Source organism: Roseofilum sp. Guam (assembly GCF_017746735.1).
In the GTDB taxonomy this organism is placed as follows: Bacteria; Cyanobacteriota; Cyanobacteriia; order Cyanobacteriales; family Desertifilaceae; genus Roseofilum; species Roseofilum reptotaenium.
In genome coordinates, this window is sequence record NZ_JAGHZN010000018.1 from 1 (window position 1) to 57,671 (window position 57,671).

General features: G+C 45.0%; 51 protein-coding genes and 1 pseudogene (1 of these 52 running past the window's edge). 22 read left to right on the forward strand and 30 right to left on the reverse strand.

The window, feature by feature from the left end:
* Positions 1 to 344 precede the first annotated feature (344 nt).
* Positions 345 to 1,955, forward strand: coding sequence for an XDD3 family exosortase-dependent surface protein (locus tag J7529_RS08610; RefSeq protein ID WP_318728648.1), 1,611 nt, complete (start codon positions 345 to 347; stop codon positions 1,953 to 1,955).
* A gap of 189 nt (positions 1,956 to 2,144) precedes the next feature.
* Positions 2,145 to 3,506, forward strand: coding sequence for a 16S rRNA (cytosine(967)-C(5))-methyltransferase (locus J7529_RS08615; protein WP_318728649.1), 1,362 nt, complete (start codon positions 2,145 to 2,147; stop codon positions 3,504 to 3,506).
* 29 nt (positions 3,507 to 3,535) lie between these two features.
* On the opposite strand, the gene psb35 is transcribed toward J7529_RS08615, so the two are convergent.
* Both psb35 and J7529_RS08625 read right to left on the reverse strand, forming a co-directional pair.
* Positions 3,536 to 3,721: a photosystem II assembly protein Psb35 gene (gene psb35, locus J7529_RS08620; RefSeq protein WP_271940138.1), complete on the reverse strand. Its 186-nt coding sequence runs from the start codon at positions 3,719 to 3,721 to the stop codon at positions 3,536 to 3,538.
* Between the two features lie 208 nt (positions 3,722 to 3,929).
* On the reverse strand, positions 3,930 to 4,748 hold the full coding sequence (locus J7529_RS08625; RefSeq protein ID WP_318728650.1) for an SH3 domain-containing protein: 819 nt from the start codon (positions 4,746 to 4,748) through the stop codon (positions 3,930 to 3,932).
* 229 nt (positions 4,749 to 4,977) lie between these two features.
* Between J7529_RS08625 and J7529_RS08630 the strand changes: the two genes are divergently transcribed.
* Positions 4,978 to 5,502, forward strand: coding sequence for a COP23 domain-containing protein (locus tag J7529_RS08630; protein ID WP_271940036.1), 525 nt, complete (start codon positions 4,978 to 4,980; stop codon positions 5,500 to 5,502).
* A 681-nt stretch (positions 5,503 to 6,183) separates the two neighbouring features.
* On the forward strand, positions 6,184 to 8,625 hold the full coding sequence (locus tag J7529_RS08635) for a tetratricopeptide repeat-containing serine protease family protein (protein ID WP_318728651.1): 2,442 nt from the start codon (positions 6,184 to 6,186) through the stop codon (positions 8,623 to 8,625).
* Positions 8,626 to 8,706: 81 nt separating this feature from the next.
* On the opposite strand, the gene J7529_RS08640 is transcribed toward J7529_RS08635, so the two are convergent.
* From J7529_RS08640 to J7529_RS08655, 4 genes are all read right to left on the reverse strand, one after another.
* Positions 8,707 to 9,564, reverse strand: a complete 858-nt coding sequence (locus J7529_RS08640) for a hypothetical protein (protein ID WP_318700305.1) — start codon at positions 9,562 to 9,564, stop codon at positions 8,707 to 8,709.
* 53 nt (positions 9,565 to 9,617) lie between these two features.
* The gene (locus tag J7529_RS08645; RefSeq protein WP_318728652.1) at positions 9,618 to 10,184 is read right to left on the reverse strand and encodes a DUF1517 domain-containing protein; all 567 of its coding nucleotides are present in this window, start codon (positions 10,182 to 10,184) and stop codon (positions 9,618 to 9,620) included.
* Positions 10,185 to 10,248: 64 nt separating this feature from the next.
* Positions 10,249 to 11,385, reverse strand: a complete 1,137-nt coding sequence (gene cofH, locus J7529_RS08650) for a 7,8-didemethyl-8-hydroxy-5-deazariboflavin synthase subunit CofH (RefSeq protein WP_413038851.1) — start codon at positions 11,383 to 11,385, stop codon at positions 10,249 to 10,251.
* Positions 11,386 to 11,468: 83 nt separating this feature from the next.
* On the reverse strand, positions 11,469 to 12,908 hold the full coding sequence (locus tag J7529_RS08655; RefSeq protein WP_318728654.1) for a PLP-dependent aminotransferase family protein: 1,440 nt from the start codon (positions 12,906 to 12,908) through the stop codon (positions 11,469 to 11,471).
* A 210-nt stretch (positions 12,909 to 13,118) separates the two neighbouring features.
* Here J7529_RS08655 and J7529_RS08660 point away from each other — a divergent pair, with 210 nt between their 5' ends.
* Positions 13,119 to 13,412: a hypothetical protein gene (locus tag J7529_RS08660; protein WP_271940042.1), complete on the forward strand. Its 294-nt coding sequence runs from the start codon at positions 13,119 to 13,121 to the stop codon at positions 13,410 to 13,412.
* Between the two features lie 58 nt (positions 13,413 to 13,470).
* On the opposite strand, the gene proB is transcribed toward J7529_RS08660, so the two are convergent.
* The 5 genes from proB to ruvX all read right to left on the reverse strand — a co-directional run bounded on the left by proB (position 13,471) and on the right by ruvX (position 17,849).
* Positions 13,471 to 14,577: a glutamate 5-kinase gene (gene proB, locus J7529_RS08665; protein ID WP_271940043.1), complete on the reverse strand. Its 1,107-nt coding sequence runs from the start codon at positions 14,575 to 14,577 to the stop codon at positions 13,471 to 13,473.
* Positions 14,578 to 14,976: 399 nt separating this feature from the next.
* Entirely contained in the window at positions 14,977 to 15,525 is a 549-nt protein-coding gene (locus J7529_RS08670; protein ID WP_271940044.1) for a YqeG family HAD IIIA-type phosphatase, read from the reverse strand.
* 27 nt (positions 15,526 to 15,552) lie between these two features.
* Positions 15,553 to 16,629, reverse strand: a complete 1,077-nt coding sequence (gene mltG, locus J7529_RS08675; protein ID WP_271940045.1) for an endolytic transglycosylase MltG — start codon at positions 16,627 to 16,629, stop codon at positions 15,553 to 15,555.
* Positions 16,630 to 16,715: 86 nt separating this feature from the next.
* Positions 16,716 to 17,264, reverse strand: coding sequence for a DUF3727 domain-containing protein (locus tag J7529_RS08680; RefSeq protein ID WP_271940046.1), 549 nt, complete (start codon positions 17,262 to 17,264; stop codon positions 16,716 to 16,718).
* Between the two features lie 171 nt (positions 17,265 to 17,435).
* Positions 17,436 to 17,849, reverse strand: coding sequence for a Holliday junction resolvase RuvX (gene ruvX / locus J7529_RS08685; protein ID WP_271940047.1), 414 nt, complete (start codon positions 17,847 to 17,849; stop codon positions 17,436 to 17,438).
* A 201-nt stretch (positions 17,850 to 18,050) separates the two neighbouring features.
* On the opposite strand from ruvX, the gene J7529_RS08690 reads away from it, so the two are divergent.
* On the forward strand, positions 18,051 to 18,341 hold the full coding sequence (locus J7529_RS08690) for a nucleotidyltransferase family protein (RefSeq protein ID WP_318728655.1): 291 nt from the start codon (positions 18,051 to 18,053) through the stop codon (positions 18,339 to 18,341).
* Positions 18,331 to 18,690 (forward strand): DUF86 domain-containing protein, encoded by a 360-nt coding sequence (locus tag J7529_RS08695; protein ID WP_318728656.1) that lies wholly within the window; start codon positions 18,331 to 18,333, stop codon positions 18,688 to 18,690. Before J7529_RS08690 ends, J7529_RS08695 begins: the two co-directional genes overlap by 11 nt.
* Positions 18,691 to 18,814: 124 nt before the next feature.
* Here the strand turns inward: J7529_RS08695 and J7529_RS08700 are convergent, their stop codons facing one another.
* From J7529_RS08700 to J7529_RS08710, 3 genes are all read right to left on the reverse strand, one after another.
* Positions 18,815 to 20,056, reverse strand: coding sequence for a GNAT family N-acetyltransferase (locus J7529_RS08700; RefSeq protein WP_318728657.1), 1,242 nt, complete (start codon positions 20,054 to 20,056; stop codon positions 18,815 to 18,817).
* An 80-nt stretch (positions 20,057 to 20,136) separates the two neighbouring features.
* A complete protein-coding gene (locus J7529_RS08705) occupies positions 20,137 to 21,303 on the reverse strand; it encodes a hypothetical protein (protein WP_318728658.1) in 1,167 nt (388 codons plus the stop codon).
* A gap of 315 nt (positions 21,304 to 21,618) precedes the next feature.
* Positions 21,619 to 22,275 (reverse strand): NAD(P)H-binding protein, encoded by a 657-nt coding sequence (locus tag J7529_RS08710; RefSeq protein WP_318728659.1) that lies wholly within the window; start codon positions 22,273 to 22,275, stop codon positions 21,619 to 21,621.
* A gap of 282 nt (positions 22,276 to 22,557) precedes the next feature.
* Here J7529_RS08710 and J7529_RS08715 point away from each other — a divergent pair, with 282 nt between their 5' ends.
* Complete coding sequence (locus J7529_RS08715; protein ID WP_318728660.1) at positions 22,558 to 23,235, forward strand: DUF1997 domain-containing protein; 678 nt, start codon at positions 22,558 to 22,560, stop codon at positions 23,233 to 23,235.
* Between the two features lie 77 nt (positions 23,236 to 23,312).
* Here the strand turns inward: J7529_RS08715 and J7529_RS08720 are convergent, their stop codons facing one another.
* Together J7529_RS08720 and tnpA are read right to left on the reverse strand one after the other, a co-directional pair.
* Positions 23,313 to 23,783, reverse strand: coding sequence for a DUF4079 domain-containing protein (locus J7529_RS08720; protein ID WP_318728661.1), 471 nt, complete (start codon positions 23,781 to 23,783; stop codon positions 23,313 to 23,315).
* A gap of 238 nt (positions 23,784 to 24,021) precedes the next feature.
* A pseudogene (gene tnpA, locus J7529_RS08725) lies at positions 24,022 to 24,522 on the reverse strand (IS200/IS605 family transposase).
* Positions 24,523 to 24,564: 42 nt separating this feature from the next.
* Between tnpA and J7529_RS08730 the strand changes: the two are divergent.
* Positions 24,565 to 25,854 carry a transposase gene (locus J7529_RS08730; protein WP_318728662.1) on the forward strand — a complete coding sequence of 430 codons (1,290 nt, stop codon included), beginning with the start codon at positions 24,565 to 24,567 and terminating at the stop codon, positions 25,852 to 25,854.
* 13 nt (positions 25,855 to 25,867) lie between these two features.
* Here J7529_RS08730 and J7529_RS08735 read toward each other — a convergent pair whose 3' ends face one another.
* The 3 genes from J7529_RS08735 to J7529_RS08745 form a co-directional block, all read right to left on the reverse strand.
* A complete protein-coding gene (locus J7529_RS08735) occupies positions 25,868 to 26,179 on the reverse strand; it encodes an urease subunit beta (RefSeq protein WP_318728663.1) in 312 nt (103 codons plus the stop codon).
* Between the two features lie 10 nt (positions 26,180 to 26,189).
* A complete protein-coding gene (ureA, locus tag J7529_RS08740; protein ID WP_271940053.1) occupies positions 26,190 to 26,495 on the reverse strand; it encodes an urease subunit gamma in 306 nt (101 codons plus the stop codon).
* Positions 26,496 to 26,577: 82 nt separating this feature from the next.
* A complete protein-coding gene (locus tag J7529_RS08745) occupies positions 26,578 to 27,441 on the reverse strand; it encodes an urease accessory protein UreD (RefSeq protein WP_318728664.1) in 864 nt (287 codons plus the stop codon).
* A gap of 179 nt (positions 27,442 to 27,620) precedes the next feature.
* On the opposite strand from J7529_RS08745, the gene J7529_RS08750 reads away from it, so the two are divergent.
* Both J7529_RS08750 and rpsN read left to right on the forward strand, forming a co-directional pair.
* Entirely contained in the window at positions 27,621 to 30,677 is a 3,057-nt protein-coding gene (locus J7529_RS08750; protein WP_318728665.1) for a PAS domain S-box protein, read from the forward strand.
* 138 nt (positions 30,678 to 30,815) lie between these two features.
* Complete coding sequence (rpsN, locus tag J7529_RS08755; protein ID WP_271940139.1) at positions 30,816 to 31,118, forward strand: 30S ribosomal protein S14; 303 nt, start codon at positions 30,816 to 30,818, stop codon at positions 31,116 to 31,118.
* A 28-nt stretch (positions 31,119 to 31,146) separates the two neighbouring features.
* Here rpsN and J7529_RS08760 read toward each other — a convergent pair whose 3' ends face one another.
* Positions 31,147 to 31,479 (reverse strand): hypothetical protein, encoded by a 333-nt coding sequence (locus J7529_RS08760; protein ID WP_271940056.1) that lies wholly within the window; start codon positions 31,477 to 31,479, stop codon positions 31,147 to 31,149.
* A gap of 189 nt (positions 31,480 to 31,668) precedes the next feature.
* On the opposite strand from J7529_RS08760, the gene aat reads away from it, so the two are divergent.
* Positions 31,669 to 32,262 (forward strand): leucyl/phenylalanyl-tRNA--protein transferase, encoded by a 594-nt coding sequence (gene aat, locus J7529_RS08765; protein WP_318728666.1) that lies wholly within the window; start codon positions 31,669 to 31,671, stop codon positions 32,260 to 32,262.
* A gap of 60 nt (positions 32,263 to 32,322) precedes the next feature.
* Here the strand turns inward: aat and J7529_RS08770 are convergent, their stop codons facing one another.
* From J7529_RS08770 to J7529_RS08795, 6 genes are all read right to left on the reverse strand, one after another.
* A complete protein-coding gene (locus J7529_RS08770) occupies positions 32,323 to 33,243 on the reverse strand; it encodes a histidine kinase dimerization/phospho-acceptor domain-containing protein (protein WP_271940058.1) in 921 nt (306 codons plus the stop codon).
* Between the two features lie 27 nt (positions 33,244 to 33,270).
* Positions 33,271 to 33,567, reverse strand: a complete 297-nt coding sequence (locus J7529_RS08775; protein WP_318728667.1) for a hypothetical protein — start codon at positions 33,565 to 33,567, stop codon at positions 33,271 to 33,273.
* A gap of 138 nt (positions 33,568 to 33,705) precedes the next feature.
* Entirely contained in the window at positions 33,706 to 34,785 is a 1,080-nt protein-coding gene (locus tag J7529_RS08780) for a GDSL-type esterase/lipase family protein (RefSeq protein WP_318728668.1), read from the reverse strand.
* 273 nt (positions 34,786 to 35,058) lie between these two features.
* Positions 35,059 to 37,215, reverse strand: coding sequence for a polyribonucleotide nucleotidyltransferase (locus tag J7529_RS08785; RefSeq protein WP_318728669.1), 2,157 nt, complete (start codon positions 37,213 to 37,215; stop codon positions 35,059 to 35,061).
* A gap of 474 nt (positions 37,216 to 37,689) precedes the next feature.
* Entirely contained in the window at positions 37,690 to 38,514 is an 825-nt protein-coding gene (locus J7529_RS08790; RefSeq protein ID WP_318728670.1) for a creatininase family protein, read from the reverse strand.
* A gap of 18 nt (positions 38,515 to 38,532) precedes the next feature.
* The gene (locus J7529_RS08795; RefSeq protein ID WP_318728671.1) at positions 38,533 to 39,915 is read right to left on the reverse strand and encodes a diguanylate cyclase domain-containing protein; all 1,383 of its coding nucleotides are present in this window, start codon (positions 39,913 to 39,915) and stop codon (positions 38,533 to 38,535) included.
* 155 nt (positions 39,916 to 40,070) lie between these two features.
* On the opposite strand from J7529_RS08795, the gene J7529_RS08800 reads away from it, so the two are divergent.
* The 3 genes from J7529_RS08800 to J7529_RS08810 all read left to right on the forward strand — a co-directional run bounded on the left by J7529_RS08800 (position 40,071) and on the right by J7529_RS08810 (position 43,123).
* Positions 40,071 to 41,462, forward strand: coding sequence for a hypothetical protein (locus tag J7529_RS08800; protein ID WP_318728672.1), 1,392 nt, complete (start codon positions 40,071 to 40,073; stop codon positions 41,460 to 41,462).
* Positions 41,463 to 41,665: 203 nt separating this feature from the next.
* Positions 41,666 to 42,151, forward strand: coding sequence for a hypothetical protein (locus tag J7529_RS08805; RefSeq protein WP_318728673.1), 486 nt, complete (start codon positions 41,666 to 41,668; stop codon positions 42,149 to 42,151).
* A gap of 63 nt (positions 42,152 to 42,214) precedes the next feature.
* Positions 42,215 to 43,123 (forward strand): 2OG-Fe(II) oxygenase, encoded by a 909-nt coding sequence (locus tag J7529_RS08810; RefSeq protein WP_318728674.1) that lies wholly within the window; start codon positions 42,215 to 42,217, stop codon positions 43,121 to 43,123.
* A gap of 256 nt (positions 43,124 to 43,379) precedes the next feature.
* Here the strand turns inward: J7529_RS08810 and hflX are convergent, their stop codons facing one another.
* A complete protein-coding gene (hflX, locus tag J7529_RS08815; RefSeq protein WP_318728675.1) occupies positions 43,380 to 45,095 on the reverse strand; it encodes a GTPase HflX in 1,716 nt (571 codons plus the stop codon).
* 102 nt (positions 45,096 to 45,197) lie between these two features.
* Positions 45,198 to 46,322 carry an AMIN domain-containing protein gene (locus J7529_RS08820; protein WP_318728676.1) on the reverse strand — a complete coding sequence of 375 codons (1,125 nt, stop codon included), beginning with the start codon at positions 46,320 to 46,322 and terminating at the stop codon, positions 45,198 to 45,200.
* A gap of 165 nt (positions 46,323 to 46,487) precedes the next feature.
* On the opposite strand from J7529_RS08820, the gene J7529_RS08825 reads away from it, so the two are divergent.
* Positions 46,488 to 47,882: a sensor histidine kinase gene (locus J7529_RS08825; RefSeq protein ID WP_318728677.1), complete on the forward strand. Its 1,395-nt coding sequence runs from the start codon at positions 46,488 to 46,490 to the stop codon at positions 47,880 to 47,882.
* Positions 47,883 to 47,886: 4 nt separating this feature from the next.
* Here J7529_RS08825 and J7529_RS08830 read toward each other — a convergent pair whose 3' ends face one another.
* Positions 47,887 to 48,492: a sulfite oxidase-like oxidoreductase gene (locus J7529_RS08830; protein ID WP_318728678.1), complete on the reverse strand. Its 606-nt coding sequence runs from the start codon at positions 48,490 to 48,492 to the stop codon at positions 47,887 to 47,889.
* 97 nt (positions 48,493 to 48,589) lie between these two features.
* Positions 48,590 to 48,760, reverse strand: a complete 171-nt coding sequence (gene rpmF / locus J7529_RS08835) for a 50S ribosomal protein L32 (protein ID WP_271940070.1) — start codon at positions 48,758 to 48,760, stop codon at positions 48,590 to 48,592.
* A gap of 255 nt (positions 48,761 to 49,015) precedes the next feature.
* Between rpmF and J7529_RS08840 the strand changes: the two genes are divergently transcribed.
* From J7529_RS08840 to J7529_RS08865, 6 genes are all read left to right on the forward strand, one after another.
* Positions 49,016 to 50,845, forward strand: a complete 1,830-nt coding sequence (locus J7529_RS08840; protein WP_318728679.1) for a caspase family protein — start codon at positions 49,016 to 49,018, stop codon at positions 50,843 to 50,845.
* A gap of 221 nt (positions 50,846 to 51,066) precedes the next feature.
* Positions 51,067 to 54,063, forward strand: a complete 2,997-nt coding sequence (locus J7529_RS08845; RefSeq protein ID WP_318728680.1) for a GAF domain-containing protein — start codon at positions 51,067 to 51,069, stop codon at positions 54,061 to 54,063.
* Positions 54,056 to 54,445, forward strand: a complete 390-nt coding sequence (locus J7529_RS08850) for a response regulator (RefSeq protein WP_318700577.1) — start codon at positions 54,056 to 54,058, stop codon at positions 54,443 to 54,445. The genes J7529_RS08845 and J7529_RS08850 overlap by 8 nt, the downstream gene beginning before the upstream one ends.
* Before the next feature lie 6 nt (positions 54,446 to 54,451).
* Positions 54,452 to 55,837 (forward strand): diguanylate cyclase domain-containing protein, encoded by a 1,386-nt coding sequence (locus J7529_RS08855; RefSeq protein WP_318728681.1) that lies wholly within the window; start codon positions 54,452 to 54,454, stop codon positions 55,835 to 55,837.
* Between the two features lie 125 nt (positions 55,838 to 55,962).
* Complete coding sequence (locus J7529_RS08860; RefSeq protein ID WP_318728682.1) at positions 55,963 to 57,279, forward strand: NAD(P)/FAD-dependent oxidoreductase; 1,317 nt, start codon at positions 55,963 to 55,965, stop codon at positions 57,277 to 57,279.
* A 49-nt stretch (positions 57,280 to 57,328) separates the two neighbouring features.
* Positions 57,329 to 57,671, forward strand: the 5' portion of a protein-coding gene (locus tag J7529_RS08865) for a secondary thiamine-phosphate synthase enzyme YjbQ (protein WP_318731823.1). The gene runs 77 nt beyond the window's last position; 343 of the gene's 420 nt are visible here — the first part of the coding sequence; it begins with the start codon at positions 57,329 to 57,331; its stop codon lies off the right edge, out of view.

Sequence of the window (57,671 nt, forward strand, 5' to 3'; positions counted from 1 at the left end):
ATAGTTGTCAGTCTACAAGATTTGGGTATAACCCGCCCCTACAGATCTCTGTAGCGTAAATAAATAGATTTGATATTACTCAAGATAGTGGAGAGTATATCTTTCATAAATCTTTGGTTAAAAACCCGTATTTTACAGGATTAATTAATTACATGATAGAATCCCCCTATACGCTTCAAGTTTCTTTCAACCTCAATTCAGTAGTCTCGACAATTTACGGAAATGAATAATTTAAATTATTCTGAGAGATACGTGTGCTTCTAAAGGATATCATCCCGCTTCTCATGAGAGGGTGATATCAAAAAAGACAAACAACAACAGACAGAGTTTTAGCAGAATTAATCATGACCTACAAGACGACAACTCAGTTCCTCGGAACATTAACGACTCTCGGTTTAGCTACACTCTTTACCTCCCCTGCACAAGCAGCCTCTTTAGGAGGAACGTTCAGCGTTTTCCTCGATTGTAACAATGATGGCATGGCCCACCAGAGAAACCAAAACATCAATGGTTGGCAATTCACTCAAGATGCAGTTGGAGATAATACAGACGGCCCGCTATACGACATGCGAGGAATGGCTACTACGGTAACCAACGATGGGAAAGTCGTTGTGGTGATGACTGGGAACACAAGTATTAATGGCGAAGGAAGCGATCGCAGTAGCAACGCGATCGCTTGGGGTGACCTCTTCTTCACTTCTGGTAAGCAAACCTTTGAAGAAGCTCAAAACGCCGGTAAGCTCTTTGCGATTAACTTCTCCCAAGCCAATGATTCTAATGCTCCTGAAGTCGGTGTTTACAATAGTGTGACCGCTCAAGGGGTAGGGATGCACAACTTTGGTCACCGCACCTATAGCAACTACATGGATTTGGTGGACTCTGATGTCACCAACTTCTTTGGAGATATCCAATCCAATGAGCTAGGTGGGAATAACCCCTACTACAACCTCACTGGGCCAGGATACAATGTGATGGCTCAAGGAACTCGTGCCTACAATGATGGATTTTCTTTTGTTGACAGCACTCGTTTGAGTGATTTAGGATTTGATGCTTCTGGATTTGATCATGCAGGAGAACACCTCATTGCCTTTGAATTCAATCTCAAGGCTTTGACCCAACCGCTCCCCCTAGATGAGCAAGCCGAACAACTAGGTGTGGAATGGATTTGGGATGATGACTTCCAGACCATCAAGGATGAGTATAATCGTCTCCAGGCTGAACAAAAGCGGATCTGGAATGAAGAAATTAAAGACCATTGGAACGAGAACAAAGAGATTCGGAAAGGAACTCCTAGTTTCAATGAAATCTCGGCTAATCGACAAGTCGCTTTAAACGTCAGAAATGCAGCGAATACCATTCAAAGGCAGATTAAATTTATCTCTAAAACAGAAGGGCAGATTGCCGAGTTGAATGAGAGAGAAGCCAACGATCCCACCTGGAACACTAAAGATGAGAAATACCGCAAGTTCCTCCAGGATGAGATCAAGAACGCCAACAAGGAAATCCAGAAGATTAATGAGAAGTACGGAACTGAGGCTTTAGCCACAGCTCAGGATGACTGGAAAACAGCAAACCGTGCTTATGGCGACTTAATCAATCAAATCCGTGCAGATAACCCTAGATATGTAGCCAATGAAGACGCGATGGTAGAACCGACAGCACGTCGCAAAGCAGCGATCGCCAAACGCAATGTACAAAAACAAAAGCGTAAAGGTTTAAAGCGGGAGATTCAAGACCTTCTCGCCGGTACGCGCCAAGAGATCGTAGCCCAAGCTAAGGCCAAAGAACAGGCCTTGGAGGAAAAATATGGAGTACGGACTTCGGCGAGCGATCGCACAGCTACTACCATCGCCAAGGTTGAAGACCCCGTTGGCGTACCCGAACCCTCTGCTGTGGCTGGTTTAATGTTACTCGGTTTGGGCACTACTCAACTGCGTAGAAAGAATAACGGCTAAGGAGTCGGATCGATCCAGCACTTTGTGCTGTAATGAGGTCTAAATTTTTCTTTTAAGGGCATTCCCATGAAATGTCCTTAAAATGGGCGCTATAGCATCAAAAATGGTTTACCCTTCTGCTGATTACCCTTCTGCCGATTACCGCGCGAAGCGCTGTATCATTAACAGGTCGGTCTGGAAAAAGTTGACATGCCTAACGCTAATCCTCGTCAAGTTGCATTTTCAATTCTCAAGGAGATCGATCGCCGCGACACTTATACCGATGTAGCCTTAAATCGGGGCTTGAATGGGGCACAACTGGCAATGGTAGACCGGGGTTTGGTCACAGAATTGGTGTATGGGGTCGTGCGACGCAAGCGATCGCTCGATGCGCTGATCGGTCAATTTGCTCGTAAACCGATTGAGCAGCAACCGGCGGATTTACGGTTAATTTTCTATTTAGGCTTGTATCAACTGCGGTATCTGAATCAAATTCCAGCTCCTGCGGTGGTGCATACGACGGTGGAGTTGGCAAAAAATAATGGTTTACGAGGCTTATCTGGAGTGGTAAATGGAGTATTGCGACAGTATACGAGGTTACCTGGCGATCCCCTGAAGTTACCCGATCCAGTTGCCCAACGTTTGGCAATTCTCCATAGTTATCCCGACTGGATCGTGGAAAAATGGTTAACCCAACTCGGGGAAACGGAAACGGAACAGTTATGTGAGTGGTTTAACCATCCTCCCCATCTGGATCTGCGGGTGAATATTCATAAAACTTCGGTGGAAGCAGTCGAAAAGGCTTTCCAGGACTCGGATATTCCGGTGGAGCGACTGCCCTATTCTCCCCAAGGGTTGAGATTATTGAAAAAAGTAGGAGCGGTGCAGCAGTTACCCGGTTTTGAGCAAGGATGGTGGAGCATCCAAGATGGTAGCGCCCAACTGGTGGGGTATTTGCTCGATCCACAACCCGGAGAAGTGGCGATCGATGGGTGTGCTGCTCCTGGAGGCAAAACGACCCATTTAGCCGAATTAATGGGTGATCGCGGCACAATTTGGGGATGCGATCGCCAAGGTTCGCGCTTGAAAAAGGTCAGCCAAAATGCTCAACGTCTGGATTTACACTCGATTAAAACCCGTGTAGGGGATCTGCGCGAGATTGAGGAGTTTTCCAAAAAGGGCGATCGCGTCTTAGTCGATGTTCCCTGTTCCGGGTTAGGGACACTCCACCGTCATGCCGATGCCCGGTGGCGACAGTCTCCAGAGTCCATTGAACAGCTATCGATGCTACAACAGGAACTGTTGACAAAAGCCGCATCTTGGGTGAAACCTGGGGGACTTTTGGTCTACTCCACTTGTACCCTCGACCCCCAGGAAAATGAGCAGGTGATTAGCCTCTTTTTAGACCAGAACCCCCAGTGGAAGATTTCTCCCGTGCGATCGCGTCAGCGATGCGGAGCATTATCGCCAGAACCCTTAGCTCATTTGTCTACCCCTGAAGGCTGGATTAAGATTTGGCCTCACCGTCATCAGATGGATGGCTTTTTTATGGTGCGCCTCCAACTCACGTAGAGCGCTACGCACTAGAGGAGAACAAAGCTTTAAGAGTCTGTTTTGTCTTTATTCATGTCGGGAATATAATCGGGTTTTTCTGCATCTTCCCATCCTGCGGGGCGCTTAGAGTTGTACCAGGCGATCGAACCGATCGCCACCGCAGCAATAAATCCAACCACATACACCAGGGTAAAGGCGAGAGGAAACGATCCAGCTTCCATGAGGATTAACATACGATGAAGTCCTGTTTTAAAAGTCATCTTTCAGGATATAGCGGTTTCGGCAATTGATCGCCCAAACCACTCATTTATAGTCCTTTCAACTATCCATCAGACCGGATTGTAAGAGCGAACAACCGTTCACTCTTACAGCTATCATAGGCTACCCGATCAAACGCTAAAACCCGAAGTACCAAAAGCTATTGCCTTATCCCTCTTGCGTTTATCGAGTAGTCCCACACGAGACAGGCCTTAAATTGCGTTTATTTCCCTCAAACCCATCCGAAACCCAACCGGAGACTGGAGAAATGATAGAAACCCAAGATCGCCCGGTACTATCCATTCGAGCTGTTGTCGATCGCAGCATTACCAGAGTTCCTGGAGTTAACGTTTCAACAACCATCCCTGCTTCCGTAGGTACAGAGCGCACATTGAGACCATCATCAACTAAAGGGGTGACTCGATGACATAAACTCGTGCTGGGTTGAGCCAGAGCAGTTGAGGTACGACTCGGTAGAGCAGGAACTCTTGAAGAGGACTCTTCACACTCCTTTAAGCGCCCTTGTTGAATAAATCCCGGACGGGGTTCTAGTACCGTACGCCATCCATCCACTAACTCTGTTGTCATCACAACAGATTCATCAGGAAGAACACTTCTAATCGGTTTAGATCCGGTAGAAGGGTCTTGATAAATAAATGTACCCACACTAGCACAGAGGGTAATTTTTTCCGTTGTACAGAGTTTGAGGTCTCTAGTACGGACAAAACCTACAGTTGGCTCAGTGATAGCGATCCATCCATTTTGTACGTTTCCCCCTAAGATCACCCGATCGTTGACTTGAAGGGCACGAATTTTGCCCGAATCATCACTAGGTTCGTAGTGGATGAAAGTTCCCCGACCAGCAGCCCGACATTCTCCGGTAATATCTTCAGCCTGGGACACATAGGATGGTATTGGAGAGGCGATCGCTGGTAGCGATCGACCTGGAAAATGAGCCATCATTAATCCGAAAATGACTAACCCATGAAGGCCGTATTTCATACTGCTATACTCCTCAAGTAATCTGAATCCTGAGCAAGCTATGACCCACTGCTGTTGGAGTGCGATCTTCTGCCCTTTAGTCTTTTCAGTTAAGGATATATCATCAAATCCCCTTTGATCCGGTTCTTTATTCCGGAGTCAGAAATGGTAAAGTAGAACCTGAACTAGCATAGTCAGTTGTCCACCTTTGTATTTTTTTTGTCTAGCTTCAGTTATCCCAAATACTCCTATGAAGCTCAAATCTACAGTTACAGCCTTGATATTGTCCTTATTGGCGGTTGGGGCAACCGCCCAAATCAAGAGCAATCAAACTCAAACCTTTGCTTGTGGCGCTTCCCGTGATGGTATTCCCACAACGCTTGCTCTCGTTCCTAGAGGAAATATTCCCATTATTCGCTGGGTTTCTGAATATTTTACGCCTTTTGGCTACGATCCTCAGACTCGATGCGAACAAGTTTCCAATCGCCTACAAACCTACCAGGAACAGGGAATTGCTAATTTTATCACTACGGGTATTCAAGATGGTCTGGATGTCATTTGTGTCTCTAGTGTCTTGGGAGGACCCTGTACAGGACTCCTGTTTACCCTCCAACCAGGAGAGAGTGCAAGTCGTGTCATTCAGGATTTATTTGATGTCGGTCAATATGGTTTAAATCCTTTATTACAAGGGTCAAATACGGATCAAATCTATATTGATTTAAACCAACTCATGGATCAAGCTACCGTAGAAAATGATTCAGTAAATTCTCGTTAGTCAGAGCTAAAAAATAGGTTTAGGAACCGAGATCGGTTCTTTTTTTTGTCTTTTCTCTATTGAACTAACTCCCTAATTTTTGTTGGCAAACTTGAAGTGATCCATTTTTCTCGCTACACTAATTAATAGACTCAACACAACCGTAGCTAGTGTTTAAACTGCCCTTGTGTTAAGTGTTCTTTCTTCCTCACTACTGTTGTTCACTTACTCAATCAGTTTGGTGTTTTTTTACACTCAGTAACTTAATTAAATGACACCAAACACCCAACTCAACCTTGATGGCTGATTGAGCTTCAATCCTTCGGTTTCAAGGGAGCAATATATGCTTTTTTATGCCCAAAAATGGGGATTGCTGGAAGAATAATTCGCGAGTAATGCTCTGATGATCCGGACAATTGACTGAACTGAATGAACTACAAAATAGTCTTTCTGATTAATCTCTCTCTTTTAAGTTCCTACTGTTCTTTCTGTTGGACTGTTTTTCTAGTCCTACTTATTGACATAAATTTGGATACTCGCTTTCGTAGAGGGGTGGGAAGCTACCTCGGATTTCATACAAGGGGTTTTACCCCTATTCCCATAAACGGTATTATGTGATATGGAGGAGTGCATTTTAGTAAGCCAAGCCCATCAGAATAGAGGTGGGATGAGGGTAATTCATAGATTGGGAGTGGATTAACAATGAAACGCCTCGTGATAGTGTTGGTGGCTGGTCTAAGCAGTTTATCCCTAGGGCTATCCTTAAAACTGCTTCATGAGCAAGTGTCTTATCCTCTCTGTAACCATACTCCTAATGGAACTAGCTTATCATATACAGAAATAAAAAACATAGCTCAGACAATTACAGTTAAAGTGAATACTGGAACCACTGGGGGTTCAGGAACCTTAATTCACCGAGATGGAGCAATTTATACGGTTTTAACGACTCGTCATGTCATTGCAACAGGAGACTCTTATCAGATCGAAATGCCTGATGGTCGGGTTTATCGAGCTAGGGTTCTCCAAGATTTACCTCTGAATCAGCAAGATGTAGAACTCCTACAATTCCAATCATCAGAGGATTATCAAGTTGCTCAACTGGGATCATCGGCGACGTTAATGATCAATGAAAAAGTTATAGCAGCGGGATTTTCAGATGAGACACAAACTTTGAATTTAACCAAAGGCGAAATTACGTTGATTCCCGATCAATCCCTACAACAGGGATATCAGATCGGATATACCAACGATATTTATAAAGGGATGAGTGGGGGCCCAGTCCTAAATTTGAGGGGAGAACTGATGAGTATTAATGGCATGATGCCTTACCCTCTCTGGGGCAATCCCTATGTTTTTGAGGATGGATCTCGACCCAAGGTTCCCTTGCAAAATCAAATGAGAGAAGTGGCTTGGGGTATTCCCATACACCGAATCGCTGAAGCTGTTCCAGAATGGGTTAATCTGAACTTAGTTCACCAAGTGGATGCGATCGCCCAAAAAACAACGGTCTTGATTGCTAACTCTAAAAGTATTGGCTCTGGGATCATCATTGGCCAGAATAATTCAACCTATTATGCCTTAACCGCCGAGCATGTTATCCGTAACCCAACGGATTACCACCTGGTGGCTCCAGATGGTCAGTGTTACCCCATCAACCCAGAACAAATACGACCTCTAAAAGGTGTAGATTTAGCCATTGTAGAATTTGAGAGTCATCGACCGTATCAAGTCGCGACGTTAGGAAACTATGATTGGCGTAGCTCCGAGAGCTTAAATTATGTCTTTGTATCCGGTTGGCCAGTATCTTCTCCAAAGCGAACCTCCCATCCTCCCACACGCCTCTTAAGTACTGGGCGGTTGCTCAGTCAGGATTCCCAGATCCAAAGTGCCCTAGAAGTAACCCAAAGGCAACCGGGAATTGAGTCTTTATCTCTAACCTATGGCTATGAAATGGTTTACTCTAATTTGACTGCTCCCGGAATGAGTGGAGGATTAATATTAGATACTCAAGGTCATGTGATTGGGGTTCATGGTCGGGGTTCGGGGGAAATTAAAGAAGATGAAGAGGGGGAAATTCGTCCCCTGAAGTTGGGCTATGGAGTGGGAATCCCCATTGAGACCTTTTTGGACTTAGCCTCTTCTGTGGAAATTGATCCCGCCTGGCTAAAGTTAGACTCTAATCCTCCCCCGCAGTTACACGCCACTGCACTTGAGCATATCCGGGACTCTCTGTTGAAACATTTGGAAATACCAGGGAGTAGTACGGATAAGATTGCCTGGTTTAATTATGGTATGAACCTCTGGCAATTGGAGCAGTACGAAGAAGCAATGCTCGCCTTTAATTGGGCTATTCAACAGGATCAATCTTTCTATCAAGCTTGGTACGGTTTAGGCATGATGTTGCGCTTTCAAAAACGCTACAACGAGGCATTAGCTGCTTTTGAAGAAGCCATTACTGAAAGTGAGGGCACCTTTGCACCGGCTTGGCGGGCGCGAGCAGAAGAACTAGTCTGGTTAAATCGATATGATGAAGCTCTGAAATCCATTGAACAGGCGATTACTTTAGTTCCTCATGATATTCATCTCCAAGAGCTACAAGGTCATTTATTACAAAGACTCCAGCGCTACTCAGAGGCAATTCAAGTGTATGAAGAAGCTCTGAAATTATGGCATAGAGATCAAGGGGTTGGCCTTTCCGCCCAGATCGCCGATCAGGAGGGGGGTGAACATCAGGCTTTATGGGATCATTCATCTCCTTTGAATTTACCAGACAATATGGCGATGATCTATGAAAATCGGGGAGATATGAGAGGAGCAGTCACGGGAAAATTACGGGTGATTTCCCATGGGGATTCCCAGAACGTGACCTTAATGTTAAATTTAGCTCTGGCTTATCTCAATCGAGGCAATCGCTATGCTGGGAAAGAACAATGGCAAGATGCGATCGCCGATTATAGTCGAGCGCTAGAACTTGAACCTCAGAATGCTTTTACCTACGGAAACCGGGGGTTAGCCCGGTCTCGAATTGGAGATCAGGAAGGGGCGATCTCTGATTTACAACAAGCTGCTGCGCTTTTTGATACTCAAGCAGATGTTACCAATTTTAAACGCGCCCTGGACGCTTTGAAGCAATTGGGCAGTTGAGGGTGATGGAGGAATGGGGAAATGGGGAGACACGGAGATAGGGATATTCCCTATTACCCATTACCTATTTATTACCCATTATTAACGCCGTCTTCTGCGACCACTGCTAAATCCGGAAGAGCGACGGGAGGTTCCGCTGCCAAAACTGGATGTACGCTGTTTGGATTGGGAATTGCCAGAAGAGCGCAAGTTAGAGCTACCATACCCAGAACCCGTCGAGCGATTGGCATTAGTCGAATTGGGTTTACCGTTGGTGGTGGTACTGGGAGAACGGAGATTGCCAGTTGTGCGGAGAGTTTGACGATTTTTAACTGCTGCTGGCGGTTGATTATAGCGACTTTGGTAACTGTTTACAGCTTGATTATAGGTATTGCCATAGCCACCATAACCAGTCATTACTGTTCCAGCTTGATAGACAGGGGGTACATAATAAGTTGGACTAAAGAGCATATTGGCAACTGCCTGTCCTGCTAATGCTCCTGCAAACGGTGTCCAGAAATTAGATTCTCGGCGCACAATAACCGTTTCTGTTTGTCCCGTTTGCGGGTTAGTCCGATCTTCAGTCACATTATGAACATATTGGATTTGAAAATCTGGAGTCATATAGAGAAGAGCGCGATCGCCTTCAATTTCAGCATAAGTGCTTTTTCCCGCTTGAATCTGCTCATCCGTGAGTCGTGCCATCTGTACATCACTCGTGCGAAATAGGGGGCCAGTTCCTGCCGGAGTATTCAGTAACATCAAGCCATACTCCCCCGTACCATCATCATAGGTAGCTTGTTGTACCGGATATTCTCCGCTAGAGACCGGGTTACGCACGGGCGCAGGAGCACTCGCGGTTTGGGTTGAACTGACCGTTTGCTTCGATGAGCCACCACAAGCAGTTGTGGTCAGGAGTAAGGTAAAACACAGAAAGACAGTTAAGAATTTGCGCCACATAGAATTGAATTGGGTTATGTTATCAGGTTTCCTTAAAGCTATTGTGCCATGAGCTAGAGAGGGATCAGCTCAGAGAAATTGAGTAACAGTTGATCCTCCGTGAGGCGATCGCCCAATCGAGCGGGAGAAAAATGGACTTGCACTGCTCGCAATCGGTCTTGATAATGGAGATTAATCATTGTTTTTAATCCCTTCTGTAGGGCGCTGAAGCTGGCTAAATCCGTTTCTAGATCGGGCGATTCTCCTTCAAAGGCGATCGTCATCATCACTACAATATTCTCTGTAATCGGCAGGGAAAGCAAATCGTCATCGTCATTATCACTTAAATCTGGCTGGCTCAAATAGCGCTGGGCCGAATCCGTAAACAACTCTTGCACATAATCTGCTGCTTCCGCCTCCTTCCATATCACATCCCCTTCATTCGCCGCCGATCGCCAATAGGATTCAGATTGCAGTAAAGATTCAGCAATATCGACCAACCCCTCACCCAAAACGCTGATATCCCCTTCTGCATTAATCGCTTCTTGTGCCTTTTCATTCAATACACCCAGCAAAGGCGCAATCTGATCCCCTGCTAAATGGAGCATCAGCCGACAAACGACAAATCGAGTTCTAGCCATAGAATATCAATCCGTTAACGATGGAGAAAATGAACCATTAAGATACTTTTATCATTATTCGCCATTACCCGGGAATAGCCCTATAAAGGGTATCTCGCTGTTGTGGATCTCGGCCGATGGAGCGAATCGCAGTTTGTAGGCTTCCCACTTCCATACAAGTTCCTCCCTGGGCCCCCGCCATGGTACTAATATGTTCTTCCATCAGAGTTCCACCGATATCATTACATCCCCAATTTAAGGCTTCGGTTGCCCCATCTAAGCCTAATTTTACCCAACTGGGTTGATGGTTCATAATCCAATTACCCAGAAAAATTCGAGCAACTGCGGTGAGCAATAAAGCATCAGATAATAGGGGTTGATCTCGCCCAACTCGATGACGAATAATGGGCGGTGCGTCTTGACCAACAAAGGGCAACAAAATAAATTCTGTAATGGCTGATGGATAGGATTCTAGGGACTTTTGCTGTAGGGTTCGCAGATGATTTAAGTGGGTGATTTGCTGTTCGGGGGTTTCAATATGTCCAGATAATAGGGTGCTAGTAGTAGGCATTCCTAAACGGTGAGCAGTGCTGATAATTTCTACCCAGGTTTGGGTGTTGATTTTTTCGGGGCAAAGGATGGATCTAACGCGATCGTCAAGCACTTCAGCAGCAGTTCCTGGTATTGATCCCAAACCCGCTTCTTGTAGGCTAGAGATGACACTTTCATAACTCATTTGATCTTCTCTGGCGATAAACTGGATTTCTTGAGGAGAGAAGGCATGAAAATGGAGTTGGGGATAGTGGCTTTTGATCTCTTGTACAAGTTTGACATAATAGGTTAAGGTGCTTCCTTCGATTTTTGCTGCTGGATTTAAGCCCCCTTGCATACAAATCTCGGTAGCTCCTCGCTCTACTGCATTCGTCGTTTTCTGGAGTATCGTTTCTATGGTTAACCAATAGGATTCTGGAGCGTTGGCATCTCGACGAAAAGCACAAAAACTGCAATGTTGTTCGCAAATGTTGGTGAAATTAATGTTGCGATTGATGACATAGGTGACGGTGTTGCCGATTTGCTGTTTTCGCAGGCGATCGCTGGTTTCTCGAATCGCTTCAATTACTCCACAATCCCTTTGCTGTAATAATAGAATGGCTTCATCCGTTGAGATATCTTGACCCGATAGGGCCCGATCTAAAATGGTGTCTATTGGACTAATGGTAATCACCTGATTTGCTCCTTAAGTGTCTATAGCATGAAGGGCTGGTCATGGGGAATTAGGTCATTAGCTATCTTCCCCATCTTCCCTCATTTCTCTTGTTCGCTAATTAACCGTCCCAAGGTTTCCATGGCTTGTTCGATTTGTGGTGACCACGGTAAACCGGAATTGAGCCGGAAACAATTGCCATAGCTTCCAGATGGTGAAAACATAATTCCTGGGGAAATACTGATCTTATGTTGGCCCGCTCTATGGAAGAGTTCCATGGCATCGAAGTGGGGAGGAAGTTCAATCCAAAGTACATGGCCACCTGTGGGACGAGTAACTTTTGTATCTTCAGGGAAGTGATGACAAATGGCTTGAATCATTTGTAGCATTTGCTGTTCATAAGCGCGGCGCAGGTTTCGCAGATGGCGATCGTATCCTCCATTGGCTAAAAAGGCACTGATCGCCAGTTGACTCGCTGGAGAAGTACTCATATTTACTGTTAGCTTAAGTCGTTCCACTGTAGCTTGATAGCGTCCGGGAATGGCCCAACCGACTCGTAATCCTGGAGATAAGACCTTACTAAAGGATGCACAGTATAGAACAAATCCATCTTTATCAAAGGCTTTGATGGCTTTAGGGCGATCGCCATCAAAGGACAAGTCACCATAAACATCATCTTCAATCAGGGGAATTTGATGCCGGGCGAGTAATTCCACTAGGTCTTGTTTTTTCTCATTGCTCATGCAAGTTCCCAGGGGATTACTAAAATTAGAGACTAGGGCACAGGCGCTAATTTGTTTCCGTTTGAGAGCCGTTTCTAGGGCAGTGAGACAAATTCCTTCCCTGGGATGGGTGGGAAGTTCTAAGGCTCGTAAATGAAGTGTAGATAGGGTTTCGAGTAATCCATAATAGCACGGTGAGGCGATCGCCACGGTGTCTCCGGGTTGGGTGGTTGCTCGTAAGGATAAATACACTGCTTCCGTGGCTCCATGGGTGGCCACAATTTGATCTGGGGTTACTGCACAGTCCGCATCCAATAACCGTCTGGCGATCGCCCGGCGAAATTCAAGACATCCTGGAGGCGGAGTATAACTATGGGCTAAGGTTGGATTTTGGCGCATCACTTGACCCATGAGACGGTTTAAGGTGGACAGAGGAAATAAGTCCATTCCGGGTACAGCAGCTCCAAGTTGAATGATTTCTGGATCGCGGAGCATAGAATTCACTTGAAAGACGAGGGACGTATCCACTCGACAGGATTTTTGGGTTGGGGAAGAGCGATCCGGTTCCGGAGGCGATTTAAGCGAGCGTACAAAATAGCCAGATTGGGGTTTAGCCCCAATGAGTCCCCGGTCTTCTAAGAGACGATAGGCTTCTAAGGCAGTAGAAATACTCACTGACATTTGTTGATGAACTTTTCGCACCGAAGGCAGGCGATCGCCCGGTTGCAGGGTTCCTTCAGCAATTAAGACCTGAATACGATTGGCCACCTGTTCATATAAGTTCGCACCTTGGGTTTGCTCAATAGGTCGTAAGTGCATAATGCTCCAGTACAGTTCTTGATCTTATTAACCATAACAGTTTCTAGAAGGAAAACTGTTATGGTTACAATTTAGCTCAATTGCATCTGTTTTTTTTTCTGGCTTTTGTCCAAACTAGAGATATAGCAAGTAGGGGCAACGAATTTTTCGATTATTGACAGATTTCTATCCCCTGTCTACCACCATTGATCAGCATTGAGGGCACGATCCATGAAAAATACCACTACTGTTCCAGAAATCACGAAAGGATCGCAGTTACATTTAACCGATCTAAAAAGCGTACCTCAGCTTCCCCATTCTATTTTTCCAGGCGATCGCCTCCAGAAGCTTTGGAACTATTTTGTTGCCATTTGGTGGTACAGCGATGAACCTCGCATTACCGAGAAAAAAGACCGAGATGGGAATTGGATTTATCACGTTTACGATCCCCTCAGCCACCAACACTTGATGTTTGACTCTGAGCAAGAGGTACGGGTTTGGCTAGAAGAACGCTATTACGAGTAAGGGAAAAATCGGGTTTTTTTCCATTCCTTATTCTGAATTCCCTCCCCTCAGCGCTCTATTACATCAAAACTAAATCATCTCGATGAACCACCGTATCCGAACCTTCATATCCTAAAAGGTCAGGAATGTCATCCGAACGATAGCCCTTAATTAAATCTAATTCATCACTGCCATAGTTGACGATTCCGCGAGCGACTTCCTTACCCTCAAGATCGCAAAGCGTCACGGCTTCTGAGACCTGAAATTGGCCGATTACCTCAGAAATTCCGACGGCTAATAGGGATTTTCCGCGATCGCAAATGGCTTTAACTGCGCCTGGATCGAGAACCACGGTGCCAGAGGGAACCAACCCATTAGCAATCCACCGTTTACGAGCATTTAGTGTTCGGGGAGCGGGATGAAATTGAGTGCCAATTTCATCCCCATCTAAAATCCGTGGAATTTGGTTGGGATAGCGTCCTTGCATAATCACCATCCGCACTCCTGCATTGGTGGCAATACGAGCAGCGGCGATTTTGGTACTCATGCCTCCGGTACCCCAGGTAGAAGCCTCTCCCGCTTCCACCTCGGTTAACTCCTCCAGGTTATGAACGTGGGCAATAGGTTGCGCATCGGGAACCAAGTGGGGATCGGCAGAATAGAGTTTATCCACATCTGTGAGTAAAAATAGCCAATCTGCTTCCACTAGACTGGCAACTAGGGCAGCTAGGGTATCGTTATCTCCAAATTTCCGTCTCAGTTCGTCTGTAGCAACGGTATCGTTTTCATTGACGATGGGGATCACGCCCAAATCGAGTAGTTCTTGAAAGGCATCGTAGGCGTTGACATAGGAGACTCTTGATTCTAGATCTCTGCGAGTCAGTAGTACTTGCGCGATCGCCTGATCGAGAGTGGTGAATAGGTCATCGTAAATCCGCATTAAGCGACCTTGGCCAACAGCGGCGATCGCCTGTTTGAGGGCAATATCACGGGGGCGCTTTTTCAAGCCTAACCGCGAACACCCGACTCCGATGGCTCCCGAAGAGACTAAAATCACACGATGACCTTGGTGGCGCAGTTGGCTTAAGACTTCAACTAATAGGGCTAAGGTCGATAGGGCCAGATTTCCGGTTTCCGGATCGGTCAGGCTGGACGTACCAATTTTAATGACAAGGGTTAGGGACATAGAATATGCAACCCAAAATACAGCAGTTTACTCTGTTATAGAGTACAGGGTTGAATTCTCAAAACCTAAGTAGGGGCGAAAAACTTTTCGCCCCTACTTCTTTTTGCCTGTAGCAGAGAAAGGGAGCGTTCGCATATTTTCTATTGCCTATTGCCTAGCGCGAAGCGGTATATCTCGGCGATCGCTTCTGCGATCCCCAGTCTTACAGCAGCTTCCTTTACGATGCGGAAAGCGCCGGCTTCTCTATAGTGAGGGCCAGCGCTTTACCAGGGTAAAATATTTACAGGGATTTATCTTTAGGGTCTTTATATTGGCTGACCCCATTTGAACTAATTCTCATAATTGCATCAATTTGTTGATGATCCCCGATTCGTAATCTTTTCTTTATATTTCGTTTTTTCAGGTTTTATCAAGATTTGTAAAGTTTTGTACGGAAGGACTCAAGCGAGCGCCCAACATCTGAGATAACCACACTTCAAAGGATCGAACATCAAACGGTCGATAACCGTGGTGGGGATCAACCATGGGTTCAACTAGAATTGTAAACATTCCCAAACGATTCCCAGCTAAGACATCTGTGAACAGGCGATCGCCAACCATTGCGATTTGCTCAATCGGTAAACCCATATTTTCGGCAGCCTGACGCAATTTTCGCCGGGAAGGTTTAGCCGCTCCCATCATAAACGGCAAGTCTAAACACTCAGCGATCGCCCGAATTCTAATCCAATTTAGGTTATTACTCACAAGCCAAATGGGAACCAAGGGTTTGATCTGTGCAATCCAGTTTTTTAAGTCATCAGAAGCACCTGGTGAATTTATGGGCACAAGAGTATCATCAACATCTAGGATCAGACCTTTGAGATCGTGCAAGCGCAACAAATCTGGCGTTAAATCCAAAATTGGGCCACCAAGAACGAGATCCGGTTGCAAGAGAAGATTAGAAGACATAGGACAAAAAATGAGACCCATTTAGGGTTAACGTTGTTGGGCAACTTGGTTAATCGCTTGGTTATGTTCATTGAGAGTGCGACTAAAAATATGTGTCCCATCATAGCGAGCCACAAAATACAGATACTCCGTTGTTTCCGGATAGAGGGTTGCTTCTAAGCTCGCTGTTCCAGGAGCAGCAATCGGCGTGGGCGGTAATCCTGGATTCAAATAGGTATTATAAGGATTCGGAGTATTCACATCCTTTAAAGTTAACGGTTGATCCGGGGTTTGCTTAATTCCCAAACCATATTCCACCGTGGGATCAGCGCCTAGAGTCATTCCTGTTCGCAGTCGATTATGAAATACCCCAGAAATCACCCCTCGTTCTTGAGCCACAACCGACTCTTTTTCTACAATACTCGCCAAGGTCACCCACTCCAAAAGACTCAAATCCGTTTGCGCTTGAGCTTTTTGATACAGAGGCAGGGCCACCCGTTCAAATTGAGTTAACATCTGTTGAACAATGCGATCGGCTGTCAAATTATCCCCAGAAATCTGATAAGTATCTGGAAATAAAAACCCCTCCAATTTTGGCACAGAAGGTAACCAAGGATAATCTTGGGCAGAAACTCGATTAACTGCGTCTAAAAACTCTTGGGATGTAAAAAATCCTTGGTCTTCAAAATAATCCCCCATTTGGGTCAACGTCCAGCCTTCTGGAATGGTATAGGTGGTTTGTATTACGGTTCCCGATCGAATTTGAGCCGCAATTTCCGGTAAGGACTGGGTGGGAGACAACTGATACGTTCCCGCTTGGAAATAGCCTTCTAACTCCGGTTGAAGTTTGGCTTGTAATCTAAGCCATTTTGCCCAAATATTCCAAGCCTGTTCTGAGCGAATGAGATCGAGATCGGCTAAATCCGCACCAATTTGTTGTCCCGAAGTTCCGAGGCCAATTTCAACTAGCACTTGATGATCCCTGGCCTCAGCACTTGCAGACATAACAGGACTAATAGCCCAACTCCACCACCGCCATCCTTGCCATCCAGAGAAGGCAACAACGATGGGTAAAAGCATTAAATAAAAGAACCACTTTGTGATTCGTGAATTACGGGTTGTCATAACCAAGCAAGTTTTATCTGATTTTACGGATGCACCCTAAATATTTTGGCGATTTATGCCATGACTAAGGATTGTGTTCTCAGGCGTTAAGCCAAGAGTTCTTCTTCTAACGTCTGTTCAATCTCTGGTAGTAAATGTTCAATTTTCTTGAGTTCACTTTCAGACAGCTCGGTGGCTTTACCATTATCTGCCATTTTCCCGAGCAAGAAAAGTGGGTCTAAAGGTGTGGAAATTTCATACTCATCTTCACCAAAATAGAAGCTGGCTAATAACTGGAATGATTCGAGATCGGCATCAATATCTTCATCATCCTCTTCTTCTAAATCAGGAATATCTCCTTCTACAGTGAGTGTAATTCCGGTACGTTTGAGTTGCAGATTTTGTTCGGATAAAACCGCTTTAGCTAAGTTAAACAGTTCATCAATCACAGAGGGATCTTCTACCGGAACTAGATTTTCTTCCTCTCCAGAAGTTTGCCAGACAAAAATTTCGACAGGGGTATCTTTGGGCAGTAAAACGAAATAGTTTTCGTTTTCATGGGTAAAGGAATATTCAATTGTGCATTCTAATTCCTGTCCCCCAGAATCGGTTAAGAATACAGTCAGGGGATCGTTCTCCATTGCTTCTTGAGCCATGAGGGTTACTTCCTATTGACCGCAGCGATCGCGGATTCACTTCGACTTTTCATCATATCTTATATGCGCTTCGCGCGGCACAAGGGTAATCGGTAATGGGTAAAAGGATTTGATCGGGTTCTGTCTCTCTTCGTTTAATGGAGAGGTGAATATCCTAGAGTATTGTTCAAGTTATGCGCGATTGTCGAGCCAACGTTGCAAAATTAAGGCGGCAGCTTGGGCATCAATTAATCCTTTATTGTGAGATGGGGAGCGTTTTCGGGAGACGAGGATTTCTTTGGCTTCCAGGGACGTGCAACGCTCATCTACATACTCGACGGGTAATTGAAGAGCCTGTTGCAGGCGATCGCTATATTTTTGCACTTGTTGAGCTTGAGTGCCTAATTGTCCATCCATGAGATAGGGCAAACCGATGATTAGAATACTGACTTCCCGTTCAATAATGATCGGTTTGAGGAGCGCCACATCTGTCTCAAAAGATTCACGATAGATGGTGGTGAGAGGGGTTGCAAGTAATCCGAGGCGATCGCATCCTGCCACCCCAATCCGTTTCTGACCGATATCCAAACCCAAAGCTGAAATCATGCAATCTCCTGTAACTTCGATCTCGCTTATCTTATATTAATAAGTTATTGCGAGGGTTTAGAAACCGGGTTTCTCCGAGAAGTTAGGGTAAGAGCCTCAAGAGAGTCAGAAACCGGGTTTCTTCGACTACGGCGATCGCCCTCCGGGAGGCGATCGCAATTGCTATACTTCCCTATAATCACGCAACTGCTATCTCGAACGATGAACAAGGAAGAGGTGCTGGCCACATTAGCCAGTCACCAAGAACAACTACAAACCCTAGGAGTCAAGTCTCTCAAGTTGTTTGGCTCAGTCGCTAGAGATGAAGCTGGGCCGGATAGCGATATTGACTTTCTCGTAGAGTTCACTGAGTCTGGCGGTTTGTTTCAGTTATTTGCAGTACAACACTATTTAGAAGATCTATTTGGTTGTGCCATAGACTTGGGCACAGAAGATGCCTTGAGAGAACATTTACGGGAACCGGTTCTTAAGGAGGTAATTCGTGCCTTCTAGAGCCTGGGATCTACGGATACAAGACATTTTAGAGGCGATCGCCTGCATTCAACAAGCCACTGCGGGCATGAGTTACGAGGATTTTGAAGATCTCGAAAGACTCACTTTACATGGCATTCTGTATAACTTTATGATTGTTGGCGAGGCTGCGGTTAATGTCCCGGACTCCATTCAATCTCGCTATCCTCAAATCCCTTGGCGTTCAATGCGCGATATGAGAAATGTGATGGTTCACGAATACTTTCAAGTGAATCTTGACCGGATGTGGGTAACCATTGATGAGGACTTACCTTCTGTGGTTCCGATGCTAGAAGAGCTATTGCAGCAAGAGAGGGGAGAACAAAGATAAGGCTTTGACCTCGATCTAGATCCAGGGAAATTGGCGATCGCACTAGCAACCAGAAACCGGGTTTCTCCCAGAACTTAGAATAAGAGCCTGAAGATAGTCAGAAACCCGGTTTCTGCGATTGAAATTATTGATCCACCGATGAACTGTTCTCCCCAGTGCCATCGCCTTCAACGCCACCATTACCCTCTTTGCCACCAGGGGAGAGGTCTTCAGCATTCTCTTCCAAACTCAAAGAATGGAGAATCGACATCCGTCCCGGAATCGGTTTTCCAGCCGGTTGCAAGCCTTGCAGCATATCCGAGAGTTGTAAACCTTCGAGAGACACTAACTTAGACTCGCGCAATTTATGCCAAACCGATCGCGACATCATCAACGTATGACCGATCCGACTTGCACCAATTTGCTGCAAATGTTCCTCCCGTTCCGGTTGATAATCTGCCGAAGCTAAATATAAAGGTTGGGGGGGAAACTCTTGGGTAATGCGAGCCATTTGCGCCATCAATTCTGGGTAGAGCCAAGTATAAGCGGGATGAACTGTCAACTCCGCTTGATGGTAGCCCTCACCTTGACGCTGTAAGTGTAACTGAAAATAGCCGATCGCCGCTTGCCGTTGCGTTTCAAACACATAACCACTCACCACCTCAGTTTTTGTCCACCATTGCTTAATCCCGTCAATCACCGATTGCACCAAGGGAGTCTTAAAGTCATCCACATGGCGGTCAAAGACCTGGCGTACAAAAGGCGGCATGGCTACGGTATCGAGTTGATACAGGGGCCCCGCATCCGCATTACTGACCGGTAGGAGATTGGGCAGATCTGGCTCCCGTTGGGCTAACTTCGCGAGCTGTTCCGGGGCGATCGCCCAATAGGTCATGTGAGCTAAAGGCTGAAACCCATTTTGCCGATACAGGGCAATTTCATCCGCCTCATTCACATCCACTTCCAACAACCAAGTTCTGGCTTCTCGCACCGCTTGCATACAATAGCGCAGGAGTACGGAACCAATCCCCGAGCGCGAGACTCCTGGTCTCACTCCCACGCGATCAACGCGCCAGGTACTGCGAGTGCGGTTAAAAGGCGAAATTTCGATCACCCCCACCACTTGTTCATCCGTACTTTCGGAGCGCTGACGCTGCCCTGCCACATGGATTGACAGCTTATAGCGCCAGGGATTAGGAAATAAACTCAACAGTTTTAAGACTCCAAACCACTGGCGAATATCCTGTCCCGAATAGGGTTTATCCTTACCCAGCATCGGAGAAGAAGCCCCCGTATCAAGTAAAGCTTCCACCACATCGAGGTCTCGATGTTGCAAACTCCGGATTTCCGTCTGTTTTTCTAAATTTTGGGGAGACGCTGGTATCATGGGGTATTCTCTCAATTGACAGGGGGGATTAGGCAAGAGGTACTCTAGCAATAGGAAAACCCTTTCTTTGAAGTTGTCGCCTACCCTTGGGGTCGAATCAGAACAATGGGGGTTTGTTCGTCAGCATTACCTGCTGGGTTACTTCTGAGGGCTTTGGTGAGCAACTCCGTCGATAAATCTGGGGTCGCTGCTAATATTTTAACGGCTTTCAAGTCATTGACATCCACGATCGCCGCCGATAATCCCGTTTTTTCTTTAATTTTAGCCACCACCTCTTCCGGTTTCTCTGGCCCCAGAACAATAAATTGATCGAAGGGGGGCAAGGTTCCCGTCACATCATCAATTAACCGCGCTTGATCTCCAGCGAGTTGATAAAAGACACCGGGTTTACGCAACAGAGCTTTGGCTAAAGCCCCGACCACAAAGGCAAACGCCACTCGCACTGGCCCCACGATATCCACTAAGGTCTGCATTCCGCAAGCCGTGGCTAAACTCGATGTCGGGAGAAAATAATAACAAATCCGTTTGGCAACCCATCCGGGTTTTACCGTAGTAGGATGGCGCAGCCGACCTTGCATGAGGGCGATCGGGGTTTCTCCAATAGTCACGATATCTCCGGGTTGAGCATGAGGCAAAACATACCGCTCCACGACCGCCGCTGGATCGTCCTGATCGGTTAAAATATGGGTCGGAATCGGAAACACCCGCGCCCCTTCTGCCTCTCGTCCTGAAGCCAATTGAGAGGTATTGGGATACTGAAGCGCATAGACCGAATGACCCGTTTTGGGGATCCGTCCTTCCGGCCCATAGGTGACATAATTGACTTTAATCCAAGCCGTTTGCACCCGATCCAAATTCGGCCCTGTAATCTCAATGCTAATTTTGAACCGTGTCTGTTTACCCACTTTGACAATATAGGCAAACCAATAATCATCATCTCGACTCGGAGCATCCGAGTGCAGGGGAATCACGCGAGTTTTCCAGCTTACTCCCTCCAACGATCCCTTACTAAGCAGTTCCACGTCTACGGAAACTTCGGGAACCATAATTTCCAAGGTCGAGGTTTCATTGATTAAAACTGCTTCTCCCACCAACTGATAATGGTCAGCCGCCAAAAATTCTCCTTGCCACTGTTCAAACTTCAGGGCCAGTTCATTCCCAGAGCGACCTCGATACTGATTCTCTATCGCCCATAAAAGCAGGAGAGCTGAACCTCCTAAACCAATTCCAATACTTTCTGCAATCACAACCGAACCTAACCCAACGCTGATTATTTGTCTCGATTCACTATACCTGAATGGCTTGCAATTGCCATCTTCTGTTGATCTATATTGGGGATCTCAGTGTCCAACAGACGTGGAGGAAAGCGTCAGACTTCAACTCGTGCAAAATTTAGGCAACTATAGCAGTGAAATGAAGAACTAGGACATTGCCTGTTCTCTATTGCCGATTGCTTCAAACCATAACCTAACTGTTCTAACCAACTCCTTCTTTGCGCTTAGGTAGATGGGAAATCCCCGTCCAGAGCATAGCGCCCGGCGGGGAGGATGTCAAAGGATAAATTAAACGGCAGCAAACAAATCGGAAAAGCTTTTTTCTACGGCTTGTTCCTGAGTGACGATTTCTACAATTTTATTCCGAGACTCTGGACAGAATAGGGCTTCTACACAGACTTGCGCCACTTTCTGACGAGGAATACTCCCTTCAAATAAGGTATCAGCTTGAGACATAACGATCGCCTGGCTATTGTCTTCATTTTTTAATCCCCCAGGCCGGACAATGGTGTAGGGTAAGCCACTTTTGATTAAATAATCTTCGCCCTGCTTTTTCCACCACAATACCAACCAAAATAGATTGAGAGGATGGAAAAATTGGGAAACACACAGAGAAGAGACAACGACTAACTGTTGAATCTGTTTTTCTTGGCACACGTTTACCAAGTTTTTAATTCCTTCATAGTCTACCTGGTAGGGTCCAGTAGGGTCAAAGCTCGGTCTTGCTCCCAGAGCGCTCAAAACGACGGTACTATCACCCAATGCTTGTTTGAGATTGTCGCGATTGAGTAGATCGCCCGTAACTAATTCTACTTCATCTGGGAGAATGGAGCGGGCGGCTTGGTGATCGCGAACAAAGGCGATCGTGGGAATCTCGCGCTTCACTAACTCGTGAACAATCCGTTTTCCGGTTTCTCCAGTTGCTCCGGCTACAAATGCTTTCATGGTTTTTCGGGGGATTAAATTTTCTCTACAAATATTAACATTACAGCCTCGACCTTGCTTTTCTAAGGGTTTTCAGACCGCTGCCGATCCAGATCTCTGCCTAGGTGTGATCTGGATTATAAAAAAATAAGAATAGATTTGTACACTAAGCATTAGGTCAAATGGATTGACCCAATTGAGCCAGAAATTGGGGATCAAATCATTTGCTCGATTGAGTAAATGTGCTGGTGATAGCTTCTATCCCAGTGGCCAATTGTCGAATTATGGGGATAGTTCAAAATCATGAAGCTTCAATCGAGTTTAAGTTTAGAGCAAGACCACAATCAATCGGATGTAATTTTGGGGGCAGTTCCAGAGTACACGTCATTGGAAACTGTGGCGCAGGAAGAAATCGTCAAGGAACCGTTCCAATTTTCCACATTAGCTGAAGGCAAACTTTTATTTAATGCCCATCCCCAAACCGTTGCAAAGTATCTTGACGATCATCAGGGATGGTTTTGCCGTTGTGCAGCTCCTATGAAAGTTCGCCCGATTAGCAAGAATGGCTATGCTTTAATTATTGGTCAATTTGGTGCATTTGGCTATGATGTGGAGCCAAAAGTCGGCTTGGAAATGCAACCCCAACTACAAGGGATCTATACAATTGACTCTATTCCTGTCCCCGATGATGTAGATCTCGGCTATGAGGTTGATTTTCGCTCTTCGATGGAGTTAGTAGAAGCGGTCGATCGGGTGAGTGAAGAGGGGAGGATGACTTATGCCCAATGGACGCTAGATTTAAAGGTGAAGGTGTACTTTCCCCAATTTATTCATGCTTTGCCCCAAGGTTTAATTCAAAAAACAGGCGATCGCCTCTTAGCCCAAATTGTACGTCAGGTTTCCCATTGTCTCAATCATAAAATTCTCAAGGACTTTCACCAGACCTACAACTGTCCTTTCCCTCGCCAACCGAAAAATTAGGGATTGGATCTATTCCCTGTTCTCTAATGCTGCTTTGGACAAGGGGGTTTGAAGCCCCTTGCCTTTCGAGGATGGATTTAAGAGAACATATTCTCTAAAATACGGTTCACAATATCCAGACCTGTCACTGCTTGCCAGGCAAATAAACCAACTAAAACGGTATTGAGCGTAATATGGCTATATCGAGCGATATCGTTTCCTTTTTGCATCCAAGGGGTCAGTGCTGCCGAAATAGAAATAACTCCAGTCATTGCCAAACCGACGATTAAATGAGGACCAACAAAGAGCTTACCATTATTAATGTAAGTAACGGCCATTCCTCCGAGAGTTCCTGTCACCATCAAGGCTAGAATAACGGAACTGATTTTATGGTGTCTGGCGTTAAATTTTCCTTTGATTAATTCTTTTTTTGCGTCACCGGTAGCGCTGCGGGTTTCGCGAATTTTGAAACCCAGATACATGCTATAGAGGATAAGGGCTAATAAAACCCACATTAAGAAGGGGTGGAAGAATTGACTCCATAGCTTAATGGATTCTGGAATCTCCATGGGTGTCTCCGTGAGAAGTTGTTTACAAAACTTAACTTATCACAAAAACTGTCCCTAGTACCGTGGTGGAGCTAATTTGATGTATAGCAGTGAACTCGTTAAATTAGGACATGTAGGTTATGGTTTGAGCTAAGAGTAAAGTGCCCTAACTCTGCACCGAGTGTCTAATACACGACTTTAGAGCAATCCAGGCGCTAGGGTGGATTACGGTTAGCTAGACGAAGGGAAGCCCCGCGCTCTACCGTTGGCGAAGCCGTGCCGAAGGCACTAGGTGAGCGTCGGGATGAGAGGCGGGAGAAGGAAGGGGTATCGAACCCCTTCCTTCTCCATCTTTGTTGGAGCCTTGTTGCTCAATATATCGTTTCAATGTTGAAACAGTGACCCCTCCACAACTAGCGATAAAATAAGATTCATTCCATAGAACAGACTTCCTATAAAATCTATTTATCCTTTCAGAGAATTCAGATCTAAGCTTGCGACTAGAGACGGATTTAAGATTGGCGATAAATTTGGGTCAAGCAAGTTGAGGATAATATTGGAACAAAATGTGAATATGATCGGATTCTCCATTGATTTCAATCAATTTACAATCCCACTTCTGGCATAAATCAGATATCGTAAGCCCCAAAAAATCCAGTATTTCCTGATTAAAAACTTGACATCGGTATTTTGTGGTCAGCACTAAATGAGCCTTGAGGTCAGAAACCGCTCTACCACTTGAAACAAAGTCGTCTTTCATGGTGATTGTGTGCTATAATAGGTACAGTGATGCAATCATACCATGCGAACATCCTACCAGTACCGACTTAAACCGACCTATCTCCAACGATGCAGAATGTCTCGCTGGTTAGATATGTTGCGGTCACAATACAATGGGTTTCTTGCCGATCGCTTTGACTGGTGGGAGATGAATCGCACTTGTGTAAACGCTTGTCCATTAGTCGCTAGTATTGCAGAACCGAGAGAGCAGCCTGAATACTATGCTCAAAAAAGACGATTAGTGCAACTAAAAAGGGAGCGTTCTTGGTATAAGGAAGTTCATTCTCAAGTTCTCCAAGATATGGTTAAAAGAGTTAAACTTGCTTTTGATCGCTTTATCAAAGGAGATAGCAATGGAAAGCGTAATGGAAAACCTCGTTTCAAGGGAAAACCTCGTTACCGAACTTTCACTTATACTCAGGCGAAAAATGATTGGATTAATGGCGATTTTATTAATTTACCTAAGATTGGCTCAATCAAATTCATTAAGCACCGCCCTCTACCCGAAGGATTTTTGGTCAAAACAGCTTCTATTTCTTTAAAAGCTGATGGCTGGTACATCACTCTTTCTCTGGAAGATAAATCAGTTCCTTGTTGTTCACAAATTGATAGAGAACCAACTGAGTCCAATAGTATTGGGGTTGATGCCGGGCTGGAATATTTTGTCGCCTGTTCAGACGGTGAGATTAAGGAAGCGCCTAAGTTTTATCGACCATCTGAGCAGAAGCTTAAAAAGCTCCAATCCAAACGCGATCTCAAGAAGAAAGGTTCAAAGCCACGCCGCAAATTAAATCATCGGATCGCTAAATTGCATCAGAAGATTGCTAGACAAAGACGGCAATGGCATTTTGAGACGGCGAACCAGTTAATCGATAAAGCTGAGATTATCTTTGTTGAAGATCTGAAAATTGCCAATATGTCTCGAAAAAACAAGCCCAAGAAAGCTGAAAACGGGGCATATCTCCCTAATGGGCAATCGGCAAAATCTGGATTGAATAAAAGTTTTGCGGATGCTGGGATAGGTGGATTCTTGAACGATATTCTTCCGTACAAAGCGGCAAAAGCTGGTCGGAAGGTGGTGAAAGTTAATCCATCCGGAACCTCCCAACATTGTGCAATTTGCTTTAATAGAGTTCCTAAGAAATTATCAGATCGTTGGCATAATTGCCCCCATTGCGGTGCGTCAATGCCAAGAGATATAAACTCAGCTATTTTGATTAAGAAAGTGGGGCTGGGCAAAGCCTCACTCAAAAACGCGAAACCTAGTTCTAAAAAGCTAGGCGGAGAAGCCCGCACTCTACCCGCAGGGTGAGTGTCGGGAGTTGTCACTTAGGTAAAGGGCCATTAATCTGAGCTTGGAAGCCATAGACCTGGCGATCGCCTACAAAGGGAACGAGATTCACTTCCCGTTCATCCCCTGGTTCAAAACGGACAGCCGTTCCAGCCGGAATATCTAAGCGCATTCCCAAGGCCCGATCTCGCTCAAAATGTAGAGCTAAATTGACTTCATAAAAGTGGAAATGGGAGCCGATTTGAATTGGACGATCGCCCTGATTCGCTACGGAAATCGTCACCGTGGGGCGATCGGCATTCAGTTCAATTTCTCCAGGTTCAACCAACAGTTCTCCAGGAATCATAAACCTTACCTCATGCACGAATTGGATCGTGGACTGTAACTAATTTTGTGCCATCTGGAAATGTGGCTTCTACTTGCACTTCGGCTAACATTTCACGAATCCCATCCATCACATCTTCTTGAGTTAACAAGGTTGTTCCCAATTGCATCAGTTCTGCTACTGTTTTCCCTTCCCTTGCTCCTTCGAGGATAGCCGATGAAATATAGGCCACAGCTTCCGGATAATTTAGCTTCAACCCTTTTTCTTTACGTCTTTCTGCTAATAGCGCCGCCGTAAAAATCAACAATTTGTCTTTTTCTTGGGGAGTGAGTTGCATAGTCCCTTAGCCGATTAATCTATCTTTTTTTATAGCATTTATTGACAATTTTCGATCAAAATGCCATAATTAAGACTTAATGCTATAATAGCCAAATTCTGTTCATAGATTTTTTGTCTCGTCCCCGATCTGGAGACAAAATCTGCCAAATCCCCATAAACAAACGCTTTCCCTCTTCCGTAGAATATCCTCGATAGCGACAGAGGAGGCCTTGAGGCAGTCGAGTAACCCCAACGGAGAACTTTTTTTCAGAACGGGGCAAAAAGGCTTGTATCTCTTCTAGGAGCGATCGCCCGATCTCCCTCCCCAACCAACAGAACGATCCCACCACAGGATATCCTCCCAAGCCATAATCAGCGTCTAAAGCTCTTTGCTGGGTCAAGCTACTCTGGGCATCAATCCATAGGGGCATTCCTTTCTGGGTGACTTGAGTTCGAGAGCGCCATTGTCCGCGATCGAAACCCTCCCCTAGGGCCGTGCGCCCCAACCTTGTCCACTCCCAGCCACACCAAATCGCTCCAGGAGATAATTCCACCTGAAGATCCTGCTGATAAAGAGCACCGTTAAACAAAATCGTCTCCAAAGGAAACCAAGTTAAGCTTGCACCTGCTTCAATCCGGATCTGTACCTGAGTTTGAGCCATTTCTCCCGCAGAGCGATAAACTTTAGTTGCGGAAGGTGTAGTCCAGAATACAGACGTTTCTGGCCTTAAATGCAGGGAGACAGAAAGGCGATCTCCACCTACTAATCCCCCTGCCGTATGCAAAAGAACACTTTGGCAGTTACCCGATCCTAGGTTGTAAAATGGACGTTGCAGCTTCAGAGGTGCAACCATCTCCTCAACAACGGGATAGGTTCGGCCCGCAGACAACTGATACTGAACCGATAATTTTCCCTGCCATTGAGTAGACTGGAGGTTCAATCTTGCTTGTGTAGGATCAAGCATTTAGCCAATGTAACGAGAACTAAGTGGGATCTTCGAGTAAAATTTAGATCTAGCATCTATCCTAACCTCTCCAAAACTCGATCAATGGGGGCTTTTGCTTTTAAGGTTAAAAACGGTTTACCGATTACCCATGACCTATTCCAGCGCTTCATGCTGTAATTGCTGAGAGACTTAAGAGTATGGCACAATCTGAATTTACTGACCTGACCATGATACCCCAAACCTTCCTGCTCTCAGCAGTTTGGGATCAAAGTTCAGTAGCGATGGGCATTGTTGACCAGGACGCAACCTTAATCTATCTCAATTATGCTTATGCTAAACTCCACAATGCTGCCATAGAGGATCTAGTCGGTAAACCTCTGACGTTCTTTTTCCCTTCGGATCTAGAGCAAGTCAGTCTAGAAACCCTTCTACCCATGAGCGATCGCCAAGACTATACTTGGACGCTCCAAAATACTCCCGGAAAGTTGCTTAATGTAGAGATTACCCCCTTATCCCAAACGCCTAAATTCTGGCTCATTGAACTCACGCCTAAAGCTCTAAGCGATGGCCAACCAATCGAAGCTCAACTTCAAGAAAGTCAAGACTGCCATCGGATTATGACCGACAATACGCAAGACTTAATCGCTCGCTATAGTCCCCAAGGAATTTGTTTATATGCCTCTGGCGCTTGTGAAAAACTACTCGGTTATACCCCTCAAGAACTGCTGGGAACCCACGTCGAAGGTTTATTCCATCCCCAAGATTTACAACGCTTACAAAAAGCAGGTCAACGTCTTCTCGATCCCGCAGATATTTGCATCCTAACCTATCGGATGGGCCATAAACAGGGGCATTACTTATGGTTTGAAACCACCATTGGCCGATTATATGATCCCCAAACCCACGAACTCCAAGAACTAATTACAGTTTCTCGTGATATTACCGAGCGCCAAGATACCCAAGCAAGCTTTGAACAACAGGCAGAAAAAATCACTAAGATTTTAGAAAGTATTAGTGATGCCCTCTTAACGGTCGATCAACAAAATCATGTAACGTATGTTAATGCCCAAGCTCAATGCCTTTTGTTTTCAGAACAGCACAAAGTTTTAGGACAACCCTTGTGGGATTTATTGCCCGAATTTTGGCAAAAAATCTTGAAACCGGAATGTGACCAAGCTACTTTGGAGCAGAAAGCAAGACATTTGGAAACATTTCACTCTAGTTTAACTAGATGGTTAGAAGTAGCCATTTATCCCTACATAGAGGGTCTATCGATTTCTATCCATGATATTTCCGAACGTAAACAAGCAGAAGCCGCTTTATTAGAACGATCGCAACTGTCTACTTTAGCGGCTGAAATCGGAAAAACTTTAGGACAAGGCGGAGATTTACCTGCACTTTTAGATCGCTGTACGCAAATTTTAATTGAGCAACTCGAAGCGATTGGTGCTAGAATTTGGACATTTGATGCCGAAAGTCAAATGTTGGAATTGCAAGCCTTAGCTGGGTCAATTACCTTAACGGATCCCCTACAGGCTAGAATCCCCTTAGGTATTTCCGTGATTGGATTTATCGCTACCCGCCAACAGGCTTACTGTACCAATCATACGGCTAATGATGTTTGCATTGGCGCTCCGGCTTGGATTTCTGATCAACAGATCCAAGCCTTTGCTGGATATCCTCTGATTGTCGAAGAGCGCTTATTGGGGGTGTTAGCAGTCTTCGGTCGAAATCCCTTCAGCGAAGACGTTTATCAGATGTTAGCGTGGATCTCTGATGCGATCGCTTTAGCTATTGACCGCTCTTGGGCAAGAACTGAATTAATTAGCCGTCGAGAAGGCTTATTATTTGGATTAGCCAGTCAAATTCGTAAGTCCTTAGATCTTAATACTATTCTAGATACCGCCGTCCATGAAATTCGCAATCTTTTGCAAATTGATAGCTGTCATTTTCTCTGGTGCATTTTACCCACAAAAGATAGTCTATCCATTCATCTACCTATTTTAACGATTACTCATGAAGCTCAAGAGCGAGATGTACCCAGTTTATTAGGTGAATATCCCATTACTCAAGTGGAGGAAGTGGTGGAGAAATTCCAGTCTTTGGATATTTTCCGCATTGATGATACCCGGATCAATAGTGATGAACATCCCTATCATCAAGAATTATTAGAAAAATTTGGCATTATGTCAGAATTATTAGTCCCTTTGCGAACTCACACCGGTCAATTGGGGGCAATTGTCTGTAGTCAATGTCACAAATCGCGAGTCTGGACCGATAGTGAGGTGGAACTGTTACGAGCAGCCTGTGACCAACTGGCGATCGCCATTGACCAATCTGAACTCTATACCCAAACCCGTGCCGCTGCCTTCCATGCCCAAGCCCAAGCTCAACAATTAGAACAGACCTTGAAAAAGCTCAAACAAACTCAAGCGCAATTAGTGCAAACTGAAAAAATGTCAGGCTTAGGACAAATGGTGGCGGGTATTGCCCATGAAATTAATAATCCCGTTAATTTTATTAATGGCAATCTTCTTCATACCAGTAATTATATTGAAGACTTATTAAGACTTTTAGAACTGTATCAGAGACACTATCCAGAACCGGATGAAGACATTCTGGACGAATCCGAAGATATTGATATTGATTTTCTGCGCGAAGATTTACCGAAAATGCTCAATTCGATGAAAGTGGGAGCGGATCGAATTAGTCAAATTGTCCTGTCACTCCGGAATTTCTCCCGGTTAGATGAAGCGGAAATGAAACCGGTTCAAATTGATGAGGGCATCGATAATACCTTGCTGATTTTGCAGCATCGTCTGAAAGCTAAAGGCTCATTTGGTGGCATCGATGTGATTAAAAACTATGGTGATTTGCCCCAGGTTGAATGTCACGCCAGTCAACTCAATCAAGTGTTTATGAATATCATTAGTAATAGTATTGATGCTCTGGAAAATCGAGCAGAACCTCGCCAAATTACCATTGTGACAGACCGGGGAAAACCCAAGGATTGGAAAACTCCCCATGTGGCGATCCGAATTCAAGATAATGGTCAAGGGATGACGGAAGAAGTTAAACGCCGATTATTTGATCCGTTTTTTACTACTAAACCGGTCGGTAAAGGAACAGGATTAGGCATGTCAATTAGTTATCAGATTGTCGTCGAAAAACATCGGGGAAACATTGATTGTTTCTCGGAACCTGGAAAAGGAACGGAATTTGTAATTAGAATTCCCATTAAGCCGGTGGGGTGAGGAGAACACGGAAACACTCAGACGCACAGAAGGGTATAGTTTTTAAGGTCTAACCTTTAATCTCAGTAGTGGTGACAATCTAAGGAGCGTGCTATAATGGAAGATGGTGTCTTTAGAACAGAGGTGAACCAGTTACCCATGGCTAAAAAGGGTATGATCGAGCGGGAAAAGAAACGCCAAAAGCTAGTACAGAAGTATGCTCAGAAGCGCCAAGAGTTACTTGAGCAGTTCCGGAAAGCTGATGATCCAGGGGAAAAATTTGAACTCCATCGTCAAATCCAACGTCTCCCCCGTAATAGTGCTCCCAGTCGTTTGCGCAATCGCTGTTGGGCGACAGGCCGTCCTAGAGGATATTACCGCGATTTTGGCCTATCTCGCCATGTGATTCGGGAAATGGCCCACGAGGGGCTATTACCAGGAGTGGTCAAATCCAGTTGGTAGATTAGAGATAGGGATTGGCTGACAATCCCTAGCCTTGACCACAACAAGTATCAATCCCTAGACTTTGAAGCAATAAATCACTTACTGCATTGGCGATCGCAAATTCGCCATAAAAGCTTTCGGAAAAATCAAATCCCTGCATTTCAGTGACAATCGCAATCACTAGGGAACCGAGATCTGTTTCCCCTTCCAATCGATGTCGTACATAGACTTGGGTGGCTCGCTGGGCAATCTGATGATTGACTGGTTCTGGTAGAAACTCTCGATCGAGCCACTGATGCAGGGTTTTTTGTAACCATTGTCCCTCCTGTTGTGCATCTCTAGCTAGAGGTAACGTAATCGGTTGAATCGGTTCAGTCATAGATATAGTGCTTTTTTCGGGTAAGGGGTAATCAGTAATGGGGAATAGTTATAAATAATAAGTTAAGGTCTTTCGCCGTTTTGTCAATGGACAAGCCGAGAGGTAAACAGCACGACTCAATCGGGACAACCAAGTTTTCCCCTTTCCTTGAAGAGCCACCTTCAGATTGATGAATTATAGTAGAATACTATGGATTATGATATCCCCTTAATTGTTGACGGGTATCGCCAAGGCTTTTTCTTGATGTCCGAAGACGAGGATGAAAAAAAATCCTCGACCTTAAGCTGGTATTCAAGTAATGCTCGTACTCTGATCCCCCTCGACGATCGCTTCCGATATCCGAAATCCCTGCAACGCGTTCTGAACCAAAACCGGTTTTCGGTAGCCATTAATCGTGATTTTGAGGCAGTTGTAGAAGGATGTGCCGATCGCCCCTCAACCTGGATTTCCTCAGAACTCAAAGCTATTTATTTGGCTCTGTACCGCGCGGGATGGGCCTATAGTTTTGAAACCTGGCAGGATGATACCCTAGCTGGAGGGATTTTAGGTATCGTCATTGGTGGGGCTTTTATTGGGGAATCCATGTTTTTTCGGATTCCCGATGGCTCTAAGGTAGCCATGGTCAAATTAGTTGAATGGTTGCGCAATCGCCACTTTCTCCTCTTTGATGCACAAATGATGAACCCCCATTTAGCTCGGTTCGGTGCCTATATTATCAGTAATTCAGAGTATCAGGCTCTCTTACCAATAGCCGTTAAACGACCTTGCTCGTTTTACCCTTAATTTAATCACTGAAAAGAGAACTGCTATAGTATAGCGTTACGATTTTCTACCACTCGAGCTTCAACTGACCCGTTGCTCTAAGAAAGCATATTGCCGAATCAACTCCACAATTTTTTTATCTTCAAACTGTTCAGCTAACTCAAGAATGCAATGGGCAAATTTCAAATAGCTCGGGCTTAAAGCTTTCAAGCGTAAACTTTCCTGTTCAATGACCTCAATATCGCCAATTTGAGCCGCATTATATAGGGTTATCAGTTCGCCACTGGGAGGAATCTGAGAAGCCTCTAAGGAAACTTCTATAGAGGGTTGAGAAGCTAAACTCTTATATTCCCTGAATTCCTCTCTTTCAAAGGGATTAAGCATCCGATGCATAGTTTGCAGAACTTGATGACTACAGATTTCAATGCTGTCTAAGTGAGATTTTTGTTGTGGAGTTAGATCCGACTCACGATAGAGCATTTGGATATGACCTAAAATGCCATGTAAGGGAGTGCGAATCTCATGATTGAGATGATCGATCCAGGTTAGTTCTAGAGGTTGGTAATCAGCGACAGGAGAAGGAGAATGATGTTCTTCTTGAGTGTGAAGGTCTTGAAATTGATGGGACACTTGGAAATGGGTTTCTAATCGCGATAATAATTCTTCTGCTTCAAAGGGATTGAGTAAGTAATCGATTTGATAATCGAGATAAAAAGGATAATGATCCATGAGATCTTCTAAGGTCGTCATCGCTACCATAGGAATCGATTTCATCACAGCTTGACCACATAAGGACGTAATCCATGCCAGATTTTCCGGATGTGCCTCACGACGATCAATTAAGATTAAGTCAGGGCGATCTTTTAGAATTTTAGTAGATTGCCCTTCTCTATAGGATAGGGTTTGCACTTGATAGCCACTCTCTTGCAAAAGGCTCAGGATGCTTTTTAAATCGCTTAAAGCGTTGTAGATGACTAAAATCTTTTGCTCAGGAGTTAGCATAGTTTCAAATTCCTTTATTAACTGGGATTATTTTTTGGACGAATTGGCTGCAACACGACTTTGAGGTTGATTCATGTTTTTGCTCAACTTTAAGATTTGTTCTTGTCCTTGGATCACAAGCGTTTCTAAGGTAGCAACCCGTTGTTCTAGGGCTACGTACTGTTCGGGGGTCGGTTGATCGGAGGGTAGTATTCCCTGTTCTACACAGCGCTCCATAAAGCTGATAAATGCTTCTGTAGCGGTGGTTTTGCCACAAACGGTTTTGAAATCTTTCCAAAGCTTCTCATCCGTCTTAAAGGTGACTAACTTACGTTTGGCAGTCATCAGCCTATCTTTTATCTATACGTTATCTATATGATAACATGGGTGAATAGGTTATGGACAAGTTAAGAGTGGAAGGAAATCTAAAAAATATAGCGCGAAGCGCTAGGCAATAGGCCATCTCCGTGTTCCCGTGTCTCCCTATCCCCCGATCGCACCCTCAATTTCGATCGCATGATAGCCTCGATCCAGCAGTTGGGGATTTTCGTACTCGTGGAGTGCCTGCTGCCAAATGCTGTAACCCTGGCGACTCAGATGAATGCCATCAGTCGTTAGATTCCGGTCTAGGTTTCCTTGGTCGTCGGTAAATTGAGAATAGAGATCGAGATAGGTCGCTCCTTCTTGATGGGCGATCGCCGCTAACTGTCCATTAAGATAACGAATACGCCCATTTCCAATCGCCTCTAATCTTGTGGGTAACAGGGACTGGAGAATAATTTCTGAGTTGGGGTGCTTGTGGCGTAAGGTTTCCACCATGGTGCGCCAATTTTGGATAATGACCTGATTACTGACTCCCTGACGCAAGTCATTAATTCCAGCTAAAACAAAAATGCGATCGGGTTGGGTGGAGTTGAAAAAATGCAAGCGTTGGAGAATATGTCGAGTTGCTTCTCCTGAGACACTTTGATTCAGCCATAATTTACCTGGGGGGAGTTGGTCATGGGGAAACCAAACACTGAGGGAGTCTCCCACCAATACATTTAAGCGATTTTTTCCTTGACCGCTGGCGATCGCCTTAGCTTCTAGCTCTAATAACCATTGCCATTGTTGATGAGTCGGTTGTTCTATTGCCTTGGTCCAGCGATCGGCAAAACTATTAACCGACAAACGAGTATAGATTTTCCCTGCCTTCAACGCCGCCAGTCTTTGTTGATACAATTGCTTCCCGGATACCGGCCGCCATTCAACGGCAGCCGCAGAGGTTACGGTTTGGGGCGTTACAGGCCATAAACTCGCCGGTCGATCCAGACTCCACTGAGCTACCCGATTCGATTGACTAAACTGGGGTTGAAAGTCATCAACTGTAGGCAAAGTATCTAACACTTCCTCAACGATTCGTGCTAAGGACAGATCGGAGGAAGCATCGGATACGGGAGGAACGAACTCATCCATTGGCAGAACGGTGAGCAGTCCATCCCCCAGATTGCTACCTGTGCCTTGGGCCAATAGACTGAGGGCCAATAAACTATAGTGACTCATACTAGCGGATACTAACAACACTTTTTTCTTTGACAGCCGTGAGTATCCGAGTCAGGATAAGTTGGAATCAGGCCATAGGTAATGGCAAAGGTAATACTATCAAGTTCGAGTAATTAGTTTAACAATGCAGGAATTGAAACGCACTCCTGCATTGTTCTGGTAGAACATTGCAAGAGTGCCTGTTGCCCAAGGTGAAGCATGGCATCATAGCCAATTAACCAGACTTGATCTAACGCTCAAAACATGACCTATTCCCACACTAACCTTTCGGTATAGTGTGGTCTTCTGGGCAAACTAGCTAAAAGATTTGACCTCTTGTCTAGCCTTTTCTGCTTCCTCCGGATGAATGCCCAAGCGAGTCAGATTAATGCGTCCTTTATTATCAATATCGCGCACTTTGACAATCACTTCATCGCCTACAGCCACCACATCTTCGACTTTACCGACTCGTCGATCTTCCAACTGGGAAATATGGATCATGCCTTCTTTACCCGGAAGGTACTCGACAAAAGCGCCAATGGGAATAATACGAGTGACTTTGCCCAGATAAACATCCCCTTCTTCAGGCTTTTTCGTCATGTTTTGGATCAGGTATTGAGCTTGTCTAGCTTTTTCCGGATCGGAACTATAGACCATGACCGTGCCATCATCTTCGATATCGACTTTAGCTCCAGTTTGTTCCGTAATGCCCTTAATCGTTTTTCCACCCGGCCCAATCACTAAGCCAATCCGTTCGGGGTCAATTTTGAATGTGACGATCCGAGGGGCATAGGACGATAGGTTTTCGCGAGGGGTGCTGATGGTGCCGGTCATCTTTTCTAGGATATGTAACCGGGCTGGTTTGGCTTGTTTAATCGCATCAGCAATCACACTTACCGGTAATCCAGTAATTTTCATATCCAGTTGCAGGGCGGTAATTCCGGAGTCAGTTCCGGCAACCTTAAAGTCCATATCGCCAAGAAAGTCTTCGATGCCTTGGATGTCGGTCAAGATACGCACTTCATCCCCTTCTTTAATCAGGCCCATGGCTGCACCACTCACGGGTTGAGAAATGGGGACACCGGCATCCATGAGACTTAGGGTTGAGCCACAGACCGATCCCATGGAGGTGGAACCGTTGGAGGAGAGAACTTCAGAGACCACCCGGATCACATAGGGGAAGTCATCTTTAGGAGGTAGTACGGGGATAATGGCCCGTTCTGCTAGAGCGCCGTGACCAATTTCCCGACGACCGGGCGATCGCATGGGTTTGGTTTCTCCCACAGAATAAGGAGGGAAGTTGTAGTGATGGATATAGCGTTTTTGGGCATCGGGATGCAGGTCATCGAGTTCTTGGGCATCTCCAGAGGTTCCCAGGGTGACGATGGACATCACTTGGGTTAATCCTCGGTTAAAGAGAGCACTACCGTGAACCCTAGGCGGTAATAGGCCAACCATGCAGGAGATGGGACGAACTTCATCGAGTTTGCGTCCATCGACACGCACTCCGTCGTCCACAATTTGTTTACGCATCAGCTTCTTCGTCAAGCTTTTGAAGGTTTTGGAGATCGCCTTATCATCAGCTTCTGCGGCTTGACGAATGGAGTCGTCTTCTGGGAGTTCGGCGATCGCCGAGGAGACTTCAGTTTCTTTAATGTCGTCTAGGAGCTGATCGCGGGTGGGTTTATCCAGGTCAAATTGGGAAAGAATGCCTTTAATTTTCTCCGTAGCGCGATCACTAATAAATTGCGTTAGGGTTTCATCTTCTTGAGGGACTTCGGGAATGACTAATTCGATGCCCATTTCTGCCATTAATTCCCGTTGGGCAGTAATTAAGTCACAAACCGCTTCGTAACCAAAATCGATCGCCTCGATGATATCTTGTTCTGGCAGTTTGTTGGCTCCCGATTCCACCATAATCACACCATCGGGCGATCCAGCCACCACTAGGTCGAGGTCACCATTCTCCACTTCTGTATAGGTGGGGTTAATCACAAAATCATCGCCAACTAATCCCACTCGTACAGCAGCCATGGGCCCGTAAAAGGGGATTTTCGCTAACATCACCGCTAGGGACGCGCCAGTGACCGCTAAAATATCGGGGGGAACCCGGTCATCCATCGATAGGGTTGTGGCTACGACTTGAATATCATCCCGTAACCAGGAGGGAAACAGGGGACGTAAGGGGCGATCGATTAAGCGACTGGTTAATATGGCTTTTTCCGAGGGTTTTCCTTCTCGACGCAAAAATCCACCTGGGACTCGCCCCGCAGCATAGAGTCGCTCTTCATAGTCAACCAGTAGGGGTAGAAAATCGATTCCTTCCCGTGCTTCAGCACGAGTTGCCGTCACTAAAACTGCTGTATCTCCCGATTGGATCAGAACTGAACCACCAGCTTGAGGCGCAAGAATTCCTACTTTGAGCCGAATATCCCGTCCATCAAAGGATATTGACTTGTCTATCTCTACCATGCCGTTCGTTACCTTTTATTGACACATCTTTTCGTTTCTTCTCTGTGGCAATCCTAACATTGATGTTTACCTGATGGTGAGAACGATCAGGTTTTTGAGTGTTTCAGCAGAGAGGACAGGGAAGCAAAGACTCTATTTTATCAGGGTTGGGGACAGTTGAGAAGCGATCGATTTCCAGCCCACAGTGGAACGAATATTTGTCCAAGGGGATTTATACTCATATCAAATCTTTAAAAGGCTTGCTACAGAGGATTGACACAGAGACACGGAGACACGGGGATACGGAGATTGGTGTGTGGCACGAATAAATCAATTTGATAGTAAGATAAGCGACATCGTTTTCAAAAGCCTATTGAGTTTAAGATCAGCTTCTGTTTTTATTGTTTTCAAGGCTAACTTGTACAGATTATTCCTTAATTCAAGCTCTAGTGATTTACGATTAATATCTATAAGCTATTCCATCAATGCATCAAATTAGTTGTGTCGCGGCGCTAGGTTGGGTTTAGAAAAATTATAGATATCTTGGAATACTTGTGCCCAACTTTGAGCCAGGGAGTCGAGGAGGCGATCGCCAATTTCAGAGGTTGCACCTGTTGGATCGCCAAATACCCCACTTTGACTCAGTTCATGGGTTGCCCAAGCAAAGGGGAGTGTTCCTTCCATAGACAGTAGGCTATCTTCTGGGGGTAACCCTTGAGGATATTCTTTCACGGCTCGTTCCATATGCACTTGATCGGGGAGTAGGGAGAGCAAAAGACTGGTTTCTCCCAGATCGGCGTGAATACTTAATTCTGGATGGGGTTGTTGTTTGAGCAGTTCACCCGATGCATTGGGAACGCGCCAGACAAAGAGGGGAAAGACCATCAGATCCGGGTATTGGAGATGCAAATCACGGGCAATAATGCTAATAACTTCAGGTTGTCCTCCATGGGCGTTGAGAAAAACAAGTTTGCGAAAACCAGCGCGATAAATGCTCTCTCCTAGTTCTTTGAGTACCGCAAGCAAGGTTTGGGCACTGAGGGTAATGGTTCCTGGAAAGTTAATGTGTTCGTTAGATTTGCCGTAATATTGGGTGGGTAAGGCGTATACTGGTAGTGTTTCGGGAATGAGTTCTAAGGCTTTTCCTAATACTCCAGTGGCGATCGCCGAATCCACAATTAAGGGTAAATGAGGTCCATGTTGCTCAATTGCCCCTATAGGTTGCACAATCACCACATTTTCTTTATTGGGCATATCCCGAATCTCGGTCCAAGTTAAATAAGGGAAAAAGCGATGGGGAGGAATAAAGCTATGCATCATTTTAATTGAGGCCGTCCACTAGGCACATTCTAGGCGATCGCGTCCTTTTTGTTTCGCTTGATATAAAGCACGATCAGCTTGAGCAATGAGTAACTCCGGAGATTGAATATCCCCAGGAACCACCGCACTGACTCCTAAACTTAACGTTACCCAGGAACACACCTGAGAATGGGCATGATCAAGCCTGAGTGTATGAATGGCTTGGCGAAGACTCTCTCCGACTTGAGCCGCTTGCTCCAAGGACGTTTGGGGAAGAATAATCCCAAATTCTTCCCCCCCATAGCGAGCGGCCAAACTTTCGGCTGTCGGTAAATGATGGGAAAGGGTTTGAGCTACCTTAATTAAACAGCGATCGCCCCCTTGATGGCCATAATTATCGTTATAGAGCTTAAAATAATCCACATCTGCCAAAATTAACGCCAAAGGCCGTTGCTCTAGCTTCAACTGTTGCCATTGCTCGGCCAAATACTGATCGAAATAGCGACGATTGGCAATTTGAGTCAGACCATCCAGATTCGCTTGATTGGTTAATTCTAAATTCGCTTTCTCCAGGGCTAACTCAATCTGTTTGCGCTTAGTAATATCCCGAAACGTTACCGTTAACCCATCTCCAAGTTTGACTAACAAAATCTCAAACCAACATTCAATGTCATCATGAGCATAATAAATTTCTTTTTGGATCGCATGTGAGGTTTCTACCACTGAGATAAACTCATTGAATAGCCCATCGAGTTTTAAACCCGGCAAGGCTTGCAATAACGATTTACTCGATAATTGAGATTGGCCTAATAATTGATAGGCCATAGGGTTAAGCAATAAGCAGCGAAAATCAATTATCTTTTCTTGATGATCTCGGATAGCTTCTAAGGCCGCTATACCATCTAGGGAACTGTTTAAGATTCCTGATAGTAGGGAACGGGATTGAGCTAAAGAGGCTTCGATAGACTTGCGCTTTTCGATTTCTGCGTATAAATGTTGATTTTGGGTTTGCAGTTGCAGTTGTAGAGAGCGCAACCGGAGCTGATTTTCAATTCTGGCTAAAACTTCTATCCCTTCAAAAGGCTTAGTAATATAATCGACCCCTCCCACTCCAAACGCTGTCACTTTATCCAAGATTTCATCAGAAGCACTCAAAAAAATAATCGGGATATCTTGGGTTTTAGGGTTGGATTTTAGATACTCACAAACTTGATAGCCATTCATTTCTGGCATCATTATATCCAATAAAATCAGACTTGGAGGAGAAGACAATGCAGAGCGTAAGGCAAACTCACCATTACGAGCAACTCGGACTTTATAGCCTTCTTTCGATAACAGTTGGGTGAGTACACTTAAGTTCGCTGAAGTGTCATCAACCACCAAGATATCGATTTGATCTGTATGGTTCTGATAGTGATCCATAGCCAGTGAATAGTCGATAGTGGACATTGACTTCTTACAGAAGTCAGGCAAAAGGCAAAAGGCAAGAGGCAAGAGTCATAAGAATATATGATGACTGCATTACTATTCCCTATTCCCTATTCCCTATTCCCTAGCGCGAAGCGCTATAAGATCTTATGTTTAGACTTCCTGAAGGCATTCCCAATTTACCCGATCTTACCCATGCCGACGAATTAATGCAGTTTGGCAGTCATATTTTTAATGCTTTTCTCATTTTTATTCTGGTGGTGGCAGGATTTGGTTTTGTCTTAGCGGCTTTGGGTTTTGCCCTACGACGGGATCGAGATCCTTCGGCTTGGACGCATAAATGGTTACAACGCTATGATCTGCTTTTGGAACTTCTGCAACATGGTGTGGTACTGTTAGTCGCGATCGCCCTTGGCTTTTTCTTCTGTACAACCCTAGCCAACCGCTATCATCATTGGGAACAAGCCAAAGTCGTTGAATCTGCCCAGATCCTCTCTAGGGAGAGATTGGAACAGGCTGCTCCCCAAGTGCGCTACACTATCCATGAAACCTATCGCTATAGCCAATATGTAGAGGGTGAGTATGTGGAGGTGGAGGAAGTCCGAGAGGTCAACCGCTATTTGACTTTAGAAGCTTCTGAGATTGACGTATTGCTCAATCAGGTGATGGATGTGCAAACGAATCTCCCGGTTTATCAGGTTTCTTTTGATGCTCAGTATCAGGTGACGAATCTCTTGGGAGAGAAGGAGGATTTTTTCTTTGAAATCCAGCCTCCCTACAGCTATACGATCCTCCAGAATTTTCGTATCGATCGCGATGGGCAGCGTTTAGAACCCATTAATCCCGGAGATTACGGTTTTCCGTTTAGCTTAGAGTCTAAAGAAACTGCCCAATTTCGGGTTACTTATCAAGTTCAAGGGTCTCCGCGATGGGTCTATAATGCCAATGGACAATTATTATCCAATTTTCAGTTAACGGCGATCGCCAATTTTCCTAAAGCTGATTTTGCCAGTGGTATCGTCCCCACTCAAACCCTCGAAGAAGGACAAGGTAAACGGTTTATCTGGGTATTTGAAGATAACGTTTCTGTCCGTAATCCCTTCGGTGTATTTACCGCTACGAGTCCTGTGGACAGAACAGGAGTCTTGCCCCGTCTACTGTTACTCACTCCTGGTTTATTGCTCTGGTGGATTGGCTTGCTGTATTTATCGTTACCTTTGCAACTGCGAGATGTGGCGATCGCCTGTGGCGTGTTTTTCGCCTGTATTTTTGCCCTCACCTACGCCAGTCGCGTCCTTAGCCCAGAACTATCCTGGGTTCTCCTCTCTTTTGTGTTACTTCCCCTAGCTTGGGGATTAGGTGACAATCGTCGGGAATCCTCTGCTGCACTCATTGCCACTATCTCCGGAGCCGTTTTACCCGTTTTAGGGCTATTGGTTCCCTATAGTGGGTTAACCTTAAGTTTAGCTGCCCTCTTATCCGTCACTTGGTTAGCCGTTCATCACTGGTATGGGTGGTATGTCATTCCGCCGAGACTTTAGAAGGGATGAGGGAATGGGGAGATAGGGAGACGTGGAGATGGGAGGATAGAGAGATAAGAAAAGATTATAACCTTTCTCTCTTCTATGAAGTATAGCTTTAAGCCTTAGACCCTAAGCCATACAAGCTATTGCTATTCGTGCCTATTGCCTAGCGCGAAGCGCTATAGAATCAAATAACCTTTAGCTTTTTAATCTAACTATTTATGTTTTATCAAATTGCCTTAGCCTCCATTATTACTTTGTTCTCGATTGAGTCTTTACCGACAATCGCGTCTGCGACTGACGTATTCAACCCACGCTATGAACAAGATTCATCTCAGACTAAAGAAGTTGAAGAGAGAGCAAAAATCCAAGCCTTACTCGACGAAAACTTAAACGCTATCAATGCAGAAAATGTTGAGAGATATATGAACACGATGCACCCGGATTCTCCCCAATGGGAAATCACAGAACAAACGGTGCTCTATTCCATAGATTTAATGGATTTAAGATATGAAGTGAACGATTGGGAAATTGTTGAAATCACGGGTGATAAAGCTCAAATCATGGCCACTCAAACGACGACCAAAATTGGAGGTGATGCTCAATTTAGGGATAACCAACTGATTATACTTCATACCTTAAAAAAATATAAGGGTGAATGGAAATTTTGGACATCGGAGATTCAAAGTATAGAATTTCTGAATTAAGGGACTTCCCCGATCGTAAGATAACGATCAACTGTTCACTATCAACTCTACACTGTTCATCCAATGAGTAGCCAAACATCAGTAGCCGCAGTTCAAACCATTAAAGTCACCCTGCTCTTAGCTGGAGGTCATCAGTATACCCTGTCTCTGCCCTCCAATTCTCCTATCCTGGTAGCGGTGATGAAAGTCTTGGCTGCCCAAATAGGAAACCAGGGAAGCTCTGGTTCTCAATTATTTCAAATTCCCTTAAATGACGATCGCCAAGCACTCTGTTTTCCCAGTCATCAACTCATTGGCGTCCTTACAGAGCCGCCATTATATGTGCAACAGAAAACACAGCAGATGGCGACTCCTGCACCTCAACCCCCGGCTCCCATATCGAATACCATTACCTCCCGCTTTGTCCATTTAGATAACTTCCTGAGTGACAAAGAGTGCGATCGCTTACTCAAATATGTCAAAAAACGTCAAAAAGATTTTACGAGTACCACTACATCCACTGGAGAAGCAGACTATCGCTATTCCACCGTTCTCTATCACTTCCCCGAATTCTCCGAGATGATGATTGAACGGATAAAAGGGATAATACCAGAAGTTTTACCCCAACTCGATCGCCCCCTGTTTGAACCCCACGATGTGGAAGCCCAATTAACCGCCCATAATGATGGTCATTATTTTAGGCTCCATAATGATAATGGCTCTCCAGATACTGCCACCCGAGAGCTAACCTATGTTTACTATTTCCATAATCAACCCAAAAACTTTAGTGGGGGGGAGCTACTCCTTTACGACAGTACCATCAAAAATGGGTATTATGCTAAAGCAGATACGTACCAAACGGTTGAACCCCGACATAACAGTATTGTCTTTTTCCTCAGTCGTTATTTACATGAAGTCCTACCGGTGCGTTGTCCCTCGAAAAAGTTTACCGATAGTCGGTTTACGATTAACGGTTGGGTGAGAAGAGCGTAGTAATCTATAGCGCTGCGCGCTAGGGAATAGGGAATGGGGAATAGGGAATAGGTTATGTTAGCTCGGTTTCAGTATTGAACCGGAGTCCTAACCGACTCTTTCTCTGCTATAACTGATATTCACCTCCCTTTAGTTGATGCACTTCTGATTATCCACAGGGGTTTCATCCGAGTCCGGTAAATCTTGAGCTGAGGGTAAGTCATGTTTGGGATGGTATTGGAGGTGCATAAGTTCACAAGGAATTTCTCTTTATTCCCTAATTTTGATGGGCAGCATAATGAACCAGTTGACCGAGTTTGTGACGCAGGGTTTCTAAACCCAGACGCGCACTAGCGGAGATAAACAGAGCTTGGGGATAGTTTTCTTGAGCTAGAGCCAGGGTATCGCCATCGACGCGATCGATTTTGTTAAACACCATCAAACTAGGACAAGGTTCGATCGCCAGATCCGATAACAGGGTAGTTACCGACTCCACTTGTTGTTCCCACGCAGGATGGGAGAGATCGACCAAATGCAATAGGGCATCGGCTTCAGTGACTTCCTCTAAAGTCGCCCGGAATGCATCCACTAGGGGAGGGGGCAGTTCGTGGATAAATCCCACGGTATCTGTCGTTAGAATAGTTTGCGCTGCTCCAGTAACGGCATGGGGAACAACTAAACGGCGGGTGGTGGCATCCAGGGTAGCGAACAACTGGTCAGCCGTATAAACTTCAGCATTGGTTAGGGTGTTGAGCAGGGTGGATTTACCTGCGTTCGTATAGCCAACAATGGCGATCGCCGGAATTTCCCGATGTTGCCGCTGATGACGCAAACGACCTCGGTGAGCTTGCAGTTGGTTCACTTCCCGTTGCAAACGAGACAAGCGTCGTGAAATGACCCGCCGCTCGGTCTCTAATTTGGTTTCCCCTGGGCCTCTGGTTCCAATACCTCCACCCAACCGAGACATCATTTGACCGCGCCCGGTTAACCGAGGCAACATATACTCCAGTTGTGCTAACTCCACCTGGAGTTTCCCGGCACGGGACTGGGCCCGTTGGGCAAAGATATCTAAAATGACTTCAGTACGGTCTAAGACTCGAATACCAATTTGGGTTTCCAAATTTCGCACTTGGGCTGGGGATAAATCCCGGTCAAATACGACCAAGGTGGCTCCTAGGGTTTGGGCGGTTAAGGCAATATCCGAGACCTTACCCTTACCAACAACGGTTTGCGGATGGGGCTGCGATCGCTTCTGCTGCATCGTTTCCAAAACAGTACCGCCAGCCGTTTCCACTAACCGAGCTAACTCTTGCAACCCTTCTGAGAACCGTTCAGGACTAGCTCGATCCACCTGTAGACCCACCAATAATACCCGGTCTTGCTCCGTATCAACCGCTTGTGCAACCGCTTCTCGACGAAATTCATTTTCTAGCTCTTCTACCAAGTCCAGAAAATCTGAATCAGTCAATTCCTCCAAACTCACAGGAGGAGAAAGAATCCAATTCGTTTGCGGATCGGCGATTAAATGGGCTAGATACGCCGATTTGACATAACCAGTCGCCCCTTTACCACTGCGATAGGAACCCCCACCACTGAGGGTTAACACCGCTAGAGCATCCAACCGTTGTAAAGCCATGGCAGTGAGCGATGACTTATTGGGCGGAGTCTGCTTCAGTTGGGTGGCAATACAGCGAATACCGCTCAGTCTTTCCATGCCATATCGAGGCAGTTCCAGAGGGGGGATCTGGGTTTGGTGGGGACTGCCCACCCCCACGCGAATGACTTGGCCGCGACGGTTAATGTAGCTACAGACGGGTTGATTAATATCTGAGCTAATGGCAGCAACGCGCTGGGCAAATTCGGACGTAGTTAGGCGATCGCCCGGTAGCCGTTGATGATACAACCGTTGCAATTGTTTGAGTTGACTCGGCTTTAATCCTTGAATGTTGCCGTAGATAGTATCGATAGGCTCTCTCTCCCTGAGCAGTCGCACAAGATTAAACAGATGTTATCCCAATGGGGATAACACGATTGTAGTATATCGATTCTGTCCGGTTGTCTTTAGCGATAAATTTTAATGGAAATCTGGCCGCGATCATAAGCGAATCTCGATGATCTGTCCGGGTTGAATGATGACTGGCAGATTAGGATTGACAGAAGTCAGGCGATCCGATTGTCCTTGAATGGGGAAGGTACGGTCAGAGCCTAGAATAATCGCAGTGGCTTGAAAGCGACTCTGTTGGCCTTGGGTTTCAAATTGCCCAATTACCCGTGTTCCTACGGGGATCAGTAAACTCCCCTGCCGATCTGTGATGGCTTCATGAACAATTAACACTTCTTGTAGGGGAATACCGGGAGTGAGGTAAATGCTCTCCTGGCCTGGATAGCGCAATTTTAAACGAGTTCCGCGAGGGAGGGACGATCTAGGATTCTGAGCAATTCTGGTTCCTGAATTCGACGAGGGCAAATCTTGCCCAAACTCGATGGTAGGAATCACTGTAGAGCGGATAGGGGGCACATCCAAAGTGGGGGCAGGAGCTTGAGGGAGAGATCGCCTTCTGATTCCGACTAAATCTGGTGTCGTTTCTACGGATGCCGGCTGGGTGACCAGGGAAGCGGCTGATGCTCCAGGGGTGGGTTCTTCCGTATTGCCAGTTGGCGCTTGGGACTGACGGGGAAATAGGGGAGGAACCGAGACGAGGGGCTGATTGGCTGGAGGTTCAAATGTGGCTGGAGGGAGGGTTAGGGTTGATGTTGAGCGATCTTGAGTAATCAAGGGACGAATCACGGTTCTATAGAATCCAGCAGATGTGGGAGAGGATTCGATCTGCACTGATTCTGGGGCTAATGTCACCCCAGGAGATAAGTATAAAATTAACTGTGTTTTATCGGATTCTGAAGTCTCTAAGGAAATTTCCTGAATCAATCCTGAGTAAAAATTGCGATCCGTAGGTACTTGAATTTCTGTATCTGGTAATTCTAAAATAATTCTCAGGGGATTCTCGACAACAAAGTAGCGAGGTGTTATTTTTCCTTGGAAGATTAATTCCAATTGAGTCTTTAGGGGGTCATATTGCCATTGTCTAAGTTCGGCAGCTAGAGCGGGAAAAGCCAGGAAATATAAGGCGATTGCTCCAATCCACCCTAAAGAATTCAGGACAATGTTGAGTGGAGACCTCCAAAGTATCCGACTTAATGCTTGAATTTGTCTGTAATTCATATCACACCTTTTTGAGCGAATAATCACCAGTTGATTAGGGTATTGTCACATCAAGATTTCATGAATTCTTAGATACTAATAGATAGAGTTGCGTAAATCTAGAGGGGAAACGATGCTATGTACTTGTATGAACACTACTCAAAACCTGAGACCTATATTCGACGGATGAATTTTTCTGAGGGCATTGACCCCCGCTCAACCCCCAATATCCATCAAAGATTGGTGAAACGAACCCAACAAATGGCCCAAGCTAACTTAGAGTTAGCGGATGAGGTTGCCAAACGGAGGCAGGCAGAAGAAAAATATCGCTCCATGTTTGAGAATGCCATGGAGGGAATGTTTCAAAGCACTCCAGAGGGTGAGTTAATCAGTGCGAACCCGGCTCTGGCTGGGATTTATGGTTATTCTACTGTAGAAGCTCTGAAGAATGAGGGAATTCGAGTAGGAGATCTGTATGTAGATAGAGACCGTCGCCAGGAGTTTGTAGAGCAATTAACGAAATACGGACAGGTGTGGGGTTTTGAATCCCAAATTCGCCAACCGGATGGCCAAGTGATTTGGATTTCGGAAACGGCTAGGGAAGTGCGGAATCCGTCAGGAATTCTTCTATATTATGAAGGGATAGTTCAGAATATCACCGATCGCAAACAAACAGAATTGGCGCTTAAAGAGTCAGAGACTTCTTATCGTCAACAGTCCGAAGCGCTGCAACAGGCTTTAGAGCAAGTACAACTGGCCCAAAGTCAATTGGTACAACAGGATAAGATGTCTTCCTTGGGGCAGTTGGTTGCGGGAGTAGCCCATGAAATTAATAATCCAGTCAGTTTTGTCTGTGGGAATTTGACCCACGCGATCGCCTATACTCAAGACTTGTTAGAGTTAGTAACACTCTACCAAAACCAATATCCAGAACCTGGGGCCGAAATTCAACAGGCCCAAGAGAATCTAGATGTAGAGTTTTTGGTGGCAGATTTACCCCAAGTTCTTGCTTCTATGGAAGTGGGAGCCAACCGCATTAATCAACTGGTTCGGAGTTTGCGTCATTTTTCCCGTGCAGACGATCAAACTCTGCAACCGGTTGATTTGCATGAAGGTTTGGATAGCACCTTGATGATTTTACATAATCGCTTGAAAGCGAAAGGCAGTCAACCGGAGATTGTAGTACAGAAACACTATGGTGAAATTCCGCAGGTTGTCGGATATGGGGGACAACTCAATCAAGTTTTCATGAACTTGTTAAGTAATGCGATCGATGCGATCGAAGAAAGACTCGAACAAGGGGGGTATAAGACGGAAGATCCCCAGATTCAGATTACGACTTCCTTATCTTCTAGCGATCGCGTAGAGATTCGCATTGTGGATAATGGTACAGGTATGACTCCAGAGGTTCAAGAGAAAGTTTTTAAAACTTACTTTACCACCAAGCCCCTGGGTAAAGGAACAGGATTGGGACTATCTCTGAGCCAACAAATTATTACTGAACGCCATAATGGACAGTTGCGATGTGAATCTCAATCAGGTGAAGGAACAGCATTCATTATTGAGTTAGAGCTTACCTAAGCCATTATCGATTGCTATCACTATATCGCTCTTGTGCCCAGGGTTCTCCCCGATGATGATAGCCATTACTCTCCCAAAAGCCTAATTCTTCGCGATCGAGAAATTCTAAACCATGAATCCACTTGGTGCTTTTCCAAGCATATAGATGGGGGATGACGAGGCGAACGGGGCCCCCATGGTCTGCGGATAGAGGTTCACCAAAGAGAGTATGTGCAAAGAAGTTATCTTCTTTTAAGAAATCCTCCAGAGTCAGATTAGTGGTATATCCTCCATAGGCATGTTGCATCAGATAGGTCGCTGTAGGGTTAAGGTCTACCTGTTTCATGAAATCCATAACCCGAACCCCACGCCATTGCACATCTAGCTTTGACCAGTGGGTAACACAATGAAAATCTTTGGTGAAGTCATGTTGGGGCATCGCCATCAAGTCGGAGAAGGTGAAGCTCACTTCTTTGGCTAATCCCCATACCTTCAATTGCCAGGCATCGGCCGTAACTTCGGGCGTTTCCCCATAGGTGAGGACGGGAAACCCCTTACTGAGATGTTGCCCAGGTGGAGTGCGATCTTGCAAGGACGGATCGGGTTTGCTGAAAAATTTACCAATTGCCATACCACAAAGCGTTGAGGGTTTTCCTCTCTATAATAGTCAAGAATGGGTGACCTGATGCCACCCATTCCCAGACCTTTCCCCAGTTTTGATAGGCAATTTACTCTTCTTCTTCATCCTCATCAGAAGGATAGACAAAATTGGATCGTCCCGTAAGGATGGACTTACCCAGAGACATAGCTTTCTGGGCTTCTAGTGCTGCCTTGCGTTTCCAGACAGCGCGACGCTGATTGCGTTTTGTTTTAGAGGTTTTCTTCTTTGGAACAGCCATAGGATGTCAGAGTCCCTTTTAAGAGGGCAATTTTTCCACAACCTTCCAATTATACAGAAGGCAATAGGCAATAGGCAATAGGCAATAGGCAAATGAGTCAAGGTTTCTCTCTCCCATTCTCCTCCATCTCTGGGTCTCGAGTGTGCCCATGTCCCCCATCCAACCCCCTCTTGTGACCAAGGACAATACCCGATACATTAAAGACAAATTCAAAGACACTAACCATCAAGGCACTAGGTATATTAGGAGTGGGTCATGGGAAAAACTAGGGCGATCGCCATCGGCATTAATCAGTATCAGTATTTCCAGCCGTTAAGCTATGCCCAACAAGATGCCCAAGCATTTTGTGATTTTTGGACGTATCAAGCTGGGTTATCTCTGGATCAATGCTTACTCCTGAGTGAGGTTTCTCAACCCATTCAGGGTGAATCAACTTACCCGGATCGCCCCACAATAGAAGGATGGATGGAGAAAATTTCTAGTGGCAATCATCCACAATTCCAGCTCGATCCAGAAGATCGCCTCTGGCTGTTCTTTAGTGGTTACGGTTCCAGTGTCGATGGCCAAGACTATTTGATGCCCATTGACAGCGATCCCAATCAAGTCAGCATCACAGGAATCTCTATGGCTTGGTTATTCAACTCTCTCGCCAACTTACCGACTCAAAATCTGTTGGTGGTGTTAGATATGAATCGGCCATCGAGTTTGCAAATTGGGGGACTTTTAGGGAATCAGACCGCTAATTTAGCGCGAGAACTAGAAATTGCCACTCTTCTTTCGTGTCAACCCGGTCAATTTTCCCAAGAGACCTTAGAATTACGACAAGGGTTATTTACGGCTGCTTTGCTGGAAGGATTGCGATCGGGTCAATGCAGTACATTAGCGAGTTTAGATCATTATCTGCACCGTCGGCTAATGGAATTGAGCGATCAACACAATCGACCCAACCAACAAGCCTTGATGGTGGTGAATCCTCCCGGCCGAGTTCATCGGGTGATTTTACCGATTGAGGAGACCGAAACAGAGGAAGCCCTTTCTCAAAGTTCCAGTACCGCTGAACCACTAAGTGTTCCGTCCGGTTCTGGGGTTATTCCTCAGCCAAGCCCTGTTGCCCAGAAAACCTCAACAGATATTCATAAGCCTATGGAACCTGACAAAAAACCCCAATCTCAAGACCCCAAATCCAATGAAGAAGATGCACAATTTTGGCGATTACTGATTCTGGCTTGGGGGGGTATTGCCCTAATTTTGATTGGAGGAGTCTTTTTACGCAATCGTAATGCGTTAACTACGGTCGAAACACCACCTAGTCCAGCAGTGACTGATCCAGTTGCGGGTTCTCCGGCTCCAACTCCTGCCGCAAGTCCTTCGGAAGTGGTGGTGATTCCTGCCCCGGCTGATTCTCCAGTCGCGGCGACTCCAGCTCCTTCTCCAGCGGTTCCTCAAGCTCCAGCGACTGTAGCTACACCGGCTCCCGCTCCCCAACCTCAGCCAGCGAGTGCCCCAACCTTGACCCAGGTGACAAGTATTTTAGGCTCTCAGCAAGCGTCGCTGTATGTAAAGGCGATTGAAGAAGCGCGGAAAATTTCGGCAGATAATCCCAATTATGCTGAGGCTCAAGGAAAAATTGAGCTATGGAGTCAAGCCATTATGGATATTGCCATGGGTCGGGCAGCTCAAGGGCAGTTTGAGGGGGCGATCGCCGCTGCTCAACTGGTGCCACCCGAAGTCTCGGCTTATTCAGCCGCCCAAAGTTCAATGACTACTTGGCAACAGCAGGCAGCTCAAGCCAAGGCGAATCAGGTGGTGATTCAACAAGCCAGTAGTAAGATTAAGGCCAATCAAGCGTCTTCTTATAATCAGGCAATCGCCCAGGTGAAGACCATTGGGGCGGATCAACCCCGATATAACCAAGCTCAAACACTGGCCAACCAATGGAGTAGTGAAATCCTCAAAATTGCCTACCGTCGGTTAGCCAGTGATGGTCCGGCACAGGCGATCGCGGCAGCTAAATTGGTTCCCGAAAACACAGCAGCTTATGCAGAGGCCCAACGGGCGATCACCGTTTGGCAAACTCGCTTATAACGCATAGCCCTGAAAGCCAACAGATTCACAACTCTGAAGGGATACAACGAACCGGTTGTATCCCTTATTCATTAGAAAATTTATTGCCGATTGCCTTGGGACACACCAGAATCCTAAAAAAGGTTTAAACTTCTTTACGCACAGTTCCCCTTCCAATCTTTTATACTGGTCAAGCTACCGATCAAGGCAATGATAGTCACTTTTTCCCCCTTATAAATTCCATGTCCGATGAGTATATTGTGGTTAAAACCAGTGAATATACGTCCCTTCAAGAGGAAGTAAAACGTCTCAGAGAACGGGTATGGGCACTTGAACAGCCGACCCAAATTCAACCTGAACCTATCCAGGTTGCTCAACAAAAAGCCCTTTTAGCCGTCATTACACGCATTCGTCAATCTCTGGATGTGGAAACTATTTTCCAATCAACAGCGATAGAAGTACGACAACTGTTAAATGCCGATCGGGTAGGCATGTATCAATTTGCTGAAAACTCTAACTACCAATGGGGGGAATTTGTCTCGGAGGATGTCTTACCACCTTTTTCTTCCACTTTAACTGCTCGAATTGAAGATCACTGTTTTGGCGATAATTATGCCCAATATTACCAAGAAGGGCGAATTTGGGCTTGCAATGATATTTATGCACAAGGTTTAAATGCTTGCCATATTAAGATCTTAGAGCAATTCCAAGTGCAAGCTAATTTGGTGGTTCCCCTCCTAAAGGGAGAGATATTATGGGGACTTCTCTGTATTCATCAGTGTCGCGCTCCTCGATGTTGGCAACCCCAAGAAATAGAATTTATTTCCCAGATCGCGGTTCATTTAGGAGTTGCTCTACAACAGGCAGAAGTCTTAGCCGGGCAAAAACAACAGTCAGATCGGCTAGCTAAAGCGGTAGCTCAGGCTGTGGATCGGGAACAGGCGATCGCTGCTGTAATCACGAAAATCCGCCAATCCCTCGATCTCGATACCATTTTTCGCACCACCACCGATGAAGTCCGTCAACTGCTCAAAGCCGATCGAGTCGTCATTTATCGTTTTAACGAAGACTGGAGTGGAGAATTTGTTGTAGACTCTGTTGCTCCGATGTGGAAATCCTTAATTATCGGGCAACAGGAAAATCCAGGTTTGAACTGTAAGATTGGTGAATGTAGCCTCAAAAATCTAGAACATTTGTCCGTCACAGATACTTACTTTCAGCAAACCCAAGGCCAATTATTTAACCAAGTGCAATCATTTCGGGTTTGTTCAGATATCTATAATAGTAACTTTTCTCAATGTTATATTCAGGCCTTAGAATCCTATCAAGCTAGAGCCTATGCCATTGTCGCCATTTATCGACACCAGCGTCTATGGGGCTTATTAGCTGCCTTTCAAAATTCTGGCCCCAGGGATTGGCAAGAGATTGAAATTAACTTCTTAGTTCAGATTAGTTCTCAATTAGGAGTGGCTATTCAACAAGCAGAATTATTAGCCCAAACCCAAAAACGCTCTAGCGAATTAAAAAGCACATTAGATGCCCAACTGCAAAAACGAGCCAATGAATTAGAGCAAGAAGCACAACGGGAGAAGGCGATCGCTGAAGTAATTGATAAAATTCGTCGTACCCTAGACTTAGAGACTATTTTTCAAACGGCTGCCACAGAAGTCCGACAACTGCTAAATGCAGATCGAGTCGCTATTTTTGAGTTTGATCGCGAATCCGACTGTACTCAGGGAAAATTTGTTTCTGAAGATGTCTTACCTAGCTTTGAATCAACCTTAACTCAAAAAGTTTATGATTATTGTTTTGATTGGCATCAGAACAATAATCATAAACCCGGAAAACTACAAGCCATTTCCGATATTTTCACGGCAGATCTATCTCCTTGCTATTTTAATATCTTAAACAAATTTCAAATTCGGGCCAATCTAGTTCTCCCCCTAGTTAAAGGGAATCAGTTATGGGGTTTGCTATGTATTCATCAATGTTTCAAATCCAGAACTTGGGACCCCAAAGAAATTGAATTTACCCGTAAAATTGCCATTCAGTTAGGCGTAGCCTTACAACAGGCAGAATTACTCTCTCAAGCACAAAAGCGATCCAGTGAATTACGAATAACCCTAGCAGATTTAAATGCCATTGTTGATAATTTAGCCGATGGCTTATTAGTGACTGATACCCAAGGGAGAGTAACTCGATTTAATCCGGCTCTTTTGTCGATGTTTAACTTAGAACGATGGCAACTAGAAGGACAGAATGTTTGGACAATTTTCTCCCCTGAATTAGAGGAGTTGATCGCATTAATTCATAATCGAAATCAAGAAATTATTACCCTTGATGTGAAGTTGGGGAATCATCGCGAAGGTCAAGCCTTAGCGACGAGTATTATTAAGGAAGGAGAAGGAATGGAAGGGGATCAATGTATGGGTTCAGTGATTCTCATTCGAGATGTCACTGTCGAGCGGGAAGTCGATCGGATGAAAACTGATTTCTTAAACACAGTTTCCCATGAATTGAGAACCCCTTTAACTTCAGTACTAGGATTTGCAGAAATGATTCAGGAGAAGCTGGAAGAAATTATTTTTCCTGCGACTATACAACAGGATAGAAAAGTGAAGCGATCGGTTGTCGCAGTCAGTAATAACATTGACATTATCATTTCTGAAGCAGAACGGTTAACCTCCCTAATCAATGATGTATTAGATATTGCCAAAATGGAATCTGGTCGAGTAGACTGGAATATTCAAGCCGTTAATCCAAAAGTTATTTTGGATCGAGCGATTGCCGTAACTTTTTCTCTCATCAACAGTAATAATTTACAGTTAATCAAAAAAATTAATCCAGATTTACCCGTGATTGAAGTTGATACCGATCGCCTGATTCAAGTCCTCATTAATTTAATCTCTAATGCTGTAAAATTTACCGAACAAGGAACCATTACTTGTGAAGCAAAGGTTGTAGACAACCACCTGGTGGTTTCCATTATTGATACAGGTATAGGTATTGCACCAGAAAACCAGGATACTGTATTTGAGCGGTTTAAGCAAGTGGGGGATATTTTAACGAATAAACCTAAAGGAACAGGTTTAGGATTAGCAATTTGTAAACAGATTATTGAATATCATGGGGGTAAAATTTGGGTTGAAAGTGCCCTTAATCAGGGAAGTAAGTTTTCTTTTCTGCTTCCCCTTGATCCAAAAGTAATTAGAACACATATAGAGGAATTCAATGAATAAAAAAGTCTTAATTGTTGATGATGAACCTAATATCCTTATCCTCATGGAACAAGCCCTTGAAAAATTAGAGGATGAAGATGACGTAATTCTCTTAACAGCTAAAAATGGTCAAGAAGCATTGGAGGTAATTGAAGAAGAAAACCCTGACTTAGTTTTTTTAGATGTGATGATGCCTAAGATGAATGGACTAGAAGTTTGTGCCCAAGTTAAAGAAAATTCTAAGTTTGATAATATCTATATTATTATGCTGACGGCAAAAGGTCAAGAGTTTGATAGAAAAACGGGCATAGCTGTAGGAGCAGATTTGTATATGACTAAACCTTTTCGTCCGAAAGAAGTATTGGCTAAATCAAGAGAAATTCTTGGATTTATAAATGAGTAAATTTTAATGATAAATATTAATTTTAAAAAAATTGTCCTCAAGCCTAGAATAAAAAAAATCATCCAGCAGCTCATTAATGATAATCATCAGATAGGGATTTTAGACGATCGTCAACTTCCCATTTTAGGAGAGCTAACCCTAGCTAATGCCCAAGGATATGAAATTGTCGTAGAAGATAAAATTTTAGGTTGGGTCGTCAGCGAAGATATCTATAATTCGATTGCCCAACTGGTCATTTATTTAATTGAAATAGAAGTCAATAAAAAAGTGTTAGCGGCTGATGCTTTAGACAAATACGAAGAACTTAACTTTTTGTATGATATCTCCTCTAAAATATCTACGTGTTTGCATGTCCACGAAGTAATCAAGCTCATGGCAAACGAAGCATTCAAACAAATACCCGGTAATGCCTTAGTAGTCATGATTTATAATGCTTATGAACAATCTATGCAAACGTTTTATCCTAAAACTGATGAAAATCAAGTCATCTTAGGGAAGAAAATTCCAACTAATATCGGAATTTATGGTTCTGTTTTTAATTCAGGAAAGGCGGAAATTGTAAATCAGGTGACTTTAGATCCTCGATTTATTCCTCAAGATTTTGAAATTGTGTCTATGATGTGTTGTCCGTTAATGACACAAACGGGGAAATTAGGCATCATTCAAATTAGTAGCGATCGCGCCCTAGACTATACTGCCCAAGACCTCAAGTTATTTACAGCTCTAGCTTCCCAAGCCGCCGCCTCAATTCAGAATGCCCTATTTTATGAACAACTCCGGGACTATTCCTATACCTTAGAGAGAAAAGTAGCTGAAAGAACTGCTGAATTAGAGCGGGTAAACCAAGAATTAAATCAACTGGCTAATTTAGATGGTTTAACCCAAGTAGCAAACCGTCGCTGTTTGCAAGAAACATTTGATCGAGAATGGTATCGACTTGCAAGGGAGAAATCGCCCCTATCTATTATTATCTGTGATGTAGATTATTTTAAGCGCTATAATGATACTTATGGACATCAAATGGGAGATGAATGCTTACAAAAAATAGCGGAAGCAATCAAACAAGCTTTAAAAAGACCAGCGGATTTAGTGGCTCGATATGGAGGAGAAGAATTTGTCGTGATTTTGCCCAATACTCAAGCATCTGGAGCTTGGATAGTTGCTCAAGAAATCCAAGAGCATGTGCGTCAACTATCCCTCGATCATCAAGCCTCGCTCGTTAGTCCTTTCATTACGATGAGCATGGGACTCTCTTCAACCATCCCCACTCACGAAACGTCAGGAGAAGAATTATTTGAAATTGCGGATCAAGCCCTCTACGAAGCTAAAAAACAGGGTCGCGATCGCATGATATTTCGGGAATTTAAATCGCCAGATCTTCAACCTCAATAACCCAAAGTGCCAGAGAATGATGGTATCTCTAGGCTTTAGTGTATCATTCATTATTCATAGTTAATTCAATATTTCATTGCTAAACTAAGATCGGATCGCAATCTTACGTTGAGAACCCAAACGCTATGGTTGATGCAAAAACCCAATCCTCTGTCCCCCATGTCGTGATTGTTGGAGGAGGCTTTGGGGGGCTTTATGCAGCCCAAAGCCTAGGCAAAGCACCGGTTAAACTGACCTTAATCGATAAACGCAATTTCCACCTATTTCAACCCTTACTGTATCAAGTGGCGACGGGGAGTTTATCTCCTGCGGATATTTCTTCCCCTCTGCGCTTGGTTTTAAATCAAAATAAAAATACCCAAGTCCTTTTAGAGCATGTAAAGGATATTGATCCCGATCGCCAACAGCTTACCCTCGACAACCGTACCCTCTCCTACGATACCCTGATTCTGGCCACAGGTGTGAAGCATCACTATTTTGGCAACGACCAATGGCAAAATATTGCCCCTGGTTTGAAAACTATCGAAGATGCTCTACTCATGCGTCGTCGCATTTATGGCGCATTTGAAGCCGCAGAAAAAGAAACTGACCCCGAAAAACAAAAAGCTTGGCTGACGTTTGTGATTGTCGGTGGTGGCCCGACTGGAGTAGAATTAGCAGGGGCGATCGCCGAATTAGCCCATAGCGTCCTCAAAAACGACTTTCATCACATCGACACCACCAGCGCCCAAATTTTGCTCCTAGAGGGAGTAGATCGCATCTTACCCCCTTACAGGCCAGAATTGTCCATTAGAGCAGAAGAAGACCTCACCCAGCTAGGGGTAAGGGTACAAACTCAGACCCTAGTCACCCAAGTCACGGACGGTTCAGTAACCGTGCGGCAAGGAGAAAAAGAAAACGTAATTCCTGCTCGTACCATTCTCTGGGCTGCTGGGGTCAAGGCTTCGAGTCTTGGGAAAGTACTCAATGAGAAAACCGGAGTTGCCCTAGATCGGGCAGGTCGGGTAAGGGTAGAAGAGAATCTAAGCATTCCCGGTTATCCGAATATTTTTGTTATTGGTGACCTAGCCAACTTCTCCCATCAAGGAGAGCAACCCTTACCCGGTATTGCCCCTGTCGCTATGCAACAAGGTAAATATGTGGCCCAATGGATAAAACAGGAACTGCGCGGCCAAACCCATTCCCCCTTCCGCTATACCGAAGTTGGAAGTCTAGCCGTAATTGGTCAAAATGCGGCGGTGGTAGACTTAGGATGGATTAAGCTCACCGGATTTATTGCCTGGTTAACCTGGGTATTCGCCCATATCTATTATTTAATTGAGTTTGATAATAAATTAGTCGTCATGGTGCAATGGGGATGGAACTACCTGACCAGTGGAAGAGGAGCGCGGTTGATTACCGGTGAAGATTCTCTTCCCAAAGGAGTAATGAGTAATGAGTAATAGGACATTTCCCCGTGTCTCCGTGTCTCCGTGTTTCCCCCATTCCCCCATGACCCATTATCAAACCCAATTGCATATCAAAACCACAGGAAAGAACTTTTCCGCTATCACGGCTCAAATTAAACAAGTAGTCAAAGAATCCGGGATTCAAACTGGATTATGTACCCTGTTTTTAAGGCATACTTCCGCCAGTTTAGTCATTCAAGAAAATGCCGATCCTGATGTTTTGCAAGATTTAGCTAACTTTTTTGCCAAATTAGTTCCTGAAGATGGAATAAGTTATATTCATGATGCTGAAGGGCCAGATGATATGCCCGCTCATATCCGCAGCGCATTAACCAAAACGTCAGAACAAATTCCCATTCACCAAGGACGCTTACTGTTAGGGACTT

What these genes read in the sequence shown, in the direction of transcription:
- J7529_RS08800 (WP_318728672.1), top strand. Translation starts at nt 40,071, where the DNA reads ATGTTTAGACTTCCTGAAGGCATTCCCAATTTACCCGATCTTACCCAT.
- J7529_RS08715 (WP_318728660.1), top strand. Translation starts at nt 22,558, where the DNA reads ATGAAGCTTCAATCGAGTTTAAGTTTAGAGCAAGACCACAATCAATCG.
- J7529_RS08790 (WP_318728670.1), bottom strand. Translation starts at nt 38,514, where the DNA reads ATGATGCATAGCTTTATTCCTCCCCATCGCTTTTTCCCTTATTTAACT.
- J7529_RS08720 (WP_318728661.1), bottom strand. Translation starts at nt 23,783, where the DNA reads ATGGAGATTCCAGAATCCATTAAGCTATGGAGTCAATTCTTCCACCCC.
- J7529_RS08700 (WP_318728657.1), bottom strand. Translation starts at nt 20,056, where the DNA reads ATGATACCAGCGTCTCCCCAAAATTTAGAAAAACAGACGGAAATCCGG.
- J7529_RS08840 (WP_318728679.1), top strand. Translation starts at nt 49,016, where the DNA reads ATGGGAAAAACTAGGGCGATCGCCATCGGCATTAATCAGTATCAGTAT.
- J7529_RS08625 (WP_318728650.1), bottom strand. Translation starts at nt 4,748, where the DNA reads ATGAAATACGGCCTTCATGGGTTAGTCATTTTCGGATTAATGATGGCT.
- rpsN (WP_271940139.1), top strand. Translation starts at nt 30,816, where the DNA reads ATGGCTAAAAAGGGTATGATCGAGCGGGAAAAGAAACGCCAAAAGCTA.
- aat (WP_318728666.1), top strand. Translation starts at nt 31,669, where the DNA reads ATGGATTATGATATCCCCTTAATTGTTGACGGGTATCGCCAAGGCTTT.
- J7529_RS08655 (WP_318728654.1), bottom strand. Translation starts at nt 12,908, where the DNA reads ATGCACTTACGACCTATTGAGCAAACCCAAGGTGCGAACTTATATGAA.
- J7529_RS08660 (WP_271940042.1), top strand. Translation starts at nt 13,119, where the DNA reads ATGAAAAATACCACTACTGTTCCAGAAATCACGAAAGGATCGCAGTTA.
- J7529_RS08830 (WP_318728678.1), bottom strand. Translation starts at nt 48,492, where the DNA reads ATGGCAATTGGTAAATTTTTCAGCAAACCCGATCCGTCCTTGCAAGAT.
- J7529_RS08795 (WP_318728671.1), bottom strand. Translation starts at nt 39,915, where the DNA reads ATGGATCACTATCAGAACCATACAGATCAAATCGATATCTTGGTGGTT.
- J7529_RS08710 (WP_318728659.1), bottom strand. Translation starts at nt 22,275, where the DNA reads ATGAAAGCATTTGTAGCCGGAGCAACTGGAGAAACCGGAAAACGGATT.
- proB (WP_271940043.1), bottom strand. Translation starts at nt 14,577, where the DNA reads ATGTCCCTAACCCTTGTCATTAAAATTGGTACGTCCAGCCTGACCGAT.
- J7529_RS08775 (WP_318728667.1), bottom strand. Translation starts at nt 33,567, where the DNA reads ATGACTGCCAAACGTAAGTTAGTCACCTTTAAGACGGATGAGAAGCTT.
- J7529_RS08760 (WP_271940056.1), bottom strand. Translation starts at nt 31,479, where the DNA reads ATGACTGAACCGATTCAACCGATTACGTTACCTCTAGCTAGAGATGCA.
- J7529_RS08820 (WP_318728676.1), bottom strand. Translation starts at nt 46,322, where the DNA reads ATGAATTACAGACAAATTCAAGCATTAAGTCGGATACTTTGGAGGTCT.
- J7529_RS08770 (WP_271940058.1), bottom strand. Translation starts at nt 33,243, where the DNA reads ATGCTAACTCCTGAGCAAAAGATTTTAGTCATCTACAACGCTTTAAGC.
- J7529_RS08850 (WP_318700577.1), top strand. Translation starts at nt 54,056, where the DNA reads ATGAATAAAAAAGTCTTAATTGTTGATGATGAACCTAATATCCTTATC.
- J7529_RS08825 (WP_318728677.1), top strand. Translation starts at nt 46,488, where the DNA reads ATGAATTTTTCTGAGGGCATTGACCCCCGCTCAACCCCCAATATCCAT.
- J7529_RS08745 (WP_318728664.1), bottom strand. Translation starts at nt 27,441, where the DNA reads ATGCTTGATCCTACACAAGCAAGATTGAACCTCCAGTCTACTCAATGG.
- J7529_RS08615 (WP_318728649.1), top strand. Translation starts at nt 2,145, where the DNA reads ATGCCTAACGCTAATCCTCGTCAAGTTGCATTTTCAATTCTCAAGGAG.
- mltG (WP_271940045.1), bottom strand. Translation starts at nt 16,629, where the DNA reads ATGACAACCCGTAATTCACGAATCACAAAGTGGTTCTTTTATTTAATG.
- J7529_RS08805 (WP_318728673.1), top strand. Translation starts at nt 41,666, where the DNA reads ATGTTTTATCAAATTGCCTTAGCCTCCATTATTACTTTGTTCTCGATT.
- J7529_RS08855 (WP_318728681.1), top strand. Translation starts at nt 54,452, where the DNA reads ATGATAAATATTAATTTTAAAAAAATTGTCCTCAAGCCTAGAATAAAA.
- rpmF (WP_271940070.1), bottom strand. Translation starts at nt 48,760, where the DNA reads ATGGCTGTTCCAAAGAAGAAAACCTCTAAAACAAAACGCAATCAGCGT.
- ureA (WP_271940053.1), bottom strand. Translation starts at nt 26,495, where the DNA reads ATGCAACTCACTCCCCAAGAAAAAGACAAATTGTTGATTTTTACGGCG.
- J7529_RS08670 (WP_271940044.1), bottom strand. Translation starts at nt 15,525, where the DNA reads ATGTCTTCTAATCTTCTCTTGCAACCGGATCTCGTTCTTGGTGGCCCA.
- J7529_RS08645 (WP_318728652.1), bottom strand. Translation starts at nt 10,184, where the DNA reads ATGGCTAGAACTCGATTTGTCGTTTGTCGGCTGATGCTCCATTTAGCA.
- J7529_RS08640 (WP_318700305.1), bottom strand. Translation starts at nt 9,564, where the DNA reads ATGTGGCGCAAATTCTTAACTGTCTTTCTGTGTTTTACCTTACTCCTG.
- J7529_RS08845 (WP_318728680.1), top strand. Translation starts at nt 51,067, where the DNA reads ATGTCCGATGAGTATATTGTGGTTAAAACCAGTGAATATACGTCCCTT.
- J7529_RS08690 (WP_318728655.1), top strand. Translation starts at nt 18,051, where the DNA reads ATGAACAAGGAAGAGGTGCTGGCCACATTAGCCAGTCACCAAGAACAA.
- J7529_RS08735 (WP_318728663.1), bottom strand. Translation starts at nt 26,179, where the DNA reads ATGATTCCTGGAGAACTGTTGGTTGAACCTGGAGAAATTGAACTGAAT.
- J7529_RS08635 (WP_318728651.1), top strand. Translation starts at nt 6,184, where the DNA reads ATGAAACGCCTCGTGATAGTGTTGGTGGCTGGTCTAAGCAGTTTATCC.
- J7529_RS08730 (WP_318728662.1), top strand. Translation starts at nt 24,565, where the DNA reads ATGCGAACATCCTACCAGTACCGACTTAAACCGACCTATCTCCAACGA.
- J7529_RS08785 (WP_318728669.1), bottom strand. Translation starts at nt 37,215, where the DNA reads ATGGTAGAGATAGACAAGTCAATATCCTTTGATGGACGGGATATTCGG.
- psb35 (WP_271940138.1), bottom strand. Translation starts at nt 3,721, where the DNA reads ATGTTAATCCTCATGGAAGCTGGATCGTTTCCTCTCGCCTTTACCCTG.
- J7529_RS08610 (WP_318728648.1), top strand. Translation starts at nt 345, where the DNA reads ATGACCTACAAGACGACAACTCAGTTCCTCGGAACATTAACGACTCTC.
- J7529_RS08630 (WP_271940036.1), top strand. Translation starts at nt 4,978, where the DNA reads ATGAAGCTCAAATCTACAGTTACAGCCTTGATATTGTCCTTATTGGCG.
- J7529_RS08860 (WP_318728682.1), top strand. Translation starts at nt 55,963, where the DNA reads ATGGTTGATGCAAAAACCCAATCCTCTGTCCCCCATGTCGTGATTGTT.
- J7529_RS08750 (WP_318728665.1), top strand. Translation starts at nt 27,621, where the DNA reads ATGGCACAATCTGAATTTACTGACCTGACCATGATACCCCAAACCTTC.
- J7529_RS08810 (WP_318728674.1), top strand. Translation starts at nt 42,215, where the DNA reads ATGAGTAGCCAAACATCAGTAGCCGCAGTTCAAACCATTAAAGTCACC.
- J7529_RS08680 (WP_271940046.1), bottom strand. Translation starts at nt 17,264, where the DNA reads ATGGCTCAAGAAGCAATGGAGAACGATCCCCTGACTGTATTCTTAACC.
- ruvX (WP_271940047.1), bottom strand. Translation starts at nt 17,849, where the DNA reads ATGATTTCAGCTTTGGGTTTGGATATCGGTCAGAAACGGATTGGGGTG.